52 protein-coding genes and 1 riboswitch (2 of these 53 cut by a window edge) are annotated in these 57,671 nt (G+C 40.7%); of the genes, 19 read left to right on the plus strand and 33 right to left on the minus strand.

Features of this window, described 5'->3' with window-relative positions:
- The 11 genes from AA980_RS16935 to AA980_RS16985 all read right to left on the minus strand — a co-directional run.
- Nucleotides 1-370, minus strand: partial view of a branched-chain amino acid ABC transporter permease gene (locus AA980_RS16935; protein ID WP_024029454.1) — the 5' end (the start) only. It extends 605 nt beyond the left edge of the window; the window shows 370 of its 975 coding nt (coding positions 1-370); its start codon is at nt 368-370; its stop codon lies beyond the left edge, outside the window.
- A gap of 13 nt (nt 371-383) precedes the next feature.
- Complete coding sequence (locus AA980_RS16940; protein WP_024029453.1) at nt 384-1,265, minus strand: branched-chain amino acid ABC transporter permease; 882 nt, start codon at nt 1,263-1,265, stop codon at nt 384-386.
- A gap of 106 nt (nt 1,266-1,371) precedes the next feature.
- A complete protein-coding gene (locus AA980_RS16945) occupies nt 1,372-2,547 on the minus strand; it encodes an ABC transporter substrate-binding protein (RefSeq protein WP_024029452.1) in 1,176 nt (391 codons plus the stop codon).
- 314 nt (nt 2,548-2,861) lie between these two features.
- Nucleotides 2,862-4,067, minus strand: a complete 1,206-nt coding sequence (locus tag AA980_RS16950; RefSeq protein ID WP_024029451.1) for an MFS transporter — start codon at nt 4,065-4,067, stop codon at nt 2,862-2,864.
- A 236-nt stretch (nt 4,068-4,303) separates the two neighbouring features.
- Nucleotides 4,304-6,160 (minus strand): ABC transporter ATP-binding protein, encoded by a 1,857-nt coding sequence (locus AA980_RS16955; protein WP_024029450.1) that lies wholly within the window; start codon nt 6,158-6,160, stop codon nt 4,304-4,306.
- A 1-nt stretch (nt 6,161) separates the two neighbouring features.
- A complete protein-coding gene (locus tag AA980_RS16960) occupies nt 6,162-7,892 on the minus strand; it encodes an ABC transporter ATP-binding protein (protein WP_024029449.1) in 1,731 nt (576 codons plus the stop codon).
- Nucleotides 7,893-8,183: 291 nt separating this feature from the next.
- Nucleotides 8,184-8,531, minus strand: coding sequence for an ASCH domain-containing protein (locus tag AA980_RS16965; RefSeq protein ID WP_024029448.1), 348 nt, complete (start codon nt 8,529-8,531; stop codon nt 8,184-8,186).
- Between the two features lie 79 nt (nt 8,532-8,610).
- A complete protein-coding gene (locus AA980_RS16970; protein WP_024029447.1) occupies nt 8,611-9,408 on the minus strand; it encodes an ABC transporter permease subunit in 798 nt (265 codons plus the stop codon).
- An 18-nt stretch (nt 9,409-9,426) separates the two neighbouring features.
- Nucleotides 9,427-10,227 (minus strand): ABC transporter permease subunit, encoded by an 801-nt coding sequence (locus AA980_RS16975; protein WP_024029446.1) that lies wholly within the window; start codon nt 10,225-10,227, stop codon nt 9,427-9,429.
- A 6-nt stretch (nt 10,228-10,233) separates the two neighbouring features.
- Nucleotides 10,234-11,118: an ABC transporter ATP-binding protein gene (locus AA980_RS16980; RefSeq protein ID WP_024029445.1), complete on the minus strand. Its 885-nt coding sequence runs from the start codon at nt 11,116-11,118 to the stop codon at nt 10,234-10,236.
- Nucleotides 11,119-11,130: 12 nt separating this feature from the next.
- On the minus strand, nt 11,131-11,754 hold the full coding sequence (locus AA980_RS16985; protein ID WP_024029444.1) for a TetR/AcrR family transcriptional regulator: 624 nt from the start codon (nt 11,752-11,754) through the stop codon (nt 11,131-11,133).
- Between the two features lie 188 nt (nt 11,755-11,942).
- On the opposite strand from AA980_RS16985, the gene AA980_RS27875 reads away from it, so the two are divergent.
- Complete coding sequence (locus AA980_RS27875) at nt 11,943-12,368, plus strand: NERD domain-containing protein (RefSeq protein WP_024029443.1); 426 nt, start codon at nt 11,943-11,945, stop codon at nt 12,366-12,368.
- Nucleotides 12,304-12,945, plus strand: a complete 642-nt coding sequence (locus AA980_RS16990) for an NERD domain-containing protein (protein WP_235815169.1) — start codon at nt 12,304-12,306, stop codon at nt 12,943-12,945. Before AA980_RS27875 ends, AA980_RS16990 begins: the two co-directional genes overlap by 65 nt.
- A gap of 9 nt (nt 12,946-12,954) precedes the next feature.
- Here the strand turns inward: AA980_RS16990 and AA980_RS16995 are convergent, their stop codons facing one another.
- Complete coding sequence (locus AA980_RS16995) at nt 12,955-13,197, minus strand: hypothetical protein (RefSeq protein WP_047771769.1); 243 nt, start codon at nt 13,195-13,197, stop codon at nt 12,955-12,957.
- 92 nt (nt 13,198-13,289) lie between these two features.
- On the opposite strand from AA980_RS16995, the gene pepT reads away from it, so the two are divergent.
- Nucleotides 13,290-14,522 (plus strand): peptidase T, encoded by a 1,233-nt coding sequence (gene pepT / locus AA980_RS17000; protein ID WP_024030521.1) that lies wholly within the window; start codon nt 13,290-13,292, stop codon nt 14,520-14,522.
- 131 nt (nt 14,523-14,653) lie between these two features.
- On the opposite strand, the gene AA980_RS17005 is transcribed toward pepT, so the two are convergent.
- The 3 genes from AA980_RS17005 to AA980_RS17015 form a co-directional block, all read right to left on the minus strand.
- Nucleotides 14,654-15,601, minus strand: coding sequence for a phosphotransferase (locus tag AA980_RS17005; RefSeq protein WP_024030522.1), 948 nt, complete (start codon nt 15,599-15,601; stop codon nt 14,654-14,656).
- A gap of 31 nt (nt 15,602-15,632) precedes the next feature.
- Complete coding sequence (locus tag AA980_RS17010; protein ID WP_047771771.1) at nt 15,633-17,261, minus strand: FMN-binding glutamate synthase family protein; 1,629 nt, start codon at nt 17,259-17,261, stop codon at nt 15,633-15,635.
- 107 nt (nt 17,262-17,368) lie between these two features.
- Nucleotides 17,369-18,274, minus strand: a complete 906-nt coding sequence (locus tag AA980_RS17015) for a LysR family transcriptional regulator (RefSeq protein ID WP_024030524.1) — start codon at nt 18,272-18,274, stop codon at nt 17,369-17,371.
- Nucleotides 18,275-18,431: 157 nt separating this feature from the next.
- On the opposite strand from AA980_RS17015, the gene gdhA reads away from it, so the two are divergent.
- Nucleotides 18,432-19,814, plus strand: coding sequence for an NADP-specific glutamate dehydrogenase (gdhA, locus tag AA980_RS17020; RefSeq protein ID WP_024030525.1), 1,383 nt, complete (start codon nt 18,432-18,434; stop codon nt 19,812-19,814).
- A 92-nt stretch (nt 19,815-19,906) separates the two neighbouring features.
- Nucleotides 19,907-20,032 carry a DUF4023 domain-containing protein gene (locus tag AA980_RS26495; RefSeq protein WP_024030526.1) on the plus strand — a complete coding sequence of 42 codons (126 nt, stop codon included), beginning with the start codon at nt 19,907-19,909 and terminating at the stop codon, nt 20,030-20,032.
- 72 nt (nt 20,033-20,104) lie between these two features.
- On the opposite strand, the gene AA980_RS17025 is transcribed toward AA980_RS26495, so the two are convergent.
- From AA980_RS17025 to AA980_RS25865, 3 genes are all read right to left on the minus strand, one after another.
- A complete protein-coding gene (locus tag AA980_RS17025) occupies nt 20,105-20,770 on the minus strand; it encodes a hypothetical protein (protein WP_024030527.1) in 666 nt (221 codons plus the stop codon).
- A 14-nt stretch (nt 20,771-20,784) separates the two neighbouring features.
- On the minus strand, nt 20,785-21,939 hold the full coding sequence (locus AA980_RS17030; RefSeq protein ID WP_024030528.1) for a ParM/StbA family protein: 1,155 nt from the start codon (nt 21,937-21,939) through the stop codon (nt 20,785-20,787).
- Between the two features lie 408 nt (nt 21,940-22,347).
- A complete protein-coding gene (locus AA980_RS25865) occupies nt 22,348-24,060 on the minus strand; it encodes a L,D-transpeptidase family protein (protein WP_024030529.1) in 1,713 nt (570 codons plus the stop codon).
- A gap of 253 nt (nt 24,061-24,313) precedes the next feature.
- Between AA980_RS25865 and rluF the strand changes: the two genes are divergently transcribed.
- Nucleotides 24,314-25,021 carry a 23S rRNA pseudouridine(2604) synthase RluF gene (gene rluF / locus AA980_RS17040; protein ID WP_024030530.1) on the plus strand — a complete coding sequence of 236 codons (708 nt, stop codon included), beginning with the start codon at nt 24,314-24,316 and terminating at the stop codon, nt 25,019-25,021.
- A 60-nt stretch (nt 25,022-25,081) separates the two neighbouring features.
- On the opposite strand, the gene AA980_RS17045 is transcribed toward rluF, so the two are convergent.
- The gene (locus AA980_RS17045) at nt 25,082-26,350 is read right to left on the minus strand and encodes an MFS transporter (protein WP_024030531.1); all 1,269 of its coding nucleotides are present in this window, start codon (nt 26,348-26,350) and stop codon (nt 25,082-25,084) included.
- Nucleotides 26,351-26,463: 113 nt separating this feature from the next.
- Nucleotides 26,464-29,556 (minus strand): efflux RND transporter permease subunit, encoded by a 3,093-nt coding sequence (locus AA980_RS17050; RefSeq protein ID WP_024030532.1) that lies wholly within the window; start codon nt 29,554-29,556, stop codon nt 26,464-26,466.
- A gap of 101 nt (nt 29,557-29,657) precedes the next feature.
- Here AA980_RS17050 and AA980_RS17055 point away from each other — a divergent pair, with 101 nt between their 5' ends.
- Both AA980_RS17055 and AA980_RS17060 read left to right on the plus strand, forming a co-directional pair.
- Nucleotides 29,658-30,491 (plus strand): TetR/AcrR family transcriptional regulator, encoded by an 834-nt coding sequence (locus AA980_RS17055; RefSeq protein ID WP_024030533.1) that lies wholly within the window; start codon nt 29,658-29,660, stop codon nt 30,489-30,491.
- A 272-nt stretch (nt 30,492-30,763) separates the two neighbouring features.
- The gene (locus AA980_RS17060; RefSeq protein WP_024030534.1) at nt 30,764-32,209 is read left to right on the plus strand and encodes a L,D-transpeptidase family protein; all 1,446 of its coding nucleotides are present in this window, start codon (nt 30,764-30,766) and stop codon (nt 32,207-32,209) included.
- A gap of 98 nt (nt 32,210-32,307) precedes the next feature.
- Here AA980_RS17060 and AA980_RS17065 read toward each other — a convergent pair whose 3' ends face one another.
- On the minus strand, nt 32,308-33,357 hold the full coding sequence (locus AA980_RS17065) for an NAD(P)/FAD-dependent oxidoreductase (protein WP_024030535.1): 1,050 nt from the start codon (nt 33,355-33,357) through the stop codon (nt 32,308-32,310).
- 179 nt (nt 33,358-33,536) lie between these two features.
- Between AA980_RS17065 and AA980_RS17070 the strand changes: the two genes are divergently transcribed.
- From AA980_RS17070 to AA980_RS17085, 4 genes are all read left to right on the plus strand, one after another.
- Nucleotides 33,537-34,331 carry an ABC transporter ATP-binding protein gene (locus tag AA980_RS17070; RefSeq protein WP_024030536.1) on the plus strand — a complete coding sequence of 265 codons (795 nt, stop codon included), beginning with the start codon at nt 33,537-33,539 and terminating at the stop codon, nt 34,329-34,331.
- Nucleotides 34,332-35,255 (plus strand): iron-hydroxamate ABC transporter substrate-binding protein, encoded by a 924-nt coding sequence (locus AA980_RS17075; RefSeq protein WP_024030537.1) that lies wholly within the window; start codon nt 34,332-34,334, stop codon nt 35,253-35,255.
- Between the two features lie 69 nt (nt 35,256-35,324).
- Nucleotides 35,325-36,335, plus strand: a complete 1,011-nt coding sequence (locus AA980_RS17080; RefSeq protein WP_024030538.1) for a FecCD family ABC transporter permease — start codon at nt 35,325-35,327, stop codon at nt 36,333-36,335.
- Nucleotides 36,332-37,339 carry a FecCD family ABC transporter permease gene (locus AA980_RS17085; protein WP_024030539.1) on the plus strand — a complete coding sequence of 336 codons (1,008 nt, stop codon included), beginning with the start codon at nt 36,332-36,334 and terminating at the stop codon, nt 37,337-37,339. Before AA980_RS17080 ends, AA980_RS17085 begins: the two co-directional genes overlap by 4 nt.
- Before the next feature lie 47 nt (nt 37,340-37,386).
- Here AA980_RS17085 and AA980_RS17090 read toward each other — a convergent pair whose 3' ends face one another.
- A complete protein-coding gene (locus tag AA980_RS17090; RefSeq protein ID WP_024030540.1) occupies nt 37,387-38,172 on the minus strand; it encodes an SDR family oxidoreductase in 786 nt (261 codons plus the stop codon).
- A 276-nt stretch (nt 38,173-38,448) separates the two neighbouring features.
- On the opposite strand from AA980_RS17090, the gene AA980_RS17095 reads away from it, so the two are divergent.
- The 7 genes from AA980_RS17095 to AA980_RS17125 all read left to right on the plus strand — a co-directional run bounded on the left by AA980_RS17095 (nt 38,449) and on the right by AA980_RS17125 (nt 44,668).
- The gene (locus tag AA980_RS17095; RefSeq protein WP_024030541.1) at nt 38,449-38,886 is read left to right on the plus strand and encodes a LytTR family DNA-binding domain-containing protein; all 438 of its coding nucleotides are present in this window, start codon (nt 38,449-38,451) and stop codon (nt 38,884-38,886) included.
- Nucleotides 38,887-38,900: 14 nt separating this feature from the next.
- Nucleotides 38,901-39,335 carry a DUF3021 family protein gene (locus tag AA980_RS17100; protein WP_024030542.1) on the plus strand — a complete coding sequence of 145 codons (435 nt, stop codon included), beginning with the start codon at nt 38,901-38,903 and terminating at the stop codon, nt 39,333-39,335.
- A 271-nt stretch (nt 39,336-39,606) separates the two neighbouring features.
- Nucleotides 39,607-40,911, plus strand: coding sequence for an alpha/beta hydrolase (locus AA980_RS17105; protein ID WP_024030268.1), 1,305 nt, complete (start codon nt 39,607-39,609; stop codon nt 40,909-40,911).
- A 67-nt stretch (nt 40,912-40,978) separates the two neighbouring features.
- Entirely contained in the window at nt 40,979-41,200 is a 222-nt protein-coding gene (locus tag AA980_RS17110) for a hypothetical protein (protein WP_024030269.1), read from the plus strand.
- A gap of 206 nt (nt 41,201-41,406) precedes the next feature.
- Nucleotides 41,407-41,970, plus strand: a complete 564-nt coding sequence (gene ahpC / locus AA980_RS17115) for an alkyl hydroperoxide reductase subunit C (protein WP_024030270.1) — start codon at nt 41,407-41,409, stop codon at nt 41,968-41,970.
- Between the two features lie 13 nt (nt 41,971-41,983).
- The gene (gene ahpF, locus AA980_RS17120; RefSeq protein WP_024030271.1) at nt 41,984-43,513 is read left to right on the plus strand and encodes an alkyl hydroperoxide reductase subunit F; all 1,530 of its coding nucleotides are present in this window, start codon (nt 41,984-41,986) and stop codon (nt 43,511-43,513) included.
- A 147-nt stretch (nt 43,514-43,660) separates the two neighbouring features.
- Complete coding sequence (locus AA980_RS17125; RefSeq protein WP_024030272.1) at nt 43,661-44,668, plus strand: DUF3231 family protein; 1,008 nt, start codon at nt 43,661-43,663, stop codon at nt 44,666-44,668.
- 190 nt (nt 44,669-44,858) lie between these two features.
- Here AA980_RS17125 and AA980_RS17130 read toward each other — a convergent pair whose 3' ends face one another.
- From AA980_RS17130 to AA980_RS17175, 11 genes are all read right to left on the minus strand, one after another.
- A complete protein-coding gene (locus tag AA980_RS17130) occupies nt 44,859-45,488 on the minus strand; it encodes an AmiS/UreI family transporter (protein WP_034724815.1) in 630 nt (209 codons plus the stop codon).
- A gap of 105 nt (nt 45,489-45,593) precedes the next feature.
- On the minus strand, nt 45,594-46,775 hold the full coding sequence (locus tag AA980_RS17135) for a NupC/NupG family nucleoside CNT transporter (protein WP_024030274.1): 1,182 nt from the start codon (nt 46,773-46,775) through the stop codon (nt 45,594-45,596).
- A gap of 859 nt (nt 46,776-47,634) precedes the next feature.
- Nucleotides 47,635-48,546: an HD-GYP domain-containing protein gene (locus AA980_RS17140; RefSeq protein ID WP_024030275.1), complete on the minus strand. Its 912-nt coding sequence runs from the start codon at nt 48,544-48,546 to the stop codon at nt 47,635-47,637.
- Between the two features lie 86 nt (nt 48,547-48,632).
- Nucleotides 48,633-49,322, minus strand: coding sequence for a kinetochore Spc7 family protein (locus AA980_RS17145; protein WP_024030276.1), 690 nt, complete (start codon nt 49,320-49,322; stop codon nt 48,633-48,635).
- Nucleotides 49,323-49,393: 71 nt separating this feature from the next.
- A riboswitch (cyclic di-GMP riboswitch) is annotated at nt 49,394-49,481 on the minus strand.
- Nucleotides 49,482-49,692: 211 nt separating this feature from the next.
- Nucleotides 49,693-51,108 (minus strand): sucrose-6-phosphate hydrolase, encoded by a 1,416-nt coding sequence (locus AA980_RS17150; protein WP_024030277.1) that lies wholly within the window; start codon nt 51,106-51,108, stop codon nt 49,693-49,695.
- Nucleotides 51,109-51,171: 63 nt separating this feature from the next.
- Complete coding sequence (locus AA980_RS17155; RefSeq protein WP_024030278.1) at nt 51,172-52,575, minus strand: sucrose-specific PTS transporter subunit IIBC; 1,404 nt, start codon at nt 52,573-52,575, stop codon at nt 51,172-51,174.
- Nucleotides 52,576-52,785: 210 nt separating this feature from the next.
- Nucleotides 52,786-53,775 carry a LacI family DNA-binding transcriptional regulator gene (locus tag AA980_RS17160; protein ID WP_024030279.1) on the minus strand — a complete coding sequence of 330 codons (990 nt, stop codon included), beginning with the start codon at nt 53,773-53,775 and terminating at the stop codon, nt 52,786-52,788.
- 315 nt (nt 53,776-54,090) lie between these two features.
- The gene (locus AA980_RS17165; protein WP_024030280.1) at nt 54,091-55,344 is read right to left on the minus strand and encodes a sensor histidine kinase; all 1,254 of its coding nucleotides are present in this window, start codon (nt 55,342-55,344) and stop codon (nt 54,091-54,093) included.
- 516 nt (nt 55,345-55,860) lie between these two features.
- Complete coding sequence (gene rlmH, locus AA980_RS17170) at nt 55,861-56,340, minus strand: 23S rRNA (pseudouridine(1915)-N(3))-methyltransferase RlmH (protein WP_024030281.1); 480 nt, start codon at nt 56,338-56,340, stop codon at nt 55,861-55,863.
- A 101-nt stretch (nt 56,341-56,441) separates the two neighbouring features.
- Complete coding sequence (locus AA980_RS26500; RefSeq protein WP_024030282.1) at nt 56,442-56,600, minus strand: CxxH/CxxC protein; 159 nt, start codon at nt 56,598-56,600, stop codon at nt 56,442-56,444.
- A gap of 149 nt (nt 56,601-56,749) precedes the next feature.
- Nucleotides 56,750-57,671, minus strand: the 3' portion of a protein-coding gene (locus AA980_RS17175; protein WP_024030283.1) for a S1C family serine protease. The gene runs 311 nt beyond the window's last position; 922 of the gene's 1,233 nt are visible here — the last part of the coding sequence; the start codon falls outside the window, past its right edge; its stop codon occupies nt 56,750-56,752.

Consider the following 57,671-nt stretch of genomic DNA (forward strand, 5'->3'; position numbering starts at 1 on the left):
TGGCAATCGCCAAATAGTCCCCTCTCAGTCTCAACGTTGGAATCCCGATAATCAGACCGGCAATCGCTGCTGCCGCACCGCCAGCGAGGATGGCCACTGGGAACGGCAGCCCTAATTTCATTGTAATAATTGCGGAAGCATAGGCCCCAACGGCGAGGAAACCGGCATGTCCAATCGAAAACTGCCCGGTAACACCGATAATTAAATGAAGACTGGCGGCAAGGATGATATTGATGCCAATCGAAAATAACGTGTTGACATAGAAGGAGTTTAAGGTCCCCCCGTTAATGAGTAATTGCGTGACAACCGAAAAGATAACGACTAGGACGATTGTGCCCCAAAAACCTTTTGCCTTTTTTAATAGATTCATCGCGTCATGCCCCCTAGACCTTTTCCCTGACATTTTTGCCCAATAGGCCTGCAGGACGGAAAATTAAGATCAGAATCAGCACAACAAAAGCAACAGCGTCTCGCCATAGCGAGCCTCCAACCGCACTTACAAGCGCCTCAATCACACCCAATATTAATCCGCCGGTCATTGCTCCAGGGATAATCCCGATTCCGCCAAAAACAGCGGCAACAAAGGCTTTAAGACCGGGGATAATTCCCATCAATGGCTCAATTTTTGTATAGTACATTCCGAAAACCACTCCGGCTGCACCGGCAAGGGCTGAACCAATCGCAAACGTGGCAGAAATCGTATTATTTACATTAATCCCCATCAATCTTGCGGCATCCATGTCATGGGAAACGGCCCGCATCGCTTTGCCGATTTTGGTCTTATGAACGATAAATTGAAGCACAATCATTAAGCAGATCGATACAGCTAATATAAGGATCGACTTGCCGCTAATGGTAACACCGAAAATGTCAAAGTTCTTCAATGGAACGATATCGTCCGGATAGGACTCGAGCTGAGCGCCACGAACATAGATCGTTCCGTATTCGATAAATAAGGAAACTCCAATCGCCGTAATCAGGGCAGCAATCCTCGTTGCATTCCTTAGCGGTTTGTAGGCAATCCGCTCGATTAAAACGCCAAAGATGGCGCAGGCAGCCATGGAAATAAGTAAGGCTGGGAAAAACCCTAAATGAAAAATAGTAATAGAATAAAAACCGATGAATGCGCCAACCATGAAGACATCTCCATGGGCAAAATTAATGAGTTTGACAATCCCGTATACCATTGTGTACCCGAGGGCAATCAGAGCATAAATACTACCGATGGAAATTCCATTGACGAGTTGCTGAATAAATTGTTCCATGTTAAAAACACTCCTTAGAAAGGACTCTGTAAAAGTGAATAGGGAGACATAAATTCTCCCTATTCTTTTTGAAAACTATAAAGTTTGTGCGCTTGCGCTTTTCTATTTAAGGATTTACTTTCGTTTTAAATGTTTGTTCGCCGTTTTGATATTCTAAAATAACAGCTGCCTTGATTGGGTCATGGTTTTTATCAAGCTTCATTTTTCCAGTGATAAGTTCAAGCCCATCTGTCTCAGCAAGAGCCTTTTGGATTTTTTTTGGATCGCTGCTGCCGGCACGCTTGATGGCATCGGCAATGAAATAAGCAGAATCATAACCTAAAGCGTTGAAGGCATCAGGTGACTTATCTTTGTATTTAGCTTTGAAGGCTTTCACGAAATCTTGAACCTTCTGATCAGAATCCCCAGAAGAATAGTGGTTGGTAATAAACGTATTGTTTAAGGCATCCTTGCCGGCAAGTTCTACTAGTTTAGGAGAGTCCCAGCCATCAGCGCCCATCATTGGCACCTTAAGTCCTAATTCACGAGCCTGTTTAACAATTAGACCAACCTCTTCATAATATCCAGGAACAAAAATGAAATCAGGATTTTTCCCTTTAATATTCGTTAATTGGGCGTGGAAGTCCGTATCCTTCGCTAAATATGCTTCTTCAATGACGACGTTTCCGCCCATTTTTGTAAATAATTCCTTAAAGGAGGCAGCAAGTCCCTTAGAATAGTCACTTGCACTGTCAATGAAGACAGCAGCCGTTTTAACATTTAATTCCTTCGCCGCAAAATTCGCTGCCACTGTCCCTTGGAATGGGTCAATGAAGCAAGTACGGAAGACGAAATCATTTAATTTGCCCTTGTTCACTGTCACGTCAGCACTTGTACCAGTTGGCGTCAAGAGCGGAATGCTGTTACTTTGAGCAATTTCTATTTGTGCTTTTGTATTTCCGCTAGTAGCAGCACCGATAATAGCGGCAACCTTATCTTGGCTAATCAATTTTGTAGCACCATTAATCGCTTCAGGTGCATCAGATTTATTGTCAAATGGAACGAGCTTCAGCTTCTTACCATCAATGCCCTCTTTATTAATCTCTTCAAACGCCAGTTCAATCCCTTCCTTAATCGATTGACCGTAAGAGGCAACACCTCCGGATAACTCAAGGTTGGCTCCAATCTTAATCACGCCATCCTTGTCGCCATCCCCGCTTGTATTCGCAGAACCGCATCCCGCCATCACACCTGCCGCTACCATAAGCGACATGAAAACACCAGCTACCTTTTTCTTTCTCATGGCTTTACCCCCTGTTTTTTTAAAAGTTTCCCAACCAATTGTCTTACTGTTTTCAAAAGAGATAATATTCTGAAAATATTGTACCTAATATTTTAGAGTTCGTCTAGTCATAAATTACGTTATTTTAAAATAATTCGGAATATAATGATAATTACCTTTATTACGCTCTTAATAGGGTTTATTCCTTTAAAGTGAATAAGGATTTATTTTTAACGAAAAATAAATCTGCTTTTCCATTATTTTGTCGAAATATAATTTCTTCTCCCCCCAAAAAAAAAGAGACTCCTGATTTAGGAATCTCTCGCTTCTAATGATTAAAGCAATTCTTTGCTCTTCGTTTCCTTTCCCAAAAAGAGAACGGTACATGCCCCTATTAGGACTGAAATACAAAAACAAGTAAAAATGACCGAAATCGAAATGTTCTGTGCAACAAGATATCCGACCAATAAAGGCCCTAGCACACCGCCAATCCGTCCAAAGGAAGCGGCCATCCCTGTGCCTGTACCGCGGATCACAGTCGGATATTGTTCAGGTGTATAGGCATACAGGCCGCCCCAGGCGCCAAGGTTAAAGAATGACAACAGAATTCCCGCCGTCATTAACATATTCGTTGTTTCGGCAGACCCAAAAAGGTAGGCACTTACAGCCGTACCCGTTAAGTAGACCACTAACACAAATTTCCGCCCAAACCTTTCAATGCACCAGGCGGCGGTAAAATAGCCCGGAAGCTGCGCAAGTGTCATGATGAGCACATATTCAAAACTCTTAATTAAACTAAAGCCTTTCATGACCATCACGCTTGGGAGCCATAAGAACATCCCATAATAGGAGAAGACAACGCAGAACCAAACAATCCAAAGCATTGCCGTCTGGCGGCTGTATTCTTTGGACCACAGCTTCTTCATGCTTTGAAGAGCCGAGATTTTCTCCCTATCCTTGACGGCTGAAAAGCGCGGCGAATCGGGCAGACCGATACGCAAAAATAAAGCATAGAGCGCCGGAAGGGCACTAATTAACAATGCTGCCTGCCAGCCAAACTTCGGAATCACAAAATAGGAAATGACAGCCGCAATCAGCCAGCCGCCAGCCCAAAAGCTTTCGAGCAAAACGACAATTCGGCCGCGTTTCTCAACCGGGACACTTTCAGAAACCAGTGTCGAGGCAACCGGAAGCTCTCCGCCTAAACCGGCTCCAACTAAAAATCTTAACACCAAAAAGACCGTTAACGTGGATGTAAAGGCGGAGGCCCCGCTTCCAACTGAAAATAATAATAACGTAATGATAAAAACATGTTTGCGGCCAATCCGATCGGCCATTAACCCAAAAACGAGGGCCCCAACCGCCATTCCAATCGAATTAATACTGCCAATCCAGCCCATCTGGCCCGGAGTTAAATCCCATTCCAGCTTTAAAGCCGCGATAATGAAGCTGAGCATGCCCACATCCATGGCATCGAACATCCAGCCCATCCCGGCAATTCCCAGTAATTTTCGTTCTGATATTTCCTTCTTGTTGTTCATTGGATCCCCCTTATGCTGAATTTTCGTTTACATTATTCCCCAAAAATATTATTTTAGAGACGGACAGTAAATCTATCAGCCATAAAGGTATTTTAACAACTGTCTTTACAGTTGTCACTATTTTTTAATAGAACAGAAAAAATGGAGAATACGGATTATACTATTCAGCTACTGAAAAAAATAAAAGGTTAAGACCCCTGCTTTAGTGAAAAGAGCAGGGGTCTTTGGTCAGCACGTTAATCCAGCGCTTCTTCAACATTTTTAAATTGGTTAAAAAACATTTGATAATATCGGCCTTGGGCGCTCATTAGTTCGTCATGGCTTCCTTGTTCGACGATTTGCCCGCCATCAATCACCATAATTGTATCGGCATCACGAATCGTATTTAAGCGGTGGGCAATGATAAAGCTCGTTCGGTCCTCCATCAGCTTGAGCAGGGCTGCTTGAATATGGAGCTCAGTTCTCGTATCAATGCTGCTTGTCGCTTCATCTAAAATCAATAACGACGGTTTTGCGAGCATCACCCTGGCAATCGCCAACAGCTGGCGCTCTCCTTGGCTGAGATTGCCGCCATTTTCCGAAAGGATGGTTTCATATTGCTGGGGGAGCCGTCTGATAAAACCATCGGCATTCGCCATTCTCGCCGCCGTTTCGACCTCGTCATCACTTGCATCGGGTTTTCCGTACTTAATATTCTCCTTAATTGTTCCGGAAAATAAATACGTATCCTGGAGGACAAACCCAAAGCAGCTCCTTAAGCTGTCTCTTGTATAGGTACGAATATCGCGGCCGTCTAGAAGAATTCTCCCCTCGCTGACATCGTAGAAGCGTGTTAGCAGGTTGACGATCGTCGTTTTACCCGCCCCAGTTGGACCGACCAAAGCGGTACTGCTGCCAACAACCGCCTCAAAACTGACATTTTTTAAAATTGGCACATCCAGCCGATAACCGAAGCTGACATTCTCAAAGACAACATGGCCTTTCGGATTTTTTAGGTCCGCGGCATTAGCTGTATCTGCCGTCTCTTCTTGTTCATCGATGACTTCAAAGACACGCTCTGCCCCGGCAACACCTGATTGGAGGATGTTAAAGATGTTGGCAAGGTCATTAAGCGGCCGGACAAACTGCCTCGAGTAGGTGATGAAGCTCGCGATAGCCCCGACCGTGATCAAACTCTTAGAAGCAAGGATCCCGCCGATGACAGCGACAATCGCAAAGCCGAGATTATTAATCACATTCATAATCGGCATCAGAAATCCCGACCAAATTTGTGCCTTAAGGCCGACCGCACGGAGCTTTGTATTGACGACTTCAAACTCTTCGATGACCTTATCCTCATGATTAAACGCTTTGACGACTTCAATGCCGGAAATAGTCTCCTCAATATGGCCATTTAATTTCCCAAGCTGTACTTGTTGATTTTTAAAAAAGACACTCGTTCTTTTCGCAATCGTCCGTGTCAGCAAGAAGACGAGTGGGACGGTCACTAAGCTTGCTACTGTTAACACAGGACTTAGGATTAACATCATGATTAACGAACCGGCAATGACAATCAACCCTGACATCAGCTGTGTTGTTGATTGCGAGATTGTATTGCTGACGTTATCGACATCATTCGAAAGCCTGCTCATCAGTTCCCCGTGTGTTCGCGAATCAAAAAAGGAGACCGGCAGCTTTTGCAGCTTTTTAAACAGGGCATCGCGGAGGCGCATGACCACCCTCCCGGCAACACCGGCCATCAGCCAGCCCTGTAAAAATGTCAAACCGGCATCGGCAGCATAGGCGCACGTTAGAACGACAATCATGATTTCCAGGAATGAAAAATCTACTTTGCCATTATGAAGGCCCATCGCATCTACCGCTTTCCCAATTAAGAACGGGGCGAGGAGCATGAGGGCTGCATCAATCACGATAAAAAGTAAGATGAGCGCGAGCATTTTGCGCTCATTGCCAAAATAATGCCAAAGACGCTTCAATGTCGCCTTAAAGTTCTTCGGCTTAACGACAGGGCCACGAAGCCGCTGGGCACCGCCGGGTCTCAATGGAGGAGGGGCAGCAGGGCTGCTTGCGGTTTGTTCCGTTCCCTTTGACATGTTACAAAACCTCCTTGCCCATCTGAGATTGATAAATTTCTTGATAAACGATACACGTATTGATTAACTCTTGATGGGTTCCAAACCCAACTACTTCACCTTGGTCAAGCACAACAATTTTGTCAGCATCGATAATCGAGGTAATCCGCTGGGCAATCAGGAGACAGGTAAGCCCCTGGGCATATGTCTTCAATCCCGCCTTTATCTTTGCCTCCGTAGCTACATCTACTGCGCTTGTGCTGTCATCTAAGATTAAAATCTCCGGTTTTTTCACCAACGCTCTGGCTATTGAAATCCGCTGCTTCTGCCCTCCGGAAAAATTAACACCGCCTTGGCCAATTCTAGTTTCATAGCCCTCCGGAGAAGCGGTGATAAAGTCATGGGCGCCGGCAATTGCCGCAGCCGCTTCGACTTCTTCTTTGGAGGCATCTTCTTTCCCCCAGCGAATATTTTCCGCGACACTGCCGGTAAAAAGGATATTCTTTTGCGGCACCATCGCAATCTTCTCTCTTAAAATGCTCGGGTTAACAAGTTTTATATCTTCGCCATCTACCTTAATAGTGCCGCTCGCCGCATCATAAAAGCGGGGGATGAGTCCGACGAGGGTACTTTTCCCTGAACCGGTTGAGCCGATGATCCCGACTGTCTCACCTGGCAGAATAGTAAAGGTAATATCCTTTAATACAGCTTCACCGGTGGTCCCGTCATACGCGAAGGAAACATGTTCAAAATCAATTCTGCCTTTTTCCGCGTGAGACGGCGGTGCAGTCTCGTTTTTCCAAGTGATGTCTTCCTGCTGTGAAAAGACTTCGTCAATTCTGCCTGCTGATGCCTTGGCGCGGACGAACATATTAAAAACCATGGAGATCATCATCAAGGAAAATAAGATTTGCGTCATATAGTTGATAAACGCAATAATATGACCGACCTGAATGTTTCCAGTGCTGACCCCTAATCCGCCAATCCAAAGGACAACGATGATGCCGAGGTTAACCGTCAGCATAATCGCCGGGCTAAAGGTAGCCATCAGGCGTCCGGCAGCGATCGATTGCTGCTTAAACTGTTCATTTACCTTGGTAAACTTGCCAATCTCGACATCAAAGCGATTGAACGCCTTCACGACGCGAACACCTGATAAATACTCACGCATCACACCGTTCACACGGTCCAATGCCTTTTGCACCTTGGCGAAGAGCGGGAACCCTAATCGTAAATTCACGATAATTAACAAGGCAACAATCGGCACCACAACCGCTAGCACCACGGATAAATGGAGATTGAGTCGCGTTGCCATAATGAGACCGCCAATCGCCAGCAGCGGGGCCTTAACGAAAATCCGCATCAGTCCATTGACAAACACTTGCACCTGGGTGACATCGTTTGTCAGCCGGGTAATGAGCGACGCGCGGTCAAACCTATCAAGGTTTTTAAAGGAGAGCGTTTGAATTTTCTTAAATAAATCCGATCGTAATTCTGTTCCAAAATTTTGCGATACGATGCTGGCCATAATGCTTCTTGTCGAGGCAGCCACTGCCCCACATGCGGTAATCGCGAGCATCAGCCCGCCCATTTTCAAGACATAATGGATATCCTTATTGGCCACACCTTCATCAATGATTTTCGCCATAATCGTCGGCTGCAGCAAGTCACTAATCGCTTCAAAGGTGAGAAATAAGACGGCAATGCTGAAAGACTTCCAATATTTCTTTATGTATTTTGCTAAAAACTTCATCTTCCCACCTCAGAATTTCGGGTCTCGTAATAAACATATTATAATTTTGTTCTGGGCAAATAAACAATTAATTAGTTTGAAAAATAAGGGTTTGGCGAAATCCGCGGCCAGTTTGGCGAGATTAATAAGGTTGTTGGCGAATAAATCCGAAGTTTAGCGAGATTCCCGACCGGTTTAGCGAGATTCCAGCACAAATTGGCGAGATTATTGATAAGAGTGAATAATCGGAGTCTATTTCTGTAAAAAGGTAATAAAAAATGGCCCATAAACATGGACCACTTGTTAGTCATATTAATCTTCGACGGGGCGAAATTCATGGACCCAAACGCGCATTTGCGGGAGCCATGGCATTCCTGGGTGGTAAGATAGGATCGATTGTTTATAATCCTCCACCGTTTCGAAGCCCTCGCGGCGGGCATCAGCGTCAGTCAGCTCACCAAGGCTTTGCGAATAAACATTTTCAACGACGAACTGACGGCCTTCAAGCGTCATGATTTCGCCTGGGTCGGCATATCTACCATTTCGGCGTGTCGCTGTTTTTTCTCCTGCTAGCACCTTCTTAACATCTGCTTCCATCGTCACTAACCGCTCAATGGAACAGGTTTTCGGCGGCAATGTATTGTTTTCATGTTGTGTCATGTTGACATCCTCCTTTTACCAATTGATTTACCTATATTAACACTATTGTCAGCGTAATAAAAGCGGCTGAGGATTTCTCTTAGACATTCAAATCTCTTTTTTTATAAAAGAAAAAGGTAGCAAACGAAAGCACGCCGATTAACACGGCAGAGAGGACAATGACGCTTGGCTTGAGTCCGCCGCCATACATGACCTGTTTCGCTTCAAAATATTTAAAAGGCGTCAAGTACTTTAATCCCTTGAGGTGTTCGTTCAAATCGACGGCGACCGATAACCCGTATGTCAGCAAAAGAATGGCCGTCGCTTGCGATGCCGCCGTCTTAGCTTTCTTTTTGACCGCAGCAAGAGCACTGCCGATGACCATAAATAAGATTTGCAAAATAAACATTCCTGCCATTAATAAAGAGATTTCACGATTGACGGCCTCGCCATGGCTGTATTTCCCCATGAGAATGATGGACGATACAAGCGTTACAAGATTAAAGATAACGATATTCACGAATGCGGCCGATAATTTTGCAGTAATGATGGTCTTTCTAGCTACCGGCTTGGTGAATAAAAACTCCGACGTTTTTTCACGCTCTTCTTTGGCGATAATCGTTGCCCCAAGCATCGCCGCATGGATGGTGGCCATCAATAACAAATAGATGAAGAGCATGCCATAATATCCGCTAGCCTTCGATAAATCCAAGTCGCTCATACCTAAGACCACCTTTAGTGATTTTGGTAAGTCGGCCATCATCGTATTAATCGATTGGCCTGATGATGAAAACGCCTCAAATTTAGCCATTCCTGATGCTACCATAAAGAAGATACCGATACTCCAAAAGATGAGCGATTTCCGGTGCGACTTCAATTCTTTTAAAAATATATTCACGGTTGATCCACCTCCAGATTAGACAGCATGAATATCCTTTTTCGCATAAACCAGATAACTCGCCGCTATCGCAAGAATGATAATGATGGCACCAGTCATTAAGAAGGGGGCCTCGAAGCTTGCATGTTTCAAAATGTAGCCAGTTTCAAAATATTTAAACGGCGAAAGATAGCGTTTTGCTTCCTCACCAGACGTGCCGCCGCTTAGCATCCCTAAAAAGTAAAAACCAAACACAGTGGCAAGTGAGACAGTCAGTACCGATTTTATTTTTGGAACAATGACAGAAATGATGACGCCTAGTGCTAGAAAAATCAGCTGGATAAACAACAGCGTAAGTGACAGCAAGATAAATAGCTGGAAACTAAAATCTTCTGTCTTCACTTGAAACACCATGATGCTCGCTGCCGCTAAATAAACGATATTGGTGATGACAAGTGAAGTAAGCGCCGCTAGCAGTTTGGCTGTCAAAATCGTTGTCCGGGTAACAGGCTTTGTTAACAGAAAATCCGCTGTTTTTTCCCGGACTTCCTTACTGACAATGGATGTGCCCAGATTCATCGCCTGGATCGCGCCGCACAGGCTAATAAACGCGAGTGGAAAGCAGTAGAATCCTAGAATCGTAAAGAATCCGCCTAGGTTGATTCCGAGTGCATTGCGAATGGTCTCCGGATACCCTTCCAGAATTTTAGTAAACTCCGCTGCATCACGGGCAAATGAAGGATATAGCGCCATATAAAAGACGACAATCGCTGCTAATGATAGCGACCAAATCATTGTCGACTTCCGGGACGCCTGCAATTCATGCATAAAGATATTCATAGTTACCTAGACCTCCTTTTCGTAGTAATGCATAAAGATCTCCTCAAGGTCCGGCTCCTCAATCCACAGGTTGGCAATCTCTGTCGCAGCGATTTTTTTCATAACATCGTTAATATTTCCTTTAAAAATAAAACTGGTAACGTTGTTGTTAACCTCCACATTGTTGACACCGCTAATTTGGAAGTACTTCTGATCTAGTGGTGCTGCCGTTTCAATTTTGAACTTTTTATAGTTGTTTTCTTGTAAGGTACTAATCTTTTCAACGGTGACAATCCTGCCCTCTTTAATGATGGCAACGCGATTACACAAGCGTTGCACTTCGCTGAGGATGTGTGACGAAAAGAGAATCGTCGCCCCTTTTTTATTCTCTTCCTCTAGGAGTTCAAAGAATTTCTGCTGCATTAATGGGTCGAGGCCGCTCGTTGGTTCGTCAAGGATAATCAGCTTCGGTTCATGGAGCAGCCCTTGAACAATCCCGACCTTCTTTTTATTTCCGAGCGAAAGGTCATCAATTTTTTTATTAAGGTCGAGGTCCATGATTTCCACCAATTCTTTAATACGCTTACTGCAATCCTTTTTATAAAAACTAGCTGAGTATTTTAATAGGTCTTTCACTTTCATATTGTCATAGTAAAAAACTTCTGACGGCAAATAGCCAATCTCCTTTTTTATTTCCGGGGCAAATTGAATGCAGTCCTTGCCAAAAATCGTCGCACTGCCGCTGGTTGGATAAATAAGCGATAGCAGCGTTCGAATCGTCGTCGACTTCCCGGCGCCGTTCGGCCCAATGAACCCGAAAATTTCCCCTTCTTCAACATGAAAGCTGATGTCGGTAATTCCTCTAGCTTTGCCGTACGTTTTTGTCAGGTTATTAATTTCGATTACATTCATCTTTGCGCCCCCTTATTTATAAAAACATGTCGTTAAAACCTCGAAATACTCTTCTGCTTTGATTTGCAGTTGTTGAAAATCGATTTCGTGTGCGGATGACAGCTTTACTTTGTTAAGCTCCTCTTCACTCAACTTTTCAAAGGTCCAGGTAATAATCTTGAGGATTTTTTTGACATCGACATCATCACGGAATTTCGACAAATCGATGCCTTCGTAAACTTTTCCAAAGTTGATATCCGTCAGTTCCTTTATCCTATTTCCTAATTCGATTTTAATTACAGTTGATTCCTCAAAATAAGCCTCTTCGATAAACTTAAAGATGTCCGGGTACTGGCTGAGCAAGTCCATTTTGATCAATACCGCATGTCGAATTCTCTTAAAAAAATCTACTTCAGAAAAGTTGATTTTTTTGTAAAATTCTTCGGCAAGCAATTCGTAACAATAATCAAACAAAAATAAGTAAAGCTGCCTTTTGTTTTGGAAATAATGAAACAGCAATCCCTTTGATATGCCCGCTTCCTTTACGATTTCATTTGTCGAGGCCGTATCATATCCTTTCAGGGCAAATTCCTTTATGGCCGCATTTATGATTCGGTCTTGTTTTTCTTTATCTAGGTTGAGAAATTTCGAAAACATGGTCGTGTGTCCTCCTTTTTGGCGTTGACCACACTAGTCAATACGGTCATTATATTCCTGTTGACCCATACGGTCAATAGGAGACAGGCTATACTTTTTACAAAAATATGAATTGTTTGCAATGGTTATAGTATGGCTTTTGGGGATGTGCTACGATGCAGGTGGACGTTATTTTTTGGAGGTGAAAGATGATTAATGAAGTTAAAGCTAGAGATCGATCGTTGAAGTTAGAAGGATTAATTGCAGCGCAAAATCGCTTGCCGGCCGGCCACCCAATCTTGCCAGTCTTAGCCGCTAAGCAAGCATCCTTAGAAGCGGGTATTGGCGGCGAGGAAAGGGTCGCTGAGATCTTCCGGAAGCATCCATTTCCATTCGACAACCACATTTTTCACGACATATCCCCTTCAGCAGATGAAAAGTTTCAAATGGACTCCTATATGATGACCCCTTGGTATGGTAACGTTTTAGAGGTTAAAAATATCGGTGGTGTCCTCGATTTCAAGGACAATCCCCCGCAGTTAATCCGCACCCGCGACGATGGACACAGAGATGGCTTTTCAAAGCCCTGTTGTCCAATTAGAACGAAACCGCGAATGTTTGACAGATTGGCTTAGAAGCCGGAACATCCATCTCCCAATCTATGGAGCAGTCGTACTCGCTTATCCGAAACAAATTGTCGGCGAACTCCCGCTAAAAACCAAGCTTTTATATCCTTACTTAATCCCCTCTTTTATTAAAAACATCCCTAGGAATACGAAAAAGTTGGATATCGAAACTTTCAATTGGCTATCGGCGGAACTTCTAAATAGTCACCAGCGTTTTATTCCGGACCCAATATGTGAGACGTATGATGTAAAGTTTGGGGACTTTCAAACAGGGGTAAGGTGCGAGACGTGCAGCCGATTCGGAATGATTAAACTGCCGAGGACATGGTCATGCCCTTTTTGCAATGCGACAGATTGTCTCGCACATCAGAGAACATTATTGGAGTGGTTTTTGATTTATAAGAAGGATATTACGAATCGGGAGTGTCGGGAGTTTTTGGGGATTGAGGATATTCACACCGCCAAGCGTATTTTGCAAGGTATGAATTGGCAAAGCCAAGGAACTTTTAGAAACCGGTCATATATTATGAATTTCGATAATAATCATTTTGCTCAAAGTAAAGGGGGAATTTTTATCCGCCAGTAAATGACTCTTTTATACCAGTAATTTTGCTTGGCGCCAGATAGGATGCTTTACTCGCCAGTAATTTGCCTTTTCTCGCCAGTTATTGCTGCTCTTCCGCCAGTAAATGAATCTTTTTCGCCAGTAATTTTGATTGGCGCCAGATAAGTTGCCTTTCTCGCCAGTAATTAGCTTTTTCTCGCCAGTAATTAGCTTTTTCTCGCCAGTTATTGATGCTATCCCGCCAGTAAATGAATCTTTACCGCCAGTAAACATTACTAACGTATCGACCTCCGTAAAACGTGTAACCGCTCCCGCAAAATGATATGATATATATGAAAAAAACTTCATAAGGGGTGTGCGTAAAATTGAAAAACGAATTGATTGAAAGGTTTACTTCCTATGTTAAAGTGGATACGCAGTCTGATGAAAATAGTGAGACTTGTCCATCCACTGAGGGGCAGTGGACGCTGCTTCGCATGCTGGTTGATGAATTAAAAACGATTGGCATGGACGAAGTTACGATCGATGAGAATGGCTATGTGATGGCGACATTGCCGTCCAACACAGAGAAGGACGTCCCAACCATCGGCTTCCTCGCCCATGTGGATACAGCGACTGATTTCACCGGCACGAATGTCAAACCGCAAATCGTTGAGAACTATGACGGCGGCGAAATCGCACTTAACGAGGCACTTAAAGTGATCATGTCACCAACAGACTTCCCGAGCCTTAAAGAGTATAAAGGACACACCTTAATCACCACCGACGGCACGACGCTGCTCGGCGCCGACAACAAGGCCGGTGTCACCGAAATCATGACCGCGATGGCTTACTTAATCAACCATCCGGAAATCAAGCACGGTAAGGTCCGCGTTGCGTTCACGCCGGATGAGGAAATTGGCAGGGGGCCGCATAAGTTTGACGTTGCGGCGTTCAATGCGAACCATGCTTATACCGTCGACGGCGGCCCGCTCGGCGAGTTAGAATACGAAAGCTTTAACGCAGCTGGAGCAAAAATCACCATCAAAGGCACCAATATCCACCCAGGTTCTGCTAAGGACAAAATGGTCAACTCGATGAAAATTGCGATGGAGTTACATAGTAAGCTGCCTGCACAGGAAGCACCAGAACACACCGATGGCTACGAAGGTTTCTACCATTTACTCTCCTTCAACGGTGATGTAGAACAAACGAAACTCAACTATATAATCAGAGACCATGACAAGGAAACCTTCAAGGCGAGAAAAACGACACTTGAAAACATTGTCAACGATCTTAAAGGGAAGTACGGCAGTGACAACATTCTCCTCGGATTGAAAGATCAATATTACAACATGGGTGAAAAAATCAAACCGGTCATGGAAATTGTTGATATTGCTCAAGAGGCAATGGAAAGCCTGGATATTAAACCGATTATCAAGCCAATCCGCGGCGGTACTGACGGCTCGCAGCTTTCCTACATGGGGCTGCCGACACCGAACATTTTTACCGGCGGCGAAAACTTCCACGGCAAATACGAGTTTATTTCCGTCGATAACATGATTAAAGCCACACAGACGGTTATTGAAATCATCAAACTGACCGAACAAAAAGCTTAATTTTTAGAAAAAGAAAGCTAACCCGGAGCCACTTTCGGGTTAGCTTTTTCTACGTCACTATACAATTGAAATGCACTTTTCACCAATCGAAGCGCAACAACCACCACCCAACAATTGAAGCACGCTATCCGTCAAGCGATTGAATAAAAAGCTTCTGCACACTGCTTAAGACAAGAAACAGTCTCTTCCAGCTGGGCATTCAGCTGCTCCACAGGCCATTTTCCAGCATCCGCTTCGAGGTCCTTGTGAATAAGCAAGATCATCCAAATCGAGAATACAGCTGAAAACAAATAATACTCGTGCAAAAATGCCTCGCCATCAAGCTCCAGTTTCACCTCAGCAAGATAGGTTCGCAAAGCGCGCTCCCGAAACTGGCTCGTCATTTTTTTAACAAACAGGGGATGGGACATGTCAAGCGCATGATACAAATCCCAGTAGGGGGTGTTTAGGTGCAGATGCTCCCAATCTAACACCATCAACCGATTAGCAGCGACCGCAAAATTCCCCGAATGCAAGTCTCCATGCGACAAAACCAATTTCTTTGAAAATACCAATCTATCAAACAAAGAGAAAATCGGCCGAACGTGCCGCTCCTCCATTTGCAATGCCGGTAGCAGCTGGAAAAATTTATCCTCCTGCCTGCTAATATCAGCAATAATCTCCTCAATCTGCGGTTTCAGACCCGAATTCGGCACATCCGCAAATTGGTCAGTCGGCAAGGAATGCCACCAGGCCGCCCATTTGACCACACCTAAAACAGTTTCCTCGTTAAAATCGTGTGAAAGCTGGCCAAGGTCCTCGAGAATCATCCAATTTAAATCCGGAGAATCACTTATCTGATAGGAAATGATTTTTGGAAAAATCGCCGGAAATGAGGGGAGAATATGCTCATGGACCCACACCTCGCGGCCCAATTGACCGTTATTTGTTAATGGTTTGAAAATATAGCTTGCCGACGGCGACAAATAGAATCTTTCAACGAATCTTCCATTCATCCCCTGATAGAGGGGTTCTTTCTTCGAGATTAACCCCTCATTTAACATCCCGTTGGCCAGGACAATATTATTAGGCAGCACCATAGACCACCCACCTATTCATATTCGTATAAAGTTACCCAACATCTAAATTCTCAGCTTCAGCAAAAAGCTGTCTTTTCGGAAACTCCTCCAAGGTGCCAGGCAGGGGAAACAGGTCGGACAATCTTTTCACTTGACCATCCTCCGTTTTAAAAACAATATGGTCGCGCGTGAATTTCCGCGGTGTATCGATGCCGCACGCAGCACCGAGGGCGTAAAGTCCTTGGCGGACATTGATAATATAATTCATCACACGCCATTGCTTTTCCTCTGGCACAAGTGCTTCTTGATATTTCGGGTCGGTCGTCGTGACACCGGCCGGGCATTTACCGGTATGGCACTGCATCGCCATAATACAGCCATTGGCAATCATAAAGCCGCGCGCAGAGTTGACCGCATCGGCACCAATCCCTAGGGCAATCGCAATTTTATCAGCAGAAATTAGTTTCCCTGAAGCAAAAATTTTCAACTTATCACGCACGCCGAACTGCCATGCCTTGTCAACAACAGCCACTAAAGCCGGATAAAGCGGAAGTCCCATACTGTCGGCCATCGATTTGAAGGTAGCACCCGTGCCGCCTTCACCGCCGTCAACAGTGATAAAATCAGGATAGATTTGCAGTTGATTCATCGCCTCGAAAAATTCATCGAGGTTCGAATGGTAGCCGACGACGATTTTGATGCCGACTGGTTTGCCGCCTTCTGCTTGTAATGTTTGGATAAACTGCAATGTTTCATAGGAATTATGCAAAAATGGAAAACGGTTCGGCGAATTAATCGTTTGCCCTACAGGCACCTTACGAATACTGGCCACCTTTGGCGTGACCTTTGAGCCTTCGAGATGACCGCCGCGGATTTTTGCCCCCTGGCCAAATTTAAGTTCAAATGCTTTCACATTTGGTTCGAGCGCCTTCAGCTTAAATTCTGCCAGTGAAAAATTCCCATCAAGATCACGAAAGCCAAATAATCCCGGGCCAATTTGGGCGACAACATCGGCACCGCTTTCTAAGTGTTCCGGCGCAATCCCGCCTTCACCGGTATTGATCCATGAACCGCCCGCCATACTGCTGCCACGGCCCGTCGAAAGGATATAGTGCTCCCCAACAGCTCCATATGACGTTGCCGAGGCGCCGAATTGCCCACACAGACGCCATGGGAAATCACGCTCTGGACCAACGACAATAGCATCTTCTTCAGGAAAAAGCCAGCGGGTTACCTCATCCTTTTCAATGTGCTCTCTTCGGGTAAACAAGCCTTCATGGTCAATTTTGTATTTCATCGCGTGAATTTTTTCTTGATTGTCGACCCTCAATTCTTCATTTAACAGCGGGAATAAACCGTTGGCGATATAATAGCCTGGTTTTTCAAAATCACGTTTGGAACCAAAGCTTAACAGGTCGCTGCGATATTTTGCGGAAAAAACAATCCCCAAGAAGTCCGCACGCGAAAAGGGACCGCTTCCATTATCGCTGTCAAACCAATATTGCCTAAGCTCAGGACCCATTTTTTCCAACAGGTAACGCATCCAGCCCAAATACGGATGGGCGCGGATAATCGAATGCTGCGGTTTTTTCGCGACAAAATGAAGCCAGATAAACAAACAAAGCGGACCAACGATAAATACAGCCAATAAAATAAGCAAAACCGTCAATAACAAATTCATTTCCCCCTCGGGTGTCAGGCACCATCCCACTTTAATAACATATGTACATTAGTAATGTATATAATCCTAATTTTACCACAATGGACTACTTTTTGATTAGGAATAATTTAATTTTGAAACCGATCTAAGATACTAAAAAACTCACCTAGAAATTCATAAAACAGCTTTTCTGTCGGGAGCAGTTCGCGTTCACTGGGAATGATCACCCCTACGGTCCGGCTTACATTAGGTTCCGTAATCGGGATCTTGACCGTTGAACGCGGCAGGCTGTCAATTAAGGTGATTTCAGGAATCAGCGTCACCCCAAGCCCGGCTGAGACCAAGCCTTTAATCGCGTCAATATCCTGCCCCTCAAATGATACCTTTGGCTGGAATCCAAGCTGACTGCAGGCATTAACAATAATATCCCTCAAGACAAAACCGTTTGGAAAAAGGACAAAGGAATCATCGCGCAATTCACTTAATGTTATGATTCGATTTCCTGCAAGCGGGTGGGTATGCGGTATGAGCGCAACAATATTTTCAGTAAATAACGTTCTTCCTTTAATTTTCTTTTCCTTTTTCGGCACGGGACCAAGCAGCGCAAGGTTAAAATCGCCTTTTATGACACCATCAATTAAATATTGGTAGGACCCTTGATTCAGTTGAAACTTAACATCGGGATAGTGCTCGCGAAATGCGGAAACCGCTGTTGGTAAGGTGTAGGCCGCCAAACTGCTTGGAAAGCCAATCCGAATCGTTCCTTTCTCCGGATCCAAAAATTCTTCCACTTCTCGTTTGGCATTGTCAATTAACTTCATCGCCTGCTCCATTTGCTCTAAAAATAGGGCGCCAATCGGGGTCAATCTTACATTTCGTCCTTCACGGTGGAACAAACTTACGCCCAATTCCTCTTCCAAATTCACGATTTGTCTGCTGACGGCCGATTGGGCGACATGCAGGGCATGAGCGGCCTCCGTCACATGCTCTCTTTTAGCCACCTCAATAAAATATTGAATCTGTCGTAACTCCATCAAATTCCACCTCTTTTCCAATCAATCTATTTTTAGCATTAATCTTATCTATTTTTCATATTGCTTAGATTATTTTTCAATTATAAAATAAAACGATAATAATATGAAGAATATTCGGATTATATAACGACACAAAAATTTAAAAGGAGTGAATACCATGCAAACAATTGAGGATGTAAAACAATCGGGATCACAAGCAGCAAGGGATTATGTGAATGAAGTGTTTGAAACCGTGAAAAATCGCAATGCCTTTGAAAGTGAATTTCAGCAAGCAGTGAAGGAAATCTTTGATTCCCTCGTGCCTGTTTTTGCGAAACACCCAAAATATATCGAGCAAGGAATACTTGAAAGAATCGTTGAACCGGAACGAGTTATTTCCTTCCGGGTCCCATGGGTAGATGATTGTGGCAGAGTTCAAGTAAACCGCGGATTTCGTGTTCAGTTTAACAGTGCCATCGGTCCATATAAAGGGGGATTGCGCTTCCATCCATCTGTGAATGCCAGCATTATTAAATTTTTGGGCTTTGAACAGACTTTCAAAAACTCCTTAACCGGCCAGCCTATTGGCGGTGCTAAAGGGGGCGCTGATTTCGATCCAAAAGGGAAATCGGACGGCGAAATCATGCGCTTCTGCCAAAGCTTCATGACCGAGCTTTATCGCTATATTGGACCGGATGTCGATGTGCCGGCAGGGGATATCGGCGTCGGTGCCAGAGAAATTGGCTATATGTTTGGCCAATATAAGAAAATCCGCGGCAGCTTTGAAGCAGGAGTGCTGACAGGAAAAGGGCTCAGCTACGGCGGCAGCCTAGGACGAACAGAAGCGACTGGCTATGGAACCGTTTATTTTGTCCATGAAATGTTAAAGGATAAAGGTTTAAGCTTTGAAGGCAGTACAGTCATTGTTTCCGGCTCCGGCAATGTTTCTATTTATGCGATGGAAAAAGCAGCACAGTTCGGCGCCAAGGTCGTTGCCTGCAGCGATTCTAACGGCTATATTTATGACGAAAATGGGATTGATTTAGAGACGGTCAAACAAATAAAAGAAGTGGAGCGCAAACGAATCAGTGAATATGTGAAGGTCCACCCGCATGCCCAGTATTTCGAAGGCTGCACAGGCATCTGGTCTATCCCGTGTGACATCGCCTTACCATGTGCGACCCAGAATGAAATTGATGAAACTTCAGCCAAAATCCTTGTATCTAACGGCGTCAAAGCAATCGGCGAAGGCGCAAACATGCCGTCAACGCTTGACGCGATTGATGTATTCCTTAATGGTGAAGTGCTGTTCGGTCCCGGAAAAGCAGCTAATGCCGGCGGTGTCGCCGCTTCAGCCTTAGAGATGGCACAAAACAGTGCAAAATTGTCATGGTCATTTGAAAAGGTTGATGCCAAGCTCCACCATATCATGATTAACATTTATAAAAACAGCGTAAAAGCCGCTGAAGAATACGGCTTCCCTGGTAATCTCGTTGTCGGCGCTAATATTGCCGGATTCACAAAAGTTGCCGATACGATGATCGCACAGGGCATCATTTAAAAATCTCCTTCCAAGGGGATTTTTTTATTTGCATGCTTTCAATCGTGACTGGTTACATTAACATTGTTTCAATTCTCAAGGAGGTTTGCGATATGGATAATAAAGATACCCATGAATTTGTTGAAAAACTGCAGGAAAATCAAGAAAAGGCAAAGAAAAATAAAGAACAACATGGCAGAGGAAACCCAAGCGAGAAACTGCCAAATCATAAGCATTAGTAGTGGAACCACTCTAACCAGCGATCAATTAAAACAAGCAGCCCCGCATTAATACAATGCGGGGTGCTCACTTTACTTATTCATATTCGCCAGAAACCCGCCAAGCAGGTCATCAATATCAGGTTCTTCTACTTCATCCGTTTGCTGAGGCTCCTGCTTGGCACTGTCCCAATCAAAGTTGTCGAGATCATCAGCACTATCATTTATGTCCATCTCCGCGGCGGCTTCGTCGCGGCCACTGAATTCTTCTTCAGTTGAAGCAGCTGCCTCGTCATAACCTCCAGCGATTGTTGCAGCAGGTTTGTTGTGACCGCTGATTTCTCCTTCAGTTGCAGCGGCAAGTCCCTCAGGAAATATTTCCTCCTGCAGATACAACGCCTCTTCAATATCCAGAGAGTTACTATTTAAGGCAGCGAGTAAGGAAGTCGACCGAACAGGATCCGAAATCAGCTGATAAAGAATACTTCCTAATAACGCCTCGGAATGCCCATGCTTTAACCAATCACGCTGTACCTTCGTCAACTTTTTCGGGAGCGGAATGGTTATAGACTCTTTTTCCCTTGAAAAAGAACTGCCTACACCCTGCACGACAAACTCCGCCAGTTTACTGGAAAAGTTTCGCCTTTCAGTTTCCTTTAATTTTTGCAGCTGTTTTAAAATATGATCAGGGGTATCAGAAGGGACGCGAAAAGACAGTGCTTGGCCTCTGTTAATTTCAGTTGCGGCTGCTTTTTTCATCGAATCACCTTAATTCAACTCTTTACCGGCTCGGCTTTTTGTTTCTCCGTTCTTCTAACAAAGTCGGTAATCAGCTTATAATAGGCATTGGCCATCATCCAAATGCTTTCCTTATCATCTTCAAAGAATTCAATATTATAACCATCTAGATTGTTATTTAATGTTTTTAGATAATCCTTTAACACATGGGAACCGCCGCCAACAAAATAACAAATTTCTGTTTGCGAGTTTTTGGACCATACGTTTCGCAATAAACGGTATTCCTTTTTAGCAAGGTCAAGAAGAATCCGGTCGGTTATATCATGAACGCTTGTCCGGCTTCCTTTCACCATGATATGATTGCGGTCATTTTTTCGAGTAATAATTTCGACAACATCACGGCGGCTGTCGAGCTCCACACCATGCTTTGATCTAATTTCTTCTCGAATGGCCTCCAATGATTCTGAAACTCCTAAGTTAAAGCCCTGTGCCTTATCATCGTCGACATTACGGTTCTTGATGACCGCGATATCTGTGGAAAGCCCGCCAATATCTTGAATTAATATCCGCTTATCAATTAAATCCTTATTAATAATTTTTGAGTTATTATCCATCACAAGGTTAATAAAGGCAGCAAATCCTTCGGGATAGACCTTCACTTCATTGAATTTGATATTTACCTTCAGTCCCTGATACTTCGGTGTGACGAGGAATTCAACCTGATGAACGGAGCCGATTAATTTAGAGCGGTAGCCGGCGTCCTTGCCTTCCTTTACTTCCCTTAACGGGAGGCCCGTCCCCAGTGTATAGTTGGCATCAATGACATTCTTTGTGCGCGGAAATTCCCCTTTGACGGCATCCAAGGCCAGTGCTGCAAACAGCATAATTAACGTTTGGTCTTCCTCCGACTTGCTGCTGCCAGGGTCTAATTCGGCAGCATTATTACTTTTAGCTGCTAAATTTCCAACACGATAGATTAGATTATTCTCTTTCAGGGCAGGGGAGTGGACCTTGATATGAATTCCATCTAACGGCTCTTTCGCATCCAGCTCTTCAATCCCAATAACAGGCCGATCTTCCGTGTCCCTTGCGACAATGTTTGGAATATTTAATTCATACTCTAGTTCTCCGAAAATAGCCTTGATAGAGTCATTGCCTACATCGACTGCTGCCATTCTAGGTTTAGTCATCAAAAATCATTCCTTCCCATTTAATAGATTTATGTGTAAAGGTTGTTATGTATCTCTCGTCCGTCCTCTTAAGGCTATAGGAGATTAATAGATTCTTCAATGGGATGTACCAAAACGAAATACAAGTGTAAAAATGTAAACATTTCGTAAACACAGGAAGTTTTGTAAACATTTTTGTAAACATCTTTAATAACTTTGTATACATGGTGGAACCATGGGATGTGTACGATTTTGTATACTTGTAAACGAATTTGTAAACATTAAGTATACAAAAAGTAAACAAGTTTACACCGATGTAAACGAGATAATAAATGTTACAAATATTTCAATATAGGTGGTTCAAAATTAAAAAGACAAATGAAAAGGCACCCTCTAAAAGGTGCCTTTTCAAACTATTAAACTATGATGCTATTTCATCACTTTCCAGAATTCTCCTGCTAGCGCTTGATATCCGGTTAAGCTGAGATGGATACTCTCAGGAACTGGAAGGTACTCCTTGAAATTGACTGCAATTACTTTTTCAGTTGGTACAAATGTATCTCCGTGCTGGATAGCCTGCGCTTTAATTTGCCCATTTAATCCTTCTAATAACGGCAATAACGGAGCTTGCTGTTCTTGCGGATAGTGTAGGAATGGGTTGTAATAGCCCATGACATAAACCTTTACCTTTGGATTCAGTTGATCAATTGTGCTTAGGATTGTGTTTAAGTTTGCTGCTACTGTTCCAATTACCTCCGGTGCTTGAGCAGGATTTGTTTGAAGTACAGGAAGCAAATCATTTGCACCGATATCAAGAGTAATGTGTGTAGCTGCTTTGATTTCCTTTTGAACATCCGCTTTCTTTAATTGCTCAATTAAATCGGCTGTTTTATATCCGGAAACACCAAAGTTAGCAAAATCCAGTAAGTCATATGATTTCTTAAAGTTGTTGGCAATATAGTCAGGATACCCTAGATCTTTTTTTCCATCCGGAGTTATTCCTGCTGCCAACGAATCACCTAAGGCAACATAATCAACCTGAACCCAGACACCATCTTCGCCTAAAATATACCCATTAATCGTTGTTTTTGCTGCCATTTCTCCACTTGTATAGAGATAATACCATTTGCCGTCCATTTTTAACCAGCCGGTTGCCATTGCACCGCTGCCAGTAAGGAAATACTTCTTCCCGGCTTTATCGAGCCAGCCGGTTTTCATCGCTCCGCTGGATTCTAGGTAATACCACTTACCACTTAGGGAAATCCAGCCCGTTTTCATGGCACCGCCTGCATCGAGATAGTACCATTCATTGCCGGTTTTAAGCCAGCCGGTCTTCATAGCGCCCGACGTTTCAAGATAATACCACTTGCCACTATTTGATAACCATCCCGTTTTCATAGCCCCTGACTTTTCGAGAAAATACCACTTACCGCCTGTTAACAACCAGCCGGTTTTCATGGCACCGCTTTTTTCGAGGAAATACCACTTGCCATTATTTAATACCCAGCCCGTCTTCATCACACCGGAGTTATCTAAGAAATACCAAGTTCCTCCTTGAGACAGCCAACCCTTTTGCGCGACACCATTACTATAAAAATACCATTTACCATTTGCTAGGACCCAGCCATTCGTGCTGACAGAATATCCATTTGCTTTAGCAATGGCATCAAAGCTGCTATCACTATAGGTAATAATTACTGGTGTATACATCTGAATTTTGTCATACAGCCAACGGATCTCTTCATTATGCATCCGCACGCAGCCGGAGCTGACATACTTGCCTATTGAACTCTCATTGGCATTTCCATGGATGCCATATGTTGTACCATATGTACCCCTTGCTTCTAACCCCATCCAGCGGTTTCCTAACGGGTTCCGCGGGTCGCCGCCAGGAATATTCCCCGTGTAATACGGCCGATTGACAATCTTATTTACTATTCTAAAATTACCTTCCGGGGTTAAATCTCTTGATCTCCCAGTTGCCACCTTAAAGGTTTTGACTAACTTCCCGCCATCATAATAGGCAAGTGTGTTAATCTTTTTGTTAATAATGAGCAATTGCGAACTGCCAGCTGCATCTGTTTGCGTGGTAAAGAAAAAGATACTAAATAGCAAAACAAAAATAACCGATATTTTTTTCATTATCTATCTCCCCATTATGTAGTTTATATTACAATAACATGACATCTTGAAATATTTTGTCACAATTTGGTGAAAGAATTGTAATATTTTTAGATTTTAATAGAAAAAAAGAATAATTGCCACTTTTTTCTTCGACATTCTCATTCAATTAGCTAAAAATAGGAAAATGGTGCCTGACACCCATGAGCTTGAAAATAAGCTCACAGTTGGGTATTCTTAGACTACAATTATCCGCTTAAGGTGTGGTTTCAATATGCGTATTAATAAATTTATTAGCGAGTCTGGTAAGGCCTCTAGAAGAGGGGCAGATAAATTAATTAGTGAGGGAAGAGTCACGATCAATGGCAAGGCCGCCGAAATCGGCAGCCAAGTTGAACCGGGGGATGATGTCCGGATTGATGGCAATGCTATTAGTGTTTCAATGAACTATGTTTATATTGCTTTAAATAAGCCCCCGGGGATTACCAGTACAACAGAACGGCATGTGAAGGGGAATATTGTTGATTTCGTCAACCATCCATTACGAATTTTCCATATCGGCCGCTTGGATAAAGATTCCGATGGGTTGATTCTGCTGACGAATGATGGCGATATTGTCAACGAAATACTTCGGGCCGAAAATAAGCATGAAAAGGAATATATTGTTACCGTCGACAGGCCGATTACTGCTGAATTTTTAAAGAGAATGGAAGCGGGCGTGGAAATTCTAAATACAAAAACGCTGCCGTGCAAAGTAAACCAGCTTTCTAAATATGTATTTGAAATCACTTTAACACAGGGATTAAATCGCCAAATTCGCCGGATGTGTTCAGCTCTTGGCTTCGGGGTTGTCAGGCTTCAGCGGACACGCATCATGAATATTCATTTAGGCAATTTACCGATTGGCCAGTGGAGAGACCTTTCAAAGAGGGAACGTAATCAATTATTCGATGATCTAAACTATCAGCCTAAAGGGTGGTAAAAAAATTAAGGATGAACCAAAACAAAGACATCTGTTTCGGTTCATCCTTATTTTATAAAATTACACGGTTAATTCCCCAAGATGCTTTTCTTCCTGACGCTGTTCTTTAATGAGAAATCCGCCTAGCAAACCAAGCAGTGAGAATAGGACTGGGATAATAAACCCATAGTGATAGCCAACGCTGCTTGCTGAAAACTGGAAATGGTCTAATACTTTCCCAAAGATAATTGGTAATAGAACAGCACTTAAAAATCCTCCGGTATTCGCAAATCCTGAGATAACACCGACCTCTTTCATCGGAAAGGATTGGCGAACAACCGCAAAGGTCAAGGCACTTGCTCCATTTCCATACCCAATAATGAAGAATAGCATAACAAGCATGAAGAAAGGCGGCTTGCCGCTAAGTAAAACAAAGGCAATCCAACTTAAAAACACAATAATATGAACGATAATATAGGGCCGTTTGATGGAAGCAAACCTGCTGGAAATCCAGCTTGTTAGCGGTGCACCAATGATTGCACCAATCAGACCAACCATAATCAACTGACTGGCAGCAGAACGGCTCATTTCATAAACATGCATTCCATAAGGAACAGCCCATGAACCGATAAAGCCAACATACGTGCCAACAAGACCAAAGTGACAGAGGAAGGTAGCCCATGCCTGACGGGTGGAAAATATGCGCCGTAACAGAATCAGCGTATTTTCCTGCTTTTTCTCCTTTTTAATCTTGACAGTGTCGTGCTGGAATAGCTGTTTTGGTTTTTTAATGAGCACAAAATATAGGAGAATGGCGCTCAGACATAGAATAATTCCTGTTATAAAAAATGGTGGTCTCCAGCCCGATAGCGAAATCCATGCAGAAAATGGAACAGTCGCCATTAGAAATCCCAAGCTCCCTGCCATACCCGCAAGGCCAAGTAAGCCGATAAATTCCTTCACTTTAAACCATTGACTTAAGATGAGCACCAAGTTGACCCAAATAGCCGCATCCCCGATCCCTGCCAATAATCTAGCAAGAAGGAGAAACGCTTCATTTCCTGCAAGACTATACACTACCGCACCTAAACCATTCAGCAGTGCTCCAAAAACCAGAAAATGATTTGGACCAAAGCGGTCAGACAAGATTCCAATTGGAATTTGTAAACCTGCATAGGCCATAAATTGAATACTCGCCAGCAACCCAATCACTGAAGCTGTTACATGGAATTCTTTCATCAATTGATCCGTAATCAGTCCTGGAGCCGTACGTTGACTGACTATTAAAAAGTACGTAAAAAAAACTGCGGCCAAAACGACCCATCTATAGCTGCTATTCTGCTTTTCCAATGGCCTCTACTCCCGTTAACTCTTATTTATTTCATTATTATACTACACAGGGATTGGCCATAGTCGGATTGGCGATTCGGGGACAGAGGGACAGAGGCCTGTCCCTCTGTCCCTTAGTTTTCTTCTATTTCTCTTCGGTTTTTCTTAAATAATTTAGATAGTATTTCGTAGACAATTGGCACTACGAATAATGTTAGTAGTGTTGAGCTTGTTAGACCGCCGATTACGGTGATGGCAAGTCCTTTTGAGATTAGGCCGCCTCCGCCGCCTCCCGCGCCTAGTGCTAATGGGATTAACGCACCGATTGTGGCGATGGCTGTCATTAGGATTGGACGCAGACGGGTTGCCCCTGCCTCGAGAACGGCTTCACGCATATTCATGCCATCCCGTTCCATATGAATAATCCGGTCGACGAGGACGATGGCGTTCGTAACGACGATACCGATTAACATTAATAGCCCCATCATGACTGAGACCGAGATGGTTTCACCTGCGATTAATAAGCCAACAAATGAACCAATGACCGCAAATGGTAATGAGAATAGGACCGAAAATGGCGCGACACCTTCTCGGAATGTAACAACAAGGATGAAGTACACGATGGCAACGGCCGCAGCCATAGCGACACCAAGCTGTGTAAAGGTGTCAGACATATCTGCTTGGACACCGGCAACGCCGACAGTTACACCTTTCGGTAAATCTAAGTTATCGACTTCTTTCCCTACTTTAGAGGTTACTTTTGAAATATCAGCACCTTTAATTTTTCCAGAAACGGTTGCGTAGTATTCACCTTTACTACGTGCAAGCGTATTTAGGGTTGTACCTTTCTTCACGGTGACAAGCTCGGATAATGGCATCGTTGTACCAAGAGCTGTCGGGATTTGTTTTGCTAAAAGATCATCAATTGATTCTGGCTGTGCAGCTTGTTCCTGCTGAACAATGACATCTAAGGAGTTACCGTCCTTTTCAACCGTCGTTAACACATCTTGTGTTTTTTGCGGACTTAACATCATGACGAGCTGACCAGCTGTTAAACCAACCTGCATCAATTTATCTTGCGCGACTCTGAATGTATACTCCACGTACGCTTCCTCGGCACTTGTCGCCACATCTTTCAAATCGCTATGTTTTTTCATCACGTTTTCTACTTGTTTAACTGATTTATTTAGTTTATTTAAATCTTCACTGTAGAAGGTGTAACTAACTTCATTAGTAGAGCCGCCCATTGAACCAAAGGCTTGGCTCTTCCATTTACCTGTTTGACCAATGCCAGCGACATATTTTTCAACTTTTTCTTTAACATCCGGGAAATTCTTTGTTTCCGGTTCAAAGATGAGGTACATCAAGGCACCGCCGGATCCGCCGCCACCCATCATCGCCGCAGTCGTATCGCCAGCCTTGGTGACAGATACTTGAACGATTTTGATATCATCACGCTTTAGCATCTTCTCTTCGACCACTTTAACGTTGGCCAATGTATCTTCCGGTAACTCACCTGCTTTTGGTGTGTACGTTAAGTACATCACTTTATCCTCTTCACTGCCCATGAAACTAAAACCAATGAGCGGCGTTAACGCCAAACTCCCCACTAGTAAAACAATCGCAAGGATGGATGCTATTACTTTATGGTTAAGGGTTTTTTCAAGGAACCATTTATACCATTTCGCCATTTCACCGACTTCTTTGTGGCTCTTGGCTGTTTTCACACCATATAATTTTTTCTTAAATAAGAAGTGCGATAGCGCCGGAACGATGGTAATGGCAACGAGTAATGATGCACCAAGTGCGAATGCCATTGTTAATGCGAACGGAGCGAACAGCTCGCCAACCATACCGCCAACGAAGATCAATGGTGCGAAAACCGCAACCGTTACTAATGTTGATGACATAATCGGTTTGAACATTTCAATCGTCGCTTCACGGACAAGGGCGCGGCCATTTAATTTCTCTTCTTTCAAATGCAGACGCCGGTAAATATTTTCAACAACGACAATCGAGTCATCGATGACCCTCCCGATTGCAACAGTAATCGCCCCAAGGGTCATAATATTCAAGGTAATATTCATCCAATGTAACAGCAGTAACGCCATGAAAATCGACACTGGAATCGAAACAATCGAAATAATCGTTGATTTAAAGTCACGCAAGAATAGCAGGATGATTAAAACGGCAATCAAACCGCCAAATACCGCCTTTTCAATCATCGTTGTCACCGATTCTTCGATTGGTTTTCCTTGGTCAAGGGTTACATCAATGACAAGGCCATCGACTTTTGCCTTCTCATCCTTAATAACCTTCTTCACTTTGTTGACCACATCAACCGTGTTTGCCTGCTGCGCTTTCACGATTTGGATTGCAATCGCGTCTTTACCGTTTGTTCGTGAGATCGATTGTACTTTACCAACTGTATTAATCGTCGCTATATCGCCAAGCTTTACAAAAGGTGACGGATTAGCAGCTGATGGTGTCACTGGAATCAGCATATTCTTTAATTCATCCGCCGTCGTGTACTTGCCGTCAATCGCGACCGCTTGTTCACTTTCTTTAAACTGGTAAAGGCCTAATGAAACAGATAGATTACTTGCTTGAATCATTTGCTTCACTTTATCTTCTGTTAAGCCAAATTCCGCCAATTTGGCTTTGTTATACGTAAGGTCTACTTCTTCAATATGCTGGCCGGTAATCGTTGCCGACGCAACACCCTCGATTTTTTCAATTTTCGGAAGTAAGCTTTCCTCGACTGTTGACGTTAATTCAACGATATCCTCTTTTGAACTGCTTACACTTAAGGCAACAACCGGCATCATGTTCATACTAATCGCTGTCGTTGTCGGTTCTTGAGCTCCTTCCGGCAATTTAATGCCATCTAATGCCGATTGTAAGGCACGTTTCGCCTCATCCATGTCAATGCCATATTCGTACTCCACTTGAATACTTGACATGTTAGAATAGGAATTTGAATAAACCGCTTTTACGTGTTCAAGTCCTTCTACCGCTTTCTCAATCGGCATGGATACATCTTCCATGACCTTCTTTGGAGTGGCACCAGGATAGACGTCCATGACCATTAAATAAGGAATGGAGATATTCGGAATCGTCTCCATATTCATTCGTGTACCCGAATAAATACCGGACGCCGTTATGATAATCGTAAGCAGCCAGACTGCTAGTTTATTCCTTAAAACAAAGTTAACTAAACCCTTCAACTATTACACCCGCCCTTAATTGACTAATTAAACTCATTTCCTTATAATAATGACTACTGGGTCATTTGTCAACAATTTGACTATAGGAGCGATCATCTGACATGCTAAAAAAACAATTAATTATGGAGCGTGCGTTAGAGCTTTTTGCTAGACATGGGTTCGAAGCCACCTCCGTGCAGCAAATAACCGAGCATTGCGGTATTTCTAAAGGAGCCTTTTACTTATCTTTCAAGTCAAAGGATGAATTAATTATTGCTTTGATTGACCATTTTATGATGCAAATCACATCAGAAATTGACCATATAGTCAGAAACACCAAGGATGATGAACAACTTTTATATCATTTTTATTATGCTATTTATCATTCTTTTCATAAGCATTCTGATTTCGCCAAGGTTCTTATCAAAGAGCAGTCGCAAACATTTAATAAAGAGCTCATTTTAAAAATGCAGTACTACGACAAATTAACCGAGAACACAATCCTCTCGATGATTGAACGTTTATATGGAGAGGAAGTCAAACAAACAAAATATGATTTAATGTATTGTATTAAAGGCTTTATGAATACCTATTCACAGTTATTCGTCTTCTACAACGTGCCGTTGGATCTGAAGCTGCTAGCGGAATCACTTGTGGAAAAAACAAACTTACTAGCAAGACATACGACCGTCCCATTTATTTCACAAGAGCTGATTGAAATCGTTAAGCAGCCGATGAATGGAGAAATAACGAAGGAGCAAATCCTCGAAATCATCAGACAAAGAATAGAAGAAATAGAAGAGCCAATTGAAAAAGAATCGTTAATCCTGCTGCAAGGGCAGTTGCTTGAACCGACTTTACCGCCTGTAATTGTGAAAGGATTACTAGAAAATATTCGCAATCACCCTCATTGCAAATGGATTTCCTACTTACTTCGCCGCTACTATAATTTTTAGAAAAGGAGAAAGACAGCTACTTTAAATATTAATTTAAGAATCAAGTAAAAAAGCAAGCTAGCTTAGAGTTAAAGCTCTTCTGGCTTGCTTTTTTACGATGCGTACTTTTTAGGAACTATTATCTAAAGAGAAATTCCACACCTTAAAATCTTGTAGTATAATGGTATTAATTAAGAGTAAGGTAAACGTTGCAAAAGTCTTTGATATAAATTTCACAAGGGTATGTTGGAGGATGTTGATACCTGGGGCACCAGGTAGCGGGGGGAATATTTATGAGCATGATAGAGGAAACGGTTGAAGAAATTAGTTATAGACGGGGGAATCGTGCCAAACGGCCTGCACGCCGGAATTTTATTGTCAGTGGAATTATAATTATTATTATTGCACTGCTATTGGCAGGACTTTTCTATTATCAGACAACCCGGTTCAATTCGCACATTACAATTAATGATACAAAGGTCGGTGGTCTAACTGCCGATCAGGCCATAAAGAAATTAAAAACATCTGTATTAAAAAACAGAGTCTTTGTCGGAGAACAACAAATTTTTGACGGTAAAGATACACAAATGGGATTTACCGAAGAAGATTTGCCTGAGGTTAAGAAATTATTAAAAAGCCAGTGGACATTTTTTCCTTCCTCAAAGGAAAAAAATTACTCGTTGATACCCCAAGAGGCGGATCAATACCGAAGTCAAACGCTGAAAAAACAAGCAGAAGAAACGCTTCTAGCGATGAATATGAGCTTAAAAGCACCCATTGATGCGGAAGCTAAATTAGAACAGGGGGAAATTGTCGTCTCCGATGGCATCGATGGAGAACAATATGACATTGCCGCTCTATTAAAAGATTACTCAGAACAGAAATATACGAGTGATATCCACCTGAAACCCGTATTCATACAACCAATCAAAGCGGATAGTCCGATTATCAAGGAAGAGGAGAAAACTCTGCAAGACCTCCTTGGACGGACCGTTGAATATAGTGTACAAGGCAAAGTGTATACCTTAAATGCCAGTGAATTAATTAAAAATGCCACTGTGACAAAAGATATGAACGTTACCATCACGATGAGTGACATTAAAAACAAGATAGCTGAAATTAATAATACGCAGTCAACGTTAAATAAAAATTTCACCTTTAAGACCCATTCAGGTTCGGTTATTTCAGTAAAAGGAAAAGGCTATGGCTGGGCATTAGATGTCAGCAAAGAAACGACGCAGGTTCAGCAAGCTTTTGAAAAAGGGGAGAAATCAATACCGGCCACTAATATTTACGGGAATGGCTGGAGCAATGAAGGCATCGGTTATGAAACGGCAACAAATAATGGCATTGGCGGCACGTATGCGGAAGTGTCGATTGCGGAACAACGGATTTGGATTTACAAAAATGGAAAATTGGCACTTACAACGAATGTTGTCACCGGAAAGCATAGCACCGGTGAAGATACTTCCCCAGGTGTGTGGTATATTCTCTATAAACGAACACAGTACACACTTAAGGGCACCGCAGTAGGAAAAGGCGATTATGCCGTTAAAGTAAATTATTGGGCTCCGTTCACAAATAGCGGACAAGGCTTCCACGACGCCGGCTGGCGGACAAACTGGGCAAGTAATGCCTACCTAACAGCAGGATCAGGAGGCTGTGTCAATACACCCGCTACTATAATGAAAACAGTATATGAAAACCTAAGCACCTACGACCCGGTTGTCATTTATTAACAAGGACGGCTCTCGTCCTTCCTGCTACGGAAGGACGAGAGCCGTCTCTTTCCTTTTTTAACCCTGTATATTTTCACATCCACACCATGAAGATGCAATTACTTCATCATTTGTTTAACCAATTCTCTATTACGATTTTTAAAAACTTCATTATGTGAAGAAACCATTGCAATCTTATCCGCATCAGGCTGGATAAACTGTTTTGCTTTGTTAACCGCATTAGCAGCATCCTGGAAAGCGCCTGCAATTAGATTTAATTTCCCATCATGCTTAAGGATATCTCCTGCAGCGTAAAGTCCCTCTATTGAAGATTCACTTGCAGCATTCCCGGCAATATAATAGTTTTCTACAATCGTAATATCCAATGGACTGTTTTCAAGTAAGGTCAAATCTTGCTCATACCCATGATTAATTACCACTTCATCGATTGATAAGTAAGACACCTCTTTTGTTTCGTGATTTGTCAATTCAACACGCTCAATCAATTCATGATTTGTACTAGCTATTAGTTTTGTAATCGTAGTATTAAAGGTACAAACCGCAGAACTATTCAGTAGATGCGTTACTTGAGATTCATGACCTGAGAGGGTTTCTTTTCTATAGGCTACATACACCTTTTTAGCAACCGGCTCCAATTCATTCGCCCAATCGATGGCAGCATTGCCACCGCCTGAAATTATCACCGTTTTATCTTTAAACTGTTTTAAAGATTTCACCGTGTAATGTAAATTAGACACTTCGAACCTCTCAGCACCTTCAATTTCCAGCTTTTGCGGATTTAAGATCCCACTTCCAACGGCGATAATTACTGTTTTAGAATAATGTTTTTGACCTGATACTGTATGTAAGATAAAAATTCCAGCTTCGGTCCGTTCGATGGATTCCACTTTTTCATTCAGAAGTACGGTTGGTTGAAACGTTAACCCTTGCTCTACTAATTGCTCCATCAGTTTGGCACCTGGAACAGGTGTCAGTCCGCCAACATCCCAAATCATTTTCTCTGGATAAACATGGATTTTCCCGCCTAACTGTGGCTGGAACTCGATAAGCTTTGTTTTCATTTCTCGTAATCCGCTATAAAACGCTGAGTAAAGACCTGCTGGGCCCCCGCCAATTATTGTTACATCATATAATTCCTTCTGATCCATCATGATCTGCTCCCTTATATCAAGACGCGATTGATTATCATTCTCATTTGAATATACACTGCTTTTCGGATATTGGCAATAAAAGAAATGGTTGACAATAAATAAAAAGCCAATTATATTAGTTTTGATATTGATAATCATTATCATTATCGATCACCTAGAACAAGTGGAGGTTCAGAATGGTTCGTCTATTTACAGATGAGTTGAACGTCGGCTATAGCGATCGTTTAATCGTCAAGAATCTAAGTGTACATATTCCTGATAAAAAAATTACGGCCATTATTGGCTCGAATGGATGTGGTAAATCAACACTGTTGAAAGCGATAACAAGAATTATTTCCCATCAAACCGGCTCGATTATCTTAGATGGTGAAAATATCACAAAAGAAAATACAAAGGTCCTAGCTAAAAAAATGGCGATTCTTCCCCAAACCCCTGAGAGTGCTAGTGGGCTAACCGTCGGGGAACTGGTATCTTATGGCCGCTTTCCTTATCAGTCTAGCTTCGGTCGTTTAACCAAAAAGGATTATGAAGTCATCGATTGGGCACTTGATGTGACGAGAACGAAGGAATTCAAGTTTCGTCCCGTGGATGCTCTCTCTGGGGGCCAACGGCAGCGTGTGTGGATTGCTATGGCTCTTGCACAGGAGACCGATATCATCTTCCTTGATGAGCCGACCACCTATTTAGATATGGCACATCAATTAGAAGTGCTAGAATTGCTACAAAAATTAAATAGGGAACAGGAACGAACAATCGTCATGGTCCTTCATGATTTAAATCAAGCAGCCCGTTTCGCTGACTATATTGTCGCTTTAAAAGATGGCCAAATTGTCAAGGCAGGGAATTGTGAAGATGTGATTAATCATCATGTTCTAAGAACAGTATTTCAAATTGATACAGAAATCGGTCGTGACCCGCGCACGAACAAACCAATGTGTGTGACTTACAATTTATTAAAAGGAGATTCATAAATGAAAAAGCTATTTATTCCATTATTTTTAGTACTCAGCCTCATCATCAGTGGTTGTACCAATGGGGCAACCGAAAAGTCAAACAGCACCGCTAATGGGGATAAGAAAGCTGAAACCATTACCTATCAATCTGAAAATGGTCCCGTTAAAGTTCCAGCACATCCAAAGCGTGTGGTCGTCCTTGCTTCGTTCGCAGGTAACGTAATGGCTTTAGGCGTGAACCTTGTTGGCGTCGATTCATGGTCGAAAATGAATCCGCGTTTCCTAGATAAATTAAAGAATGTGGAAGAAGTCTCTGACGAAAACGTGGAGAAAATCATTCAATTAAATCCCGATCTAATTATTGGGCTCGATAATGTTAAAAACATCGATAAATTAAAGCAAATTGCACCAACTGTCGTTTTTACCTATGGAAAAGTAGACTATTTAACGCAACACTTAGAAATTGGAAAACTATTAAATAAAGAAAAGGAAGCACAGGCCTGGGTCGATGGCTTCAAACAACGGGCAGAGAAGGCAGGAAGTGAAATTCAAGCAAAAATTGGAGCAGACGCCACTGTGTCTGTTATTGAAAACTTTGACAAACAGCTATATGTGTATGGCGATCACTGGGGCCGCGGTACCGAAATCCTTTATCAAGAAATGAAATTAAAAATGCCTGAAAAGGTAAAAGAAATGGTTGAAAAAGACGGTTACTATGCTTTATCCTTGGAAGTTCTGCCTGAGTTTGCGGGAGATTATGTGATTTTAAGTAAAAATAGCGAGACGGATAATTCATTCCAAGAGACGGATACATATAAAAACATGGCAGCTGTGAAGAACAAGCACCTATTTGAAGCAAATGCAAAGGAATTCTATTTTAATGATCCACTTACATTAGATTACCAGCTTGCATTCTTTAAGCAACACTTTCTTGGTAACTAGACAGATTAAAAGGGGTTATGCTTTCATAATCCCTTTTCCTTGATTAGATAATAGAAAGAGGAATCATTGATGACAAAAGAAAAGCATTTTTCTCGTAATTTTTCTCTTAAGCTGATAGCTGCCATTATGGTATTTGTCGGAATGTTTGTTGTCGCCATGGTATTTGGGGCAGCGAACACAACGGTAAAAGATGTATGGCTGGCACTTACATCTCATACGACAAATGAACAGATTACGATTATTCGCGAGCTTCGTTTCCCACGTGAAGTTGGAGCCATATTTGTTGGCGCGGCATTAGCCGTTTCTGGAGCCATTATGCAAGGAATGACAAGAAACCCGCTTGCTGAACCTGGGATACTCGGGCTATCTGCTGGGGCCAATGCTGCTCTTGCCATTTCCATTGCCCTCATTCCATCAGCCAACTATCTTACCATAATGGTTGCCTGTTTTATGGGAGCTGCTGTTGGAGCTATCATCGTTTTCGGGATTGGTTCGATGAAAAAGGGCGGTTTCTCTCCGCTGCGACTTGTCCTTGCTGGTACAGCTGTTTCCACCTTCTTATATGCGGTTTCAGAAGGAATTGGACTTTATTATAAAATCTCCAAAGATGTCTCGATGTGGACGGCAGGCGGGTTAATTGGCACTACTTGGAGCCAGCTCCAAATCATTGTGCCCTTTATTATAGCAGGAATCTTATTCTCTTTGTTCCTCTCACGACAACTGACGATTCTAAGCTTAAACGAAGAAGTTGCCGTTGGATTAGGACAAAAGACAACCCAAATAAAAGTCATTCTTTTTATTATTACGATCATGCTAACCGGTGCCTCTGTTGCTCTTGTTGGAAATATGGCCTTCATAGGGTTAATGGTTCCCCATGTGGTTCGAGCAATCGTAGGAACCGATTATCGATACATACTTCCGATGTCAGCTATTATAGGAGCCGTATTTATGCTATTAGCCGATACACTTGGTCGGACAATCAATATTCCATATGAAACACCCGTTGCAGCGATTGTTGCGATGATGGGCCTGCCTTTCTTTCTCATAATCGTCCATAAAGGAGGCAAGGTATTGTCATGATTCAACCAGCATTAATCAAAAGACAAAGACTCATCCTATGCTTGTTATTCCTGTTGATCATTGTCACCATGGTTGTGGGGATGGGGTTGGGGTACGCATCGTTATCCTACGACAGACTGCTGCCAACCATTCTAGGAAAAGGGTCATTTAAAGAAGAATTTATCTTATTTTCGATTCGACTGCCGCGAATTATTATTACCCTGTTAGCAGGGATGTCTCTTGCATTATCAGGGGCAATACTGCAAGGAATCACACGAAATGATTTAGCTGATCCCGGCATTATTGGGATTAATTCTGGTGCAGGTGTTGCCATCGCAATATACTTTTTATTCTTCCCAGTACAAGCAGGATCGTTTATTTATCTGCTTCCAGTTATCGCTTTTATTGGAGCTTTTCTTACTGCCTTGCTAATCTATGTTTTTTCCTATAAAAAAAATGAAGGCATTCAACCAGTCAGATTAATACTAATCGGCATAGGATTTTCAATGGCGTTATCCGGCATTATGATCGTCCTCATCTCATCAGCCGAACGGTCAAAGGTAGATTTCATTGCCAAATGGTTAGCGGGGAATATTTGGGGTACTGATTGGCCATTTATTTGGGCACTCCTTCCTTGGCTCGTCATCTTGGTGCCATTCACTTTTTACAAAGCCAATCGATTAAATATCCTTGGCTTAAGCGAACAGGTCGCGATCGGTGTCGGTATTTCCGTTGAAAGGGAACGAATTCTTCTCCTCATCACCGCTGTTGCTTTAGCTGCCTCTGCCGTTGCAGTGACCGGCGGAATCGCCTTTGTTGGGCTCATGGCTCCACACATAGCCAAAGCCCTAGTGGGACCGAGAAATCAATTATTTATTCCCATTGCACTATTCATTGGCGGCTGGCTGTTATTACTCGCCGATACAATCGGACGAAATCTAGCAGCCCCAGACGGCATTCCAGCAGGAACAATGGTCGCAATCATTGGTGCACCATATTTTCTGTATTTATTATTAAAAAAATAATTGGGACATGGAGACAGGCTGGCTCCCTGACCCTTTGTCCCTTTTTGTTATAAAAGCGATTGTGCTCCGTCAATATAAATTTCGCTTCCTGTAATGTGGCTGGATTGGCTTGAAGCCAAAAATAGGACCAGGTCGGCCACTTGTTCAGGTTTTCCTGGTCCATCTTCCAACGGCTGGTCTCCTTCCGGATATTCGATGGGGACTTGCACCTTTTTTAATTTCTCATTTTCTCTCCAAGTGTTTTCACCGATATTTGTTTCAATGGCACCAGGGCAAATAATGTTCACTCGAATACGATAATGTGCCAGCTCGAGCGCTGCCATTTTACCGAAGCCCATCTGGCCAATTTTGGATGTGCTATAGGCAGACATTCCAATATTTTTATAGATCCTGTTTCCATTAATTGAACTCGTGATAATAATGCTGCCGCCTTTTGACTTCAAATGTGGAATGGCATATTTAACTGTTAAAAAGGTACTTGTTAAGTTATTGGAAATCGTCAAGTCCCAATCCTTCGGCTCCATATCTTCAATGGGTGTAACTTCCCCGTTAATTCCGGCATTCGCGAAGACAACATCCAGTCTTCCCCATTGATCCATGGTTTTTTGATAACAGTTCTCTACTTCCGCTGGTTGCGAAACATTAGCTTCCAAGACAAGTGCTTCACTGCCGATTGCTTCAATTTGTTTTTTAACCTCCTCTACATTTTCTTTATGCAAATCAACTAAAGCAATTTTCCCTCCATTTTTGGCAAGCTTTATCGCCGCAGCCTTGCCTATTCCCGAGCCAGCCCCTGTCACAAAAGCAACTTGATTTTGAAGTAGTTTTTCCATCTTAAACGCCTCCCGAAAATGATGGATAATGATTATTACTATACCCATCAGCAGGGTTTTAAAGCGGGAAAATTCTTATTGGTACACGTGGTCAGCACCATGTCCCTTCTTGAGGGAATGAGATTATAAGAATCTATGAAACTTTGAAATTTTGAATAAACTCTGATACTAAAATAGTATAAATTCCAAACGATGATTTGATAAAATGGATAAAAGGGCAACGAAAGACAAAATCCGTAGTCGGCCTGAAATATTCGAATTTTCGTGGGTGATAATATGAGAATATCAATAGAAAAAATAAACAAAGAACTGGGAGAAGAAATTCTTATTAGGTGTCATGAGGTAGATGACGAAATACACGAAATCGTAAACAAGCTGAAAACAGAAGACCACATTGCCCTCGGCTATCAATATGATAAAGTTCACCGGATTAAGCTTAGTGATATCTATTATTTCGAGGCAGTTGACGGAAAGGTCTTTCTTTACTGCAAGGACAACGTTTTTGAGGTAAAACAAAAGCTTTATGAATTAGAGGAATTATACAAAAACAAGAACTGTTTTCGTGCATCCAAATCAACTATTTTGAACATCGCTAAAATTTCATCTATTTTTCCGTCTATAAGCGGCCGATACGAAGCGGTGCTCGATAACGGGGAACGTGCTGTTGTATCAAGGCAGTATGTGCCTGTCCTTAAAAATATGCTTGGCTTGTAAAAGGAGGGATAGCTATGAAGATGCCCGAACTTGTACAAAAGATTATCAAGGATTTCTTAATCATCTTCGCATCCATTATCATTATTATTACTATTTTGCGACAAATATATTATCCAGATATGGTCTTTGATTTGCAGTCAATTTATATCATTATGGCCTTTTCATTGATAAGTGCATTAATCGGATTTATTTTGTATTCTCCTACTGATCTAAGTGAGAAGAAAATGCGAATAAGAATTACCTTTCATTTTTTCGCTTTGGAGATTGTATTGATTGCCCTTGGGAGCGTTTTTGGTATTGTGAATAGTGCAGTAGATGGAATCATTTTGGCACTGCAAATTGCCGTAATCTATACCCTAGTTCGTCTGCTGTCATGGAAAAGAGATAAAAAAGAAGCCCAGCAAATCAACGAAAAACTAAAGGCATTTAAGCAAGACGTTAATGAATAGTTATATACATACAGCAGCCTTGTCTGCAGATTATTTTACGGTAAGCTATAAAGCTTACCGCTTTTTTTGGCCGATAGGAAAGTATAACTTTCCCATCAGGCATAAGTGCAACTACGCCTCTGTCTTCGCCTTACGGCTCGCCAATCGGCGAGTTTTCTTTACAACTTACTTGCTCGTGGAAGCAACTTACCGTTTTTCTATATACTTCCTTTTTGGTTTTTTTTATGATGAGTCCATAAGAAAATTTTCAAAAAAAGAAGGGGTAATTACGATGGGAAATTTACTATTATTGATCGCTTTAACTTTTGAGATTGCCTTTGCAATCTACTGTGTGGCAACGAAGCAAAACCATAAAAAAATAAAGAATTGGATTAGGATTGCTGCATTTATTGCATTTGTTATGCTCACACTTTCATCGGTGATTGAGTGGAGTTTCCGCTGGGTAATGCTTGCCATACTGCTTTTCATCTTAGCGGTAACGGCAGCGGTTTCGCTAATCCGCAATAAAACAAATACAAAAAAATACAAAACTTCTTCTATTGTGTGGAAATCGATTATGATGATGATTGCCTCGGTATTTGTACTTGCACCTGCAATTGTTTTTCCGCAGCATAACTCACCAAAAGTGACAGGTGACTATGAAGTCGCAACCGCTGCTTACACATATGTTGACAAGAACCGGATTGAGGAATTTACTGACAAGGGTGACAACAGATTTGTTAATGTGGAATTTTGGTATCCCAAAAAGGCAGATGAAAAATACCCTCTATTAGTGTTCTCACATGGAGCATTCGGTATTAAGTCAAGCAATGCCTCTACCTATACTGAGCTTGCAAGCCACGGTTATGTAGTCGTTTCAATCGACCATCCCTATCACTCCTTTTTTACTCGTTCAGAGGATGGAACAGTCGCTATGATCAATGCAGATTATAACAATGAAATCAACGATATGAATAAAGACGGCATTTACACGAAGGAAGAACTCTATGGGGCTATTCAAAAATGGATGGAACTGAGAACTGACGATATGAATTTTGTCATTGATACGATACTTGATAAGGCCAAAAATGATAATAACCCGATATATCAACAGATCAATACAGAGAAAATTGGCGTGTTCGGGCACTCATTGGGCGGAGCTGCAAGTGTTTGGCTAGGGAGAGAACGTAATGATATAGAAGCTGTTGTAAATATTGACGCCCCGTTCTTTAGTGATCTTGTTTATAAGAAAGAAATCGATGATTTTGTGGCACGCGACGAAGACTTCAAGACCCCACTTCTTAACATTTATTCCGACGATGTTTGGGGACAGCTCGATAGCAACTCCACTTACGTAGCGAACAAACTCAATAACGAACACTTCAAAGATGCATCTACTGTTCATTTTCAAGGTGCAAATCATTTAAGCTTGACCGATTTACCGCTTTTCTCTCCTATACTTGCAAATTATATTCAAGGCGGAAAAGCAGACATTGAACAATATTACTGTATTGAAACGGAAAACGAACTAATTCTTCAATTTTTTGACGATAAATTAAAGGGCAGTGGCCATTTCACTTCTAAAGAAACATATTAAAAGAACTGTCACCCTCCGAATAATGTCGATGATTTTGACAAAATGCGGAGGGCGACAGGCTTTTTTTATGTTAAACGAGCTTTTTCCAAAGTATAGTGGCGACATCGGCACTTATATCAAATATTTTTCATTTACTTCACTAATTCTCAATTACACATTTGATATTAGTTTAAGTCTATACGGTGTTAGGCGGATTGGGATGAATCCATTGCTTGGCATCGTTTATTTCATTTCCACCATTCATTCAATGTTTACGCCAAATGACAACATTTTTGAAAATGCCTGTTAAAATAAATGTACATCCCTTATAATAATATTAACGTTATAATATCTATTATTTAATTAAAATAATTATTATATTTCATTTGACAAACATAATAATAGATGTATATAATAACGAGTATAACTTAATAATAATTATAGATAAGCTGAATAAGCCGGTATTCACTGGACAAGCTATCTATGAAATTAATCATCTTAGGAGGAATTTTAATCATGTCTCTAATTGGAAAAGAAGTACAACCATTCAAAGCACAAGCATACAGAAATGGAGAATTTTTGGAAGTATCAGACGCAGACTTTAAAGGTCAGTGGAGCGTCGTTTGCTTCTACCCAGCTGACTTTACATTCGTTTGCCCAACGGAGTTAGAAGATCTTCAAGATCAGTATCCAGCACTACAAGAACTTGGGGTTGAAGTATTCTCTGTTTCTAGAGATTCTCATTTTACACATAAAGCATGGCACGATTCATCAGAAACAATTGGCAAAATTACTTATACAATGATCGGTGACCCTGCACACGTCCTTTCCCGTAACTTTGATGTATTAATTGAAGAAGAAGGTGCCGCTGACCGTGGTACATTCATCATTGATCCAGATGGCATTATCCAAGCAGTTGAAATTAACGCTGGTGGCATTGGACGTGATGCTAGCACACTTATTAACAAAATTAAAGCAGCACAATATGTGCGTAAAAATCCTGGTGAAGTTTGCCCGGCAAAATGGAAAGAAGGCTCTGCAACACTTAAACCAAGCCTTGATCTTGTAGGAAAAATTTAAGGAGCACAATCAAATGATACTAGATGCAGATATAAAAGCACAATTAGCCCAATATCTTCAATTGATGGAGGGCGATGTCCTGCTTAAAGTTAGTGCAGGTTCTGATGACGTTTCTCGTGACATGGTGGCTCTAGTGGATGAATTAGCCACCATGTCACCTAATATTAAGGTTGAACATGCACAATTACAGAAAACACCGAGCTTTAGTGTTAATCGTATCGGAGAAGACACTGGGGTAACTTTTGCTGGTGTTCCGCTTGGTCACGAATTTACTTCGTTAGTGTTGGCTCTTTTGCAAGCAAGCGGAAGAGCTCCGAAGGTTGAACAAAAGGTCATAGATCAAATTAAAAGCATTAAAGGTGACTATCACTTTGAATCTTACATCAGCTTGAGCTGCCATAACTGTCCTGATGTTGTTCAAGCGCTAAACTTGATGAGCATTCTTAATCCTGGCATTACTCATACCATGATTGATGGAGCGGCTTTTAAAGAAGAAGTAGAGGGCAAAAACATCATGGCAGTACCAACGGTGTTCCTAAATGGGGAATCATTTGGCAGTGGCCGGATGTCACTTGAGGAAATTCTTGCAAAAGTCGGCAATGCTCCGGATGCTTCAGAGTTTGCTGATAAAGATCCATTTGATGTCCTTGTTGTTGGCGGCGGGCCAGCGGGTGCTAGTGCAGCCATCTATGCGGCACGTAAAGGCATTCGTACAGGCATCGTGGCTGAACGCTTTGGCGGTCAGATTATGGATACTCTCGGCATCGAGAACTTTATTAGCGTAAAGCAAACAGAAGGCCCAAAACTTGCAGCAAGCCTTGAAGAACATGTAAAAGAATACGATGTTGATGTCATGAATTTGCAGCGTGCCAAGCGTTTAGAAAAGAAGGATCTTATCGAAATTGAATTGGAAAACGGCGCTGTTCTAAAAAGCAAAACCGTCATCCTTTCAACAGGTGCCCGCTGGCGTAATGTCTGTGTCCCAGGCGAAGCAGAGTTTAAGAACAAGGGCGTAGCCTACTGTCCTCACTGTGACGGTCCGCTATTTATCGGAAAGCACGTAGCTGTTATTGGCGGCGGTAATTCCGGTATTGAAGCTGCGATTGACCTCGCAGGCATTGTGAAGCATGTAACGGTTATTGAATTTGCTCCAGAATTGAAAGCTGATTCTGTACTGCAAGATCGCCTTTACAGCCTACCAAATGTAACGGTCATCAAGAATGCTCAAACAAAAGAAATTATCGGTACCGACAAAGTAAACGGTATAACCTACATTGACCGTGAAACAGGAGCAGAGCATCATATTGAATTACAAGGTGTATTTGTTCAGATTGGTCTCGTACCAAATACCGATTGGTTAGACGAAACGATTGAACGCACGAGAATGGGTGAAATCGTGATCGATAAGCATGGAGCTACCACCATCCCTGGAGTGTTTGCTGCAGGTGACTGTACAGATAGCGCTTATAAGCAAATCATTATTTCAATGGGTTCAGGTGCTACTGCAGCCTTGGGTGCATTCGATTATCTAATCCGAAATTAAGGAACGAACAAAGGAATCTACAAACGTTGTTGCAAGGGGCTTTCCACAAAGGTGGGAAGCCCCTTTTTATCATTATTCTAAATTACCTATAGCTATTGTAATAAATTTCGATTTAAGAGTGATATTAATTAGAAAGGAGTGATTAAAATGAGTCAGCCAAAAAGCAATAAGCCCTTCATAGAATTAACGGCAAACGAAGTATCTAGCCTTTGGTCTTCCTATTTAAAGAGCAGTATGGAACAAAGACTTTTTGAATATTTTTTTGCAAGTTCAGAAAATGGCGCTATAAAACAAGTGATAGAAAAGATGTTAAATCATGCTAAAAAGAGCATTACTGAACTCAAGGAGATTTTTATCAAAGAGAATCTTACTATTCCCCATGGTTTTACGGAAGAAGACGTAAGGATTGACGCACTCAAAGTATTTTCCGATACCTTTATTTTGTATTTTTGTTTTGATCTAACTCACCTTTCGATGAGTACATATCCAGTTGCAATATCTGATTGCACAAGAAGCGATGTTCGAGAGCATTTTCAAGTAAACATTGTATTTTCCGTAGACATCCAGAATGAAATCGTAGACTTAATGGAATCCCTTGGAGTATATTTAAAACCTCCACAAGTAGAAATGGATAGTGATGTAGAATTTGCTGATACCATGATCTATCTGAATGGTTTTTTTGGTGGTTCAAGGCCTTTAAATGCTCCTGAAATTGCTAATCTATCCAGAATTGTTCATAGAGCGCAGTTTTCAAAAATGATTTTTGTCACTTTTAGTAAATTAGCCAAAGCAAAAGAGGTAAAACAACATTTTAGTAAAGGCAGAGATGGAATCGAAAAAGTATTAGATTCACTTCAAGAAGTTCTTGAAAAAGAAAATATCCCGATATCAGCATCAGGGGACTATACATTTTCCGATGTAGAGATGTCTCCATTCTCCGATAAGTTAATGCTGTTTTTTGTGAATACTTGTCTGGGAATATTCTGTTTTGCCATGATAAGTCAGTCTATTACTTCCAGTTTAAGAACAGATATCGTTTCTAAATTAGGCAAAATTTCAGATGATATGAAGAAGTATTATGGACTAGGTTTACTTTTAGCGATCAAAGAAAAATGGTTTGAACAACCTCCTCAAGCAGTAGATAGAAAAGTTTAACTAGGATAATACCTTATGTAAATATACATAACTCAAAACCTTCCCCACTTTTTGTTCGGTTTCTCGCATTAAAAAAGCAGCTATTCAGCTGCTTTTTTAACTTATTTAAAATTCTTAAACACTGTATTCTGCTTCAGGAAGGCCTATTCTGGATAAATTTGTTAAAGTAATCGAACATTACACAATTTGTTTATAGTACCTGAATTTCTTTACGACCCTTTTCTTTTTTTAATGAAAATTTTCCTTTAAAAAGAATCACAACAAAATAGAAAATAGATAGAAGTAATACGTAGGTCCAAATTTGATAAACAGATTGTGTATTCCAAACACCTAAAAAATAAAGCATAGATGGTATTGTAAGCGTTACCCATGATTGGACAAATGCAACAATACCAAGGTAATAATCAATTTTCTTTTTAAGCGAATTTGATAAAAAGAATAGAAACCATAAAAATGCCCACATTCCCCATGTTAATGCATCGACAATATTATGAAAGTGAATAATAGATGTAAAGGCATAAACGACTGCAACAATTGCAACCCATAAACTATACCACCCCAGACCATTTCCCTCTAACCCCTTTAATGAGGTTATCCCAACATATAAAAAGGTTAAACCAAATAAAAAGATGGACGCGTCATTATAAAGGTCCCAATTATTTTGATCTGATACAACGAGTAAATAAAATGGAATAATCATTTGAAGCGTTCCTACAAAAATATTAAAGATACCAACACTCTTTGCTTCTGCCTTCCCTAACAACATAAGGCTGTTTAGAAATAAGACTGCACCCGAAAGAAATAAACCAACAAAACTCATATTAATTGTTGTGAAAATCCTTTTCCACAACATTCCCCTCCGTTCAAATAGAAAAAGCAGTTTCTCATCTTTATAAAGAAGAAAAATTGCTTTTTCAAACATTATTTATAAAACAATACTTACAATCACAGCTGTTAGTACACTGACTAACGTTGCTCCATACAATAATTTTAAACCAAATCTTGCCACTGTGTTTCCTTGCTTTTCATTTAAACCTTTTACAGCTCCTGAAATAATTCCTATTGAGGAGAAGTTGGCAAATGAGACAAGGAAGACAGAAATAATCCCTAATGTTCGAGTGCTAAAGTGTGCTTGAATTTTTGTTAAATCCATCATAGCTACAAACTCATTTGTCACAAGCTTTGTCGCCATAATTCCACCAGCTTGTACAGCTTCAGAGAATGGGATCCCCATGATAAAGGCGACAGGCGCAAAGATATATCCTAAAATTTCCTGGAATGAAATACCAAAAATTAAATCAAAAATATTATTAATGGCTGCCATTAAGGCAACAAATCCGATTAACATTGCTCCGACAATAATTGCTACTTTAAAACCATCAATAATATATTCCCCTAACATTTCAAAGAAGCTTTGTTTTTCTTCCTCTTGAATAATGAGAAGGTCCTCGCTTGCATCAACTGTATATGGGTTAATAATCGAAGAAATAATAAATCCGCCAAATAAGTTAATCACAAGTGCCGTAACGACATATTTAGGTTCAATCATTGTCATATAAGCACCAACAATTGACATCGAAACAGTCGACATGGCTGAAGCACATAACGTATATAAGCGATTGGCAGGTAATTTGCCAAGTTGCTTTTTAACCGTGATAAATACCTCTGATTGTCCAACCATTGCCGAAGCAACGGCATTGTAAGACTCTAATTTTCCCATACCATTGACTTTACTTAACAACAAACCAATAGCTTTCATAATAAGAGGAAGTATTTTTAAATATTGAAAAATACCAATTAATACTGAAATGAACACGATTGGAAGTAAGACGTTAAGGAAGAAAGGCATTTCACCTTTATTCGCAATCCCCCCAAACACAAAGGATACCCCGCTACCAGCGTATTCTAATATTTTACTAAAAACGTCTGCAAATCCTTTTATTAGAACTAAACCAAACTTTGTATTTAATAATAAACTTGCTAATACTACTTGAATGATAACCATAAGAATAATCGGTTTGATTTTAATATTTCTCCGATTATTACTTGCTACAAAAGCAAGTCCAAAAACAACAAGTAATCCGATGATAGCAATGATGTATTTCATGATGTCCTCCACAATGATGTATTTCATTCTTATAAATAACGTGTTCTGAATTCGCTTACAGGATTAGCAAAAAAATTATTTTCCCAAATCCTAATAAAACTGTTTGCAATTTTCCCAACGTGAACGCTTACATCTGCTCGTTTAATTTATCCTCAATTACTATAGCACATATCATGAACAAATGTTAAGTATTGTTTAAGCAAAATGTAAACGTATTTTTTACCAATTCCCCTGCCATCGTTATTTTTATATTCACATTACCAAAAATGAACGATATTTTAATGAGTTACTGAAACTTTGTAAACATTACCAAGAAAAAATGTAATATTTAATGAACATAGAATGGCACTTGCCATCTCTTTCACTATGAGATGCCAGTATTACTGCAGAATAAAAGAAACATCCATCAGCGTGTCATATATTGATGGATGTTCACATACCTTTTACATATTTTATCTGAAAAACCACTTCTATTTATGGTACGGTTCACCGTTACCAGCCTAAGTAGAATTTTTGCATACACAAAATGATGTTGGAAATAGTAACATTATATCTTTTAATAACTGGGGGATTATCAGAATTGATTATGCCTGGAAAAAAATTAATCCTTTAAGATATGAAGTTTTGGGAGAATGGAAGAGACGTGGAATTTCCTTATATTTTTGTGTTTATTTGTACATAGATCAAGGACCAAATAACCATTCTGTTTCAATACATCAAAGAGTAATTGATAATAATGGTGAAGTATTATAATTTAAAGGTGCTAGGTACTTGACGAAAGAGTATTCGAAATTACCTAGCACCTATTATTTATTTCATCACTCAAAAATATCGCCGTCCTATATATCTGTCTGACAGATTAGTTAATTCGTCCTTCTTCTTTTAATATTTGTTCCAAGGCGCACACCACTTCTTGATCGTAATTGGAGCCAGCCAGTCTCTTAAGTTCATCCATTGCAATCTGTTCTTTAAACGCTTTTCTATAAGCTCGATCTTCTGTCATTGCATCGAATGTATCACTTACCGCAATTATTCTTGCTTCTAAAAGGATGCCATCTCCACTTAATCCATAGGGGTAGCCTGTGCCATTTATCCTTTCATGATGCTGTTCAATAATAGGAGCAATTTCCTTATAATAAGAATTCTTCACCATTTCCGCACCATCTACAGGGTGTTTCTTGACTATTCCAAATTCCTCCTCTGATAAACGTCCAGGTTTGTTTAAGATCTCAATTGGCACATGAATTTTACCAATGTCATGAAGCACTGCAGCCACTGTTAAATTCTCTAATTGTTCTTTACTTAGTTTTAATTTTTTTGCTATTTTCACAGAATACTTCGCCACTCGATCACTATGTTTATGGGTATATCTATCTTTTATTTCTACTTGTTTCATAATTTCCATAAGGGAGGATATGTCCCTACTTATATGAACAAACGTTTGTTCAGTAAACACGCATAATAAGGTTACTTTCGAAAGGGCGGTAAAGTGGATTGGATTTTTAAGACCTCTTGCAGAAAAATAATCTTCAGGACCTAATGTAAACTTTTTATGATCAAGTTCACAAACCACTTGTCCAGACAATAGATAATAAAACTCCAGAGCTTTAGCGTTCTCGCTTGGATAAACATAGAACATTCTACCTTCTTCTATTACTTGGTGGATAATTTCAACTCCATCCCCTCGGGTTAACAAACTAAATACTCCATTATTCTCGAAATCTACTTTTTCGACAAAAGACCCTTTTTTTCCAATCATAAATCCTTCCATGATATCCCGCCTTAATACGAATAAAAACGAGCTCATTAAGAACTCGTTTTTATTTTACTATAAATTTTCAGAAATGTGGAATAATTTTAACATCCGACTATTCGAATAGGATCAATCCACACCCACTTATCAGCAAAGCGTACCAGTTTCCAGCTGCATTCAGCTTGAACACCCTTTTTAGCAGCCTTTTTAATAGTATCATTCGACATTTTTAGGGTTTCTTCATATACATCAGTAATGGCCTTATCTAAATCCTTTGTAAAACGTTTTGTTTTTTCATCATACTTAGCTGATTTTTCATTCAACTTCTGATTAAGTTTATTGATTTTATCTTCTAATTTTTGAACATCTTTACCATCCCCAGACAAAAGCTGTCCTGTGGCCTTATTAATTTCCTCATTGAGTTCTGTTATTTTGCTATTAATTTTTGCTTGTTCTTCTTCTAACTTGGTATTAATTTCTGCTAATTTCTTATTTAATTCTTCTTGTTTTTTTACATTGTTTTTAGCGGCTTCTAAATCAGATAAAGCCTTTTCACTTTCATTTTTTAACTTTACGATTTGATCTCCTTCTTCTATTTTGCGAATGTCAAGAAGGTAGTCCGCTTGCAATTTATCTGCTTTTGTTACCGCTTCTTCTATCTTTTTATCAATTTCTTTGTTTGCCTTTTCAATTAGTTCAATTCCTTTTTGATAATCATCCCCAGCAGCAAAAGCTGGGGAAGCAATCCCTAAAAATACTGCAGCCGAAAATAAAATTGACAATACTTTTTTCATACTAGTTCCACACCCCATTTTTCTATTTTAGACGACAAAAAAGACCCGTTGGATTAAAAGGGCCTTTTTCATTTCGCAACTGGCTGGCGTAGTAGATTGCTACTTTAGCCCCTATAGCTTTGCGCCCATATCCTTTCAGATAGGTTGCCCTCTGAGTCTATTTTATTATCTACCATTATTATACAGGGTATATGTGCCTAATTTCCATGTCTATTTTTGTAATATTTTGTACTTTTACGAATAAAATTATAATTTTTGCGAATTTTTGTAAATACTTGCAAGTATTTTAAAATTACGCTAGCAATACTAAAATTGCATTTTTTAAGCTTCGTTTGTAAAAATAATAGAATCAGTATTAAAAATCGTTGATCTAACCAAGATTCCACTTGGTCCATTCGAATTCCGCTTCACCATGAAAGATAATCGTATCGTCGTTTGGATTTGGAAAATAACGTGTAGTAAATACTTCTTCACCCTCATTGACGAAAATCTCTAAGGAGGAATGGTCCATAAAGATTTGGAGCTTAGAAACAGAAGCTTGTTTGCAGGTTCTTGTTTCTAAAGCACCTGTCTTTAAATCTCTTCTTTGTAAATAGACTTCCTGTTTGTCTGAATCAAAGTAGAGGTATGCTTCATTTCGGAAGGAAATTTGAAATGAACCAGCTTTCACGAAATTCAGCAGTAATTCCGCTGATACGCCATTAGACTCGATTTGCTTTCCTTTATTTTCGACCACTATTTTATCTTTGCGAAGCTTTTTTAATTCATCCACCGGTCGTTGATAAACTTTACCATTAAGAACAACTAACTCTCTTGGGATGGTTAACGCATGCACCCAATGATTGGCAATCGTGGGTTGATAGGATTCTGTCTCATCCGTTATTCCCATCCAGCCGTAAAGAATGGTTCTTCCCCATTCATCTGTAAAGGTTTGCGGTGCATAGAAGTCAAAGCCTCGGTCTAACTCTCTAAAAGGACCATGTTGAAAGGTAAGAGTTTCATAATCTAATTCTCCAATAAAGTAGCCTGATTGAAACAAATTATGATATAAATATCCGGATGGCTCCAACCCCTGTGGTGATACCAATAATATATCTTTACCATTTACATGAATAAGATCTGGACATTCCCACATATAGCCAAAATCATCCATGCCATTCATTCCAGATCCAGCAATCCTGCCCGCTTCCTCCCAATGATATAAGTCCATTGAAGTAAACAAGACAGCTGTGCCCTTTTCATCCAGGGTCTGGGCCCCGACAATCATATACCAACGATCCGCTTTTTTCCAAACCTTTGGATCACGAAAATGGGCAGTATAATCTCCCGGAAGCCTTAGAACCGGCCCGTGTTTTTCAAAATGAATCCCATCGGAGGAAACCGCAATACATTGATAGGTTTCTCGTGATCCGTCGTCGCGCTTTACATTCCCTGTATAAAAGAGATAGAGCTTTCCATCCGATTCAACCGCGCTTCCCGAATAACAGCCGTTTCTTTCATACCACTCACTCGGGGCCAAGGCTATCGGTTCCTCTTGCCAATGAACCATATCCCTCGACGTATAGTGCCCCCAGAATTTCGCACCATGTGCCGTTTCAAATGGGTTCCATTGATAAAACACATGATAAACCCCTTTATATTGTATTAATCCATTAGGATCATTTAACAATCCAACTGGCGGCATGAGATGGTAGGTTAATCGATAGGGATCATGTACGTCCTTGTTTTGATGTTTTTTTACTTCCTCGTAAGCCTTTTGAATAAGGAGAGCTTCTTTGTCTGTCATGGCTGTACCCCCTTGATGTTTCTTCTAAAAAGAAAAGGCAAGTCCATCTTGCCTTTTCCCCTCCTAATCTTCTATTTCATTCTTTACTTTATCTGAATAGCCGAACATCCATGTCAGAATGAAGGCAACAGCAATCGCAATGACGTTAACTAAAATATATTGTAAGATCTGTCCATTTAGATAAAGCAGGGTTCCCGGAATTACGGTAACGGCCATACCTGTTGCTTTAAGTCCAAGGATAGATGCCATAAATCCACCTACAGCACCACCAATAAGTGCCATAATAAATGGTTTACCATACCGTAGGTTCACCCCAAAAATAGCTGGTTCGGTAATTCCTAAAAATGCTGAGAACGATGATGGCAGTGCTAGTGCTTTTAATTTTACAGATTTTGTTTTAAGTCCCACAGCTAGAGCAGCACCGCCCTGTGCAGCAACCGAACAAGTTATAATTGCGTTGTATGGGTTATTTTTGAATTCAGATAGTAACTGGATTTCTAACATGTTGAAAACATGGTGAACACCTGTTATGACAATAAGCTGATTCAGTCCGCCAATTAATAGTCCGCTTATACCAAATGGCCATGAAAGGACATTTGTAGCCACTGTTAGGATTCCTTGTTCAACTGTATGAAAAATAGGTCCAATAATTAATAGCGAAAGAACAATCATCACAAGAAGAGTAAGAAACGGTGTAATAATTAAATCTAGAGATTCAGGTACACGTTTTCGAATCGCTCTTTCAAGTTTCGCTCCAATAATACCAGCGATAAATGCTGGGATAACAGAACCTTGATAGCCAACAACCGGAATAAAGCCGAAGAAGCGAATGGCCTCAGCACTGCCGCCTGCAACCGCATACGCATTTGGCAAGGCAGGGGAAACGAGCATGAGTCCTAAAATTAACCCAATAATCGGAGTTCCGCCAAACACTCTAAAAGTTGACCAAGCAACAAGTGCAGGCAAGAATATAAAAGCTGTATCTGTCAGCACCTGCGTGAATAATAAGAAGTTTTGTGATACATCGTCCGGCTTCATGCCAAATAAGGCTAAAACTTGATCTTGCATGACCAAACCGCGAAGACCCATAAATAGTCCAGTCGCTACGAGAACAGGGATAATTGGAACGAACACATCCCCAAAGGTTCGAATCGCTCTTTGAAATTTAGTTCCACTTTTAACTGCTTCTGTTTTCTGTTCAGACGCAGACTTCATATCAAGGCCAAGATTGGTTACCTCTTCATAAATTTTATTTACCGTTCCGGTACCAAAGATAATCTGGTATTGCCCCGAATTATAAAAAGCTCCCTTAACTTTGCTAATATTCTCTACTTGCTCCTGGTTGATTTTTTCTTTATCACTGACCATGATTCGGAGTCTAGTAGCACAGTGAGCTACCGATTGAATATTTTCTTTGCCCCCGACAGCTTTAATCACATCTTCTGCAATTTTTTTATTCTCTGTCATTTCATTCACCTCTTGGTTTTTGTAGGGAATCGATTCCATAAATAATAAAATATTAATCTATTTATTAAATAAGAAGGGTTTCTATAACTATTATACAAAATGTTGAAATCGATTCCAATAGAATTTAAAAAAATAAGTTGATAATTCGCACAATTGGAATCGATTCCAATCAATCGAAAAATAAAGTGTAATCGAATGATTACACCATCATTATATACTTGAACCTTCCATAAATCTATACTTGATCATCCTAATTGTTTCTTGGTAATTTTCGCCGTTGATTTGTTCTAACAATAAACTAGCTGCTTCTCGGCCTGCATCTTCCATTGAAAAATCTATCGTCGTCAAGGCAGGGGAAATATATTTTGATAGCTCTGATGCGCCCATTCCTGCTACCGCGATATCATCAGGTATGGATAGCCCCTTCTCTTTAATATACTGTAAGGCTCCGATGGCAAGCCGGTCTGTTACGGCAAGGACCGCATCAGGCTTTATTTTAGAATCTTCCATAATCGGTTTCATGCATTCATAACCAGAATCTACATTAAATATTCCTTTTTGAATCCAGCTTTCTTCCACAGGTAAATGATGATCTTTCATCGCATCCATGTAACCTATTTTCCGCAAATGCCCAACGGAACGGTCTTTTTCACTAACACCGATAAAGGCAATGTTTTTATACCCATTTTTTATCAAAAGATTAACCATATCCTTAGAAGCCTGATAATCATCAAAAAGGACATTGGCCAACCCTGTGATATATTGACCAACTGTTACAAATGGAATTTTTAATTGATAAATTTCTTCCACTAATGGCCGATTAATATTAGTCGCTGATAGAATAATTCCATCAACATGTCTACTTTTTAACAGGCGTAAATATTCTATCTCCTTTTCAGGATTGAGATTTGTATTGGCAAGTAGGATTTGATATCCCTCTTTTGCAAATATATCGTCCAAACCCTTTACCAATCGACTGGATGTTTCTGTACTAATTTTAGGGAGAATGACACCAATTACCTTTGTCTTTTTAGTCCGTAATGATTTAGCGTTTTCACTAGGTACATATCCTGTCTCTTCAATAACCTTTAATACTCTTCTTCTTGCTTCCTCACTAACAGAACCGGAATTATTTATTACTCTTGAAACAGTCGTCCTTGAAACATTGGCCCTTTCAGCTATTTCTTTAATTGTTAACATAAATAGATCCTCCTGGGCAGCTAATTTTCCAATAACTATTTTACACAATTAAAGAGATAGAAAATAGATGTTTCCATGAATGGTTAGAAATAATTCCTAAAAGATTATCTAAATAAGGATAAACCGACTCTATTTATGATAAGGTTCCCCGCACCTGTTTAAGGGGCAGTTTTTCACCATATCGTCCCCGCTAATTTCATACAAGTCGCCGATTAATACTTTGGTCCATTCCCCCCCATTCCTCCTTGGATATTATTCGGGAGTTTCATAAATACTGGCGGGTTTGAATACAATTTAAAAGTGCTACGGACCCAGTTAAATCCCTTCCTTATATATTTTGCCTTTAGACCCAATTGTATTTTTCTTTGATGGAAAGCGAATAGTAACCGTAGTACCTTCACCTTTCGAGCTTTGGATATCTATTGTTCCTTTATATTTTGTTGCAATATTATAGCAAATCATCATACCTAATCCCGTCCCTTTACTTTTTAAAGAGTAAAAAGGAGTACCTAAAGACCCTACTTCTGCTTCTGACATTCCTCGTCCATAATCGATTACTTTAATCTCAACAAAATCATTCTTCATATTAGCAGTTATCTTAACCGAATCACCAATTTCGGAGGCCTCAATTGCGTTTTTAATTATATTTATTAATAATTGTTTAAATTCTATGGTGTTTGCTACGATAATACACTCTTCTATTACATTTAATTCAATATTATTCTCATGCAAAAGTCCATATGAATGAAGTAAATCTGTTACAGTCTGAAGAACATCCTTTACATCCACAGTTTCCGATTCTAGATCATTATTTGGCTTTGCAACAGATAACAATTGAGAAATCACGTGCTCAGCAGCATTCAATTCACCAATCATCAACGTATAGTGTCTCTTTACATCATCACTAACTGAAGGGTCATTTTCGTTTAGCTGCAAAAATCCTTTAACAACAGTCAAAGGGTTTCTGATTTCATGAGCAACAGCAGCTGCTAGTTGGCCAGATATCTTCAAACGCTCTGTCTGTTTTATTTGTTCGTGATATAATTGCTGTTTTTTAATTCGTCCATCCGATAAATAAAATACAAAATAGATAATCACTTGACTTCCTATAAAGTTTATAACATTTCCTATTAAATCCTGTTTTATAAAGTAGAATAGATTGCCTTGATCAATTAGCATAATATAACCAAAAGTAAATATTATTGATATACTGTTTAATAGTAAAGAAAAGTAAAAGAGCTTTGCATCAAAAAACAAGATAGAGATTATTGGAATCAAACATAAAAAGATAAAGTTGGACCCAGTCTCTGGATATAAAAAGAAAAGCGTATAAAAGTAAACGGACGCTACTATTATTATGATTATTCTAAACACATGGGTTACATATCTAGGATAAAGTAATAAACAGACAGATAGGATGACAACAAGTGCAACATGTAAGATAAAACCGTCCCCATGCTCACCAATAAGTGGATTACCAATAAATAACCCCATCATCATAATGGTTATTAGAATTAACATTGTAATATAGTATACTTTTTTATTTATTTGAGTATAAAATTCCTTCATATATACCCCTTTTTTGATAGTTAATTAGAAATTTCTTATTTCGCTTTAATAATATGGTTCAAATTTCCTATGTATATATTATCATACTATTTTAGAATACAATTACATCTTAATTTGAAAATGGAGAAATAGGTGAACTAGGTTGGATAAAGTAAATCTTTAGGTGTAAGATATGGGAGGGGGATTAGCCTTATGGAAGTAAGCAAATCCCTAACGTTTCCTAAAATAATATTTCCTCTGAAAAAATGCATCATCGTGTAGTCCGGAATCTTGTTCATTTTATCCGCTCCTAATGTTATTGGACCCATTTTAACAAGTAATCTGCCTCCATTTCCTCTTCATTATTGCTCTTATAAGGTCTGCCTTTGAGATGAAAAAAGAGAAGCTATATGCTTCTCTTCTATAGTCATTTTTACTATTTCTACTTTAAATAAATTTATGCCACTACCTAATTCCTCGAATGCTGTTAGTCTAATGGATATTAATATTAGTTATCTAATGGTAGAAAAACCTCATTTACTTATGATAAGGTTCCCCCCGATTAATCCGATATGCCCGGTAAATCTGTTCCACCAATATCAGCCTCATCAGCTGATGGGGGAAGGTCATCCGTGAAAACGACAGCTGCTCATTTGACCGCTTCAACACTTCATCACTCAAACCCAAAGAACCGCCGATGACAAAGGCAATTTTGCTTTTTCCGTAAGTCGCAAGTTTATCCAATGAATCCGCCAACTCTTCTGATGATGCCAACTTCCCTTGGATGGCTAAGGCAATCACATATGTATCCTGGCTGATTTTGGCTAAAATTCTTTCGCCTTCTTTTTGCTTTACCTGCAGCATTTCCAGCTCGCTTAATTCTTCAGGTGCCTTTTCATCGGCAACCTCAATAACCTCTACCTTGGCATACGCCGATAATCGCTTTAAATACTCATCAATGCCAAGACGCAAATATTTTTCTTTTAATTTTCCAACAGTAATAATTGAGATATTCACAATCCACAGCCCTTTTCAACTTGATTACAAACAGTTTACAAACAAGTTGTCCACAGGAGTTATCCACATGTCCACATTTTTTATCCACATCTTGTATGGAATCACTTGTTCGCCACCATATATACAGCTCTATTTTGACAATATTCACAGCTTGTTGATAAGTTATCCCCAGTTATTTTCGTCATTACCGGAAACGTTTGATATTCATCCACAATTGCATCCAATCCAATCTCCACATGTTCCTCACAGCAATAAATCATTCTTTTAACCACCTTTCTGAAAAAGATATACCTTTATCCTATTGTTAACTTTACAACCCTTTGTCATTCGACAACATCGAGTACCTCAACCATGATACCACAACAAAAACAGGAGTGTGCATGAATCACCTCCTGTTTTTGCGGGCCACTTATTGTAATTTCTCTGCGGATAAACGCAAGGTTGTATCTTGTAACTTTCCATCCCGATAATATTTAACCTTCATTTGCTCGCCTATTTTCTTTTCCTGATACAAGTGCTTACGAAGATCAATAACATCATTTATCTTTTGTCCGTCCATCTCGACGATCACGTCCAGCTCTTTTAATCCTGCTTGAGATGCCGGAGAATTCGGGATTACTTGACGGAGGGCCACACCGTAATTTACATCTCGGGGCAGCTTTAATGCCTCTTGCTGATAATAGGCCGGAATTTCAGAAACTGATTTTAAATCGACACCCATATATGGCCGTTTAACAGAACCATAGTGTTCAAGATCATTAATAATCGGCTTCGCCGAATTAATCGGAATCGATAGGCCGATCCCTTCAACAGCATTCTGGGCAATCTTCATCGAATTAATCCCGATGACTTGCCCTGCCATATTAATTAGCGCACCGCCGCTATTGCCTGGGTTAATCGCGGCATCTGTTTGCAATACCTCTGACTGCCAATCAATAATGCCATCTTGATTTATATCAACCGGTATCGTCCGCTTTAATCCGGAGATAATCCCCTGTGTTACCGAACCAGAAAATGTTGCTCCAAGTGGATTTCCAATCGCAATCACCGGTTCACCCATCTTTAAAATGTCGGAATTACCGAATTCAGCAACCTTCTTAACTTTGTCAGCATCAATTTGTAGAACGGCTAAATCTGTCCAGATATCACTGCCTAGGAGTTTGGCAGGAATTTTCGTTCCATCCGACAAAGTGACTTCGAGCTTGGTTGCCCCCTCAACGACATGATGATTCGTTACGACGAAGGCTTGATTGCCTTCCTTTTTATAAATAACACCCGAACCTGTTCCGGCTTCCTGCTCAGAGCCGTTTCCATTATCGGACCAAAAGCTT

It is taken from the genome of Neobacillus vireti, from assembly GCF_001026695.1.
GTDB classification, from domain to species: domain Bacteria; phylum Bacillota; class Bacilli; order Bacillales; family Cytobacillaceae; genus Neobacillus; species Neobacillus vireti.

What these genes read in the sequence shown, in the direction of transcription:
- AA980_RS16940 (WP_024029453.1), bottom strand. Translation starts at nt 1,265, where the DNA reads ATGGAACAATTTATTCAGCAACTCGTCAATGGAATTTCCATCGGTAGT.
- AA980_RS16945 (WP_024029452.1), bottom strand. Translation starts at nt 2,547, where the DNA reads ATGAGAAAGAAAAAGGTAGCTGGTGTTTTCATGTCGCTTATGGTAGCG.
- AA980_RS16950 (WP_024029451.1), bottom strand. Translation starts at nt 4,067, where the DNA reads ATGAACAACAAGAAGGAAATATCAGAACGAAAATTACTGGGAATTGCC.
- AA980_RS16955 (WP_024029450.1), bottom strand. Translation starts at nt 6,160, where the DNA reads ATGTCAAAGGGAACGGAACAAACCGCAAGCAGCCCTGCTGCCCCTCCT.
- AA980_RS16960 (WP_024029449.1), bottom strand. Translation starts at nt 7,892, where the DNA reads ATGAAGTTTTTAGCAAAATACATAAAGAAATATTGGAAGTCTTTCAGC.
- AA980_RS16965 (WP_024029448.1), bottom strand. Translation starts at nt 8,531, where the DNA reads ATGACACAACATGAAAACAATACATTGCCGCCGAAAACCTGTTCCATT.
- AA980_RS16975 (WP_024029446.1), bottom strand. Translation starts at nt 10,227, where the DNA reads ATGAATATCTTTATGCATGAATTGCAGGCGTCCCGGAAGTCGACAATG.
- AA980_RS16980 (WP_024029445.1), bottom strand. Translation starts at nt 11,118, where the DNA reads ATGAATGTAATCGAAATTAATAACCTGACAAAAACGTACGGCAAAGCT.
- AA980_RS16985 (WP_024029444.1), bottom strand. Translation starts at nt 11,754, where the DNA reads ATGTTTTCGAAATTTCTCAACCTAGATAAAGAAAAACAAGACCGAATC.
- AA980_RS27875 (WP_024029443.1), top strand. Translation starts at nt 11,943, where the DNA reads ATGATTAATGAAGTTAAAGCTAGAGATCGATCGTTGAAGTTAGAAGGA.
- AA980_RS16990 (WP_235815169.1), top strand. Translation starts at nt 12,304, where the DNA reads ATGGCTTTTCAAAGCCCTGTTGTCCAATTAGAACGAAACCGCGAATGT.
- AA980_RS16995 (WP_047771769.1), bottom strand. Translation starts at nt 13,197, where the DNA reads ATGTTTACTGGCGGTAAAGATTCATTTACTGGCGGGATAGCATCAATA.
- AA980_RS17005 (WP_024030522.1), bottom strand. Translation starts at nt 15,601, where the DNA reads ATGGTGCTGCCTAATAATATTGTCCTGGCCAACGGGATGTTAAATGAG.
- AA980_RS17010 (WP_047771771.1), bottom strand. Translation starts at nt 17,261, where the DNA reads ATGAATTTGTTATTGACGGTTTTGCTTATTTTATTGGCTGTATTTATC.
- AA980_RS17015 (WP_024030524.1), bottom strand. Translation starts at nt 18,274, where the DNA reads ATGGAGTTACGACAGATTCAATATTTTATTGAGGTGGCTAAAAGAGAG.
- gdhA (WP_024030525.1), top strand. Translation starts at nt 18,432, where the DNA reads ATGCAAACAATTGAGGATGTAAAACAATCGGGATCACAAGCAGCAAGG.
- AA980_RS26495 (WP_024030526.1), top strand. Translation starts at nt 19,907, where the DNA reads ATGGATAATAAAGATACCCATGAATTTGTTGAAAAACTGCAGGAAAAT.
- AA980_RS17025 (WP_024030527.1), bottom strand. Translation starts at nt 20,770, where the DNA reads ATGAAAAAAGCAGCCGCAACTGAAATTAACAGAGGCCAAGCACTGTCT.
- AA980_RS17030 (WP_024030528.1), bottom strand. Translation starts at nt 21,939, where the DNA reads ATGACTAAACCTAGAATGGCAGCAGTCGATGTAGGCAATGACTCTATC.
- AA980_RS25865 (WP_024030529.1), bottom strand. Translation starts at nt 24,060, where the DNA reads ATGAAAAAAATATCGGTTATTTTTGTTTTGCTATTTAGTATCTTTTTC.
- rluF (WP_024030530.1), top strand. Translation starts at nt 24,314, where the DNA reads ATGCGTATTAATAAATTTATTAGCGAGTCTGGTAAGGCCTCTAGAAGA.
- AA980_RS17055 (WP_024030533.1), top strand. Translation starts at nt 29,658, where the DNA reads ATGCTAAAAAAACAATTAATTATGGAGCGTGCGTTAGAGCTTTTTGCT.
- AA980_RS17060 (WP_024030534.1), top strand. Translation starts at nt 30,764, where the DNA reads ATGAGCATGATAGAGGAAACGGTTGAAGAAATTAGTTATAGACGGGGG.
- AA980_RS17065 (WP_024030535.1), bottom strand. Translation starts at nt 33,357, where the DNA reads ATGGATCAGAAGGAATTATATGATGTAACAATAATTGGCGGGGGCCCA.
- AA980_RS17070 (WP_024030536.1), top strand. Translation starts at nt 33,537, where the DNA reads ATGGTTCGTCTATTTACAGATGAGTTGAACGTCGGCTATAGCGATCGT.
- AA980_RS17075 (WP_024030537.1), top strand. Translation starts at nt 34,332, where the DNA reads ATGAAAAAGCTATTTATTCCATTATTTTTAGTACTCAGCCTCATCATC.
- AA980_RS17080 (WP_024030538.1), top strand. Translation starts at nt 35,325, where the DNA reads ATGACAAAAGAAAAGCATTTTTCTCGTAATTTTTCTCTTAAGCTGATA.
- AA980_RS17085 (WP_024030539.1), top strand. Translation starts at nt 36,332, where the DNA reads ATGATTCAACCAGCATTAATCAAAAGACAAAGACTCATCCTATGCTTG.
- AA980_RS17090 (WP_024030540.1), bottom strand. Translation starts at nt 38,172, where the DNA reads ATGGAAAAACTACTTCAAAATCAAGTTGCTTTTGTGACAGGGGCTGGC.
- AA980_RS17095 (WP_024030541.1), top strand. Translation starts at nt 38,449, where the DNA reads ATGAGAATATCAATAGAAAAAATAAACAAAGAACTGGGAGAAGAAATT.
- AA980_RS17100 (WP_024030542.1), top strand. Translation starts at nt 38,901, where the DNA reads ATGAAGATGCCCGAACTTGTACAAAAGATTATCAAGGATTTCTTAATC.
- AA980_RS17105 (WP_024030268.1), top strand. Translation starts at nt 39,607, where the DNA reads ATGGGAAATTTACTATTATTGATCGCTTTAACTTTTGAGATTGCCTTT.
- AA980_RS17110 (WP_024030269.1), top strand. Translation starts at nt 40,979, where the DNA reads ATGTTAAACGAGCTTTTTCCAAAGTATAGTGGCGACATCGGCACTTAT.
- ahpC (WP_024030270.1), top strand. Translation starts at nt 41,407, where the DNA reads ATGTCTCTAATTGGAAAAGAAGTACAACCATTCAAAGCACAAGCATAC.
- ahpF (WP_024030271.1), top strand. Translation starts at nt 41,984, where the DNA reads ATGATACTAGATGCAGATATAAAAGCACAATTAGCCCAATATCTTCAA.
- AA980_RS17125 (WP_024030272.1), top strand. Translation starts at nt 43,661, where the DNA reads ATGAGTCAGCCAAAAAGCAATAAGCCCTTCATAGAATTAACGGCAAAC.
- AA980_RS17130 (WP_034724815.1), bottom strand. Translation starts at nt 45,488, where the DNA reads ATGAGTTTTGTTGGTTTATTTCTTTCGGGTGCAGTCTTATTTCTAAAC.
- AA980_RS17135 (WP_024030274.1), bottom strand. Translation starts at nt 46,775, where the DNA reads ATGAAATACATCATTGCTATCATCGGATTACTTGTTGTTTTTGGACTT.
- AA980_RS17140 (WP_024030275.1), bottom strand. Translation starts at nt 48,546, where the DNA reads ATGGAAGGATTTATGATTGGAAAAAAAGGGTCTTTTGTCGAAAAAGTA.
- AA980_RS17145 (WP_024030276.1), bottom strand. Translation starts at nt 49,322, where the DNA reads ATGAAAAAAGTATTGTCAATTTTATTTTCGGCTGCAGTATTTTTAGGG.
- AA980_RS17150 (WP_024030277.1), bottom strand. Translation starts at nt 51,108, where the DNA reads ATGACAGACAAAGAAGCTCTCCTTATTCAAAAGGCTTACGAGGAAGTA.
- AA980_RS17155 (WP_024030278.1), bottom strand. Translation starts at nt 52,575, where the DNA reads ATGACAGAGAATAAAAAAATTGCAGAAGATGTGATTAAAGCTGTCGGG.
- AA980_RS17160 (WP_024030279.1), bottom strand. Translation starts at nt 53,775, where the DNA reads ATGTTAACAATTAAAGAAATAGCTGAAAGGGCCAATGTTTCAAGGACG.
- AA980_RS17165 (WP_024030280.1), bottom strand. Translation starts at nt 55,344, where the DNA reads ATGAAGGAATTTTATACTCAAATAAATAAAAAAGTATACTATATTACA.
- AA980_RS26500 (WP_024030282.1), bottom strand. Translation starts at nt 56,600, where the DNA reads ATGATTTATTGCTGTGAGGAACATGTGGAGATTGGATTGGATGCAATT.